General features: G+C 36.8%; 54 protein-coding genes and 1 riboswitch (1 of these 55 running past the window's edge). Of the genes, 41 read left to right on the forward strand and 13 right to left on the reverse strand.

Features of this window, described 5'->3' with window-relative positions; translation table 11 throughout:
* The first annotated feature begins 150 nt into the window (after positions 1 to 150).
* The 5 genes from I5677_RS15525 (at position 151) to I5677_RS15545 (ending at position 4,625) form a co-directional block, all read left to right on the forward strand.
* Entirely contained in the window at positions 151 to 915 is a 765-nt protein-coding gene (locus I5677_RS15525) for a MerR family transcriptional regulator (protein ID WP_197662568.1), read from the forward strand.
* Between the two features lie 348 nt (positions 916 to 1,263).
* Positions 1,264 to 1,878, forward strand: coding sequence for a hypothetical protein (locus tag I5677_RS15530; protein WP_197662569.1), 615 nt, complete (start codon positions 1,264 to 1,266; stop codon positions 1,876 to 1,878).
* Positions 1,879 to 2,252: 374 nt separating this feature from the next.
* A complete protein-coding gene (locus tag I5677_RS15535) occupies positions 2,253 to 2,972 on the forward strand; it encodes an ABC transporter ATP-binding protein (RefSeq protein WP_197662570.1) in 720 nt (239 codons plus the stop codon).
* Positions 2,965 to 3,717, forward strand: a complete 753-nt coding sequence (locus I5677_RS15540; RefSeq protein WP_330617944.1) for an ABC transporter permease — start codon at positions 2,965 to 2,967, stop codon at positions 3,715 to 3,717. Before I5677_RS15535 ends, I5677_RS15540 begins: the two co-directional genes overlap by 8 nt.
* A 110-nt stretch (positions 3,718 to 3,827) precedes the next feature.
* Positions 3,828 to 4,625, forward strand: a complete 798-nt coding sequence (locus I5677_RS15545; RefSeq protein ID WP_197662571.1) for a MerR family transcriptional regulator — start codon at positions 3,828 to 3,830, stop codon at positions 4,623 to 4,625.
* A 271-nt stretch (positions 4,626 to 4,896) separates the two neighbouring features.
* Here I5677_RS15545 and I5677_RS15550 read toward each other — a convergent pair whose 3' ends face one another.
* A complete protein-coding gene (locus tag I5677_RS15550; protein WP_197662572.1) occupies positions 4,897 to 5,358 on the reverse strand; it encodes a hypothetical protein in 462 nt (153 codons plus the stop codon).
* Between the two features lie 216 nt (positions 5,359 to 5,574).
* Positions 5,575 to 5,647, forward strand: a riboswitch (Fluoride riboswitch).
* A 215-nt stretch (positions 5,648 to 5,862) separates the two neighbouring features.
* Between I5677_RS15550 and I5677_RS15555 the strand changes: the two genes are divergently transcribed.
* The 7 genes from I5677_RS15555 (at position 5,863) to I5677_RS15585 (ending at position 11,589) form a co-directional block, all read left to right on the forward strand.
* The gene (locus I5677_RS15555; protein ID WP_197662573.1) at positions 5,863 to 7,041 is read left to right on the forward strand and encodes a cation:proton antiporter domain-containing protein; all 1,179 of its coding nucleotides are present in this window, start codon (positions 5,863 to 5,865) and stop codon (positions 7,039 to 7,041) included.
* 172 nt (positions 7,042 to 7,213) lie between these two features.
* Positions 7,214 to 7,924, forward strand: coding sequence for a flavodoxin family protein (locus I5677_RS15560; RefSeq protein WP_197662574.1), 711 nt, complete (start codon positions 7,214 to 7,216; stop codon positions 7,922 to 7,924).
* A gap of 199 nt (positions 7,925 to 8,123) precedes the next feature.
* Positions 8,124 to 8,294 carry a hypothetical protein gene (locus tag I5677_RS15565; RefSeq protein WP_197662575.1) on the forward strand — a complete coding sequence of 57 codons (171 nt, stop codon included), beginning with the start codon at positions 8,124 to 8,126 and terminating at the stop codon, positions 8,292 to 8,294.
* Positions 8,295 to 8,338: 44 nt separating this feature from the next.
* On the forward strand, positions 8,339 to 8,929 hold the full coding sequence (locus I5677_RS15570) for a GrpB family protein (RefSeq protein ID WP_197662576.1): 591 nt from the start codon (positions 8,339 to 8,341) through the stop codon (positions 8,927 to 8,929).
* A 443-nt stretch (positions 8,930 to 9,372) separates the two neighbouring features.
* Positions 9,373 to 10,155 carry an ABC transporter substrate-binding protein gene (locus tag I5677_RS15575; protein ID WP_197662577.1) on the forward strand — a complete coding sequence of 261 codons (783 nt, stop codon included), beginning with the start codon at positions 9,373 to 9,375 and terminating at the stop codon, positions 10,153 to 10,155.
* Positions 10,156 to 10,229: 74 nt separating this feature from the next.
* Complete coding sequence (locus I5677_RS15580; RefSeq protein WP_243456627.1) at positions 10,230 to 10,856, forward strand: amino acid ABC transporter permease; 627 nt, start codon at positions 10,230 to 10,232, stop codon at positions 10,854 to 10,856.
* A gap of 4 nt (positions 10,857 to 10,860) precedes the next feature.
* A complete protein-coding gene (locus tag I5677_RS15585) occupies positions 10,861 to 11,589 on the forward strand; it encodes an amino acid ABC transporter ATP-binding protein (protein WP_197662579.1) in 729 nt (242 codons plus the stop codon).
* 360 nt (positions 11,590 to 11,949) lie between these two features.
* Here I5677_RS15585 and msrA read toward each other — a convergent pair whose 3' ends face one another.
* On the reverse strand, positions 11,950 to 12,471 hold the full coding sequence (msrA, locus tag I5677_RS15590) for a peptide-methionine (S)-S-oxide reductase MsrA (RefSeq protein WP_197662580.1): 522 nt from the start codon (positions 12,469 to 12,471) through the stop codon (positions 11,950 to 11,952).
* 318 nt (positions 12,472 to 12,789) lie between these two features.
* Between msrA and I5677_RS15595 the strand changes: the two genes are divergently transcribed.
* The 5 genes from I5677_RS15595 to I5677_RS15615 all read left to right on the forward strand — a co-directional run bounded on the left by I5677_RS15595 (position 12,790) and on the right by I5677_RS15615 (position 16,835).
* Complete coding sequence (locus tag I5677_RS15595) at positions 12,790 to 13,377, forward strand: TetR/AcrR family transcriptional regulator (protein WP_197662581.1); 588 nt, start codon at positions 12,790 to 12,792, stop codon at positions 13,375 to 13,377.
* Between the two features lie 146 nt (positions 13,378 to 13,523).
* Complete coding sequence (locus I5677_RS15600) at positions 13,524 to 14,369, forward strand: ABC transporter ATP-binding protein (RefSeq protein ID WP_197662582.1); 846 nt, start codon at positions 13,524 to 13,526, stop codon at positions 14,367 to 14,369.
* Positions 14,366 to 15,058, forward strand: coding sequence for a fluoroquinolone export ABC transporter permease subunit (locus tag I5677_RS15605; protein ID WP_197662583.1), 693 nt, complete (start codon positions 14,366 to 14,368; stop codon positions 15,056 to 15,058). The genes I5677_RS15600 and I5677_RS15605 overlap by 4 nt, the downstream gene beginning before the upstream one ends.
* A complete protein-coding gene (locus I5677_RS15610; protein ID WP_197662584.1) occupies positions 15,055 to 15,783 on the forward strand; it encodes an ABC transporter permease in 729 nt (242 codons plus the stop codon). Before I5677_RS15605 ends, I5677_RS15610 begins: the two co-directional genes overlap by 4 nt.
* 308 nt (positions 15,784 to 16,091) lie before the next feature.
* A complete protein-coding gene (locus I5677_RS15615; protein WP_197662585.1) occupies positions 16,092 to 16,835 on the forward strand; it encodes a hypothetical protein in 744 nt (247 codons plus the stop codon).
* A gap of 27 nt (positions 16,836 to 16,862) precedes the next feature.
* Here I5677_RS15615 and I5677_RS15620 read toward each other — a convergent pair whose 3' ends face one another.
* Together I5677_RS15620 and I5677_RS15625 are read right to left on the reverse strand one after the other, a co-directional pair.
* A complete protein-coding gene (locus I5677_RS15620; protein ID WP_197662586.1) occupies positions 16,863 to 17,045 on the reverse strand; it encodes a PF20097 family protein in 183 nt (60 codons plus the stop codon).
* A gap of 134 nt (positions 17,046 to 17,179) precedes the next feature.
* The gene (locus tag I5677_RS15625; protein WP_197662587.1) at positions 17,180 to 19,834 is read right to left on the reverse strand and encodes a cation-translocating P-type ATPase; all 2,655 of its coding nucleotides are present in this window, start codon (positions 19,832 to 19,834) and stop codon (positions 17,180 to 17,182) included.
* 635 nt (positions 19,835 to 20,469) lie between these two features.
* On the opposite strand from I5677_RS15625, the gene I5677_RS15630 reads away from it, so the two are divergent.
* The 5 genes from I5677_RS15630 (at position 20,470) to I5677_RS15650 (ending at position 26,500) form a co-directional block, all read left to right on the forward strand.
* Positions 20,470 to 21,411 carry an ABC transporter ATP-binding protein gene (locus tag I5677_RS15630; protein ID WP_197662588.1) on the forward strand — a complete coding sequence of 314 codons (942 nt, stop codon included), beginning with the start codon at positions 20,470 to 20,472 and terminating at the stop codon, positions 21,409 to 21,411.
* Positions 21,398 to 22,729, forward strand: coding sequence for an ABC transporter permease (locus I5677_RS15635; RefSeq protein WP_197662589.1), 1,332 nt, complete (start codon positions 21,398 to 21,400; stop codon positions 22,727 to 22,729). The genes I5677_RS15630 and I5677_RS15635 overlap by 14 nt, the downstream gene beginning before the upstream one ends.
* Before the next feature lie 32 nt (positions 22,730 to 22,761).
* Complete coding sequence (locus tag I5677_RS15640) at positions 22,762 to 24,096, forward strand: ABC transporter permease (protein WP_197662590.1); 1,335 nt, start codon at positions 22,762 to 22,764, stop codon at positions 24,094 to 24,096.
* 373 nt (positions 24,097 to 24,469) lie between these two features.
* Entirely contained in the window at positions 24,470 to 25,747 is a 1,278-nt protein-coding gene (locus I5677_RS15645) for a mechanosensitive ion channel family protein (protein WP_197662591.1), read from the forward strand.
* 219 nt (positions 25,748 to 25,966) lie between these two features.
* A complete protein-coding gene (locus tag I5677_RS15650) occupies positions 25,967 to 26,500 on the forward strand; it encodes a DUF2179 domain-containing protein (RefSeq protein ID WP_197662592.1) in 534 nt (177 codons plus the stop codon).
* Between the two features lie 492 nt (positions 26,501 to 26,992).
* On the opposite strand, the gene I5677_RS15655 is transcribed toward I5677_RS15650, so the two are convergent.
* The 9 genes from I5677_RS15655 to I5677_RS15695 form a co-directional block, all read right to left on the reverse strand.
* Positions 26,993 to 27,607, reverse strand: a complete 615-nt coding sequence (locus tag I5677_RS15655; protein ID WP_197662593.1) for a V-type ATP synthase subunit D — start codon at positions 27,605 to 27,607, stop codon at positions 26,993 to 26,995.
* 27 nt (positions 27,608 to 27,634) lie between these two features.
* The gene (locus I5677_RS15660) at positions 27,635 to 29,011 is read right to left on the reverse strand and encodes a V-type ATP synthase subunit B (protein WP_197662594.1); all 1,377 of its coding nucleotides are present in this window, start codon (positions 29,009 to 29,011) and stop codon (positions 27,635 to 27,637) included.
* Between the two features lie 18 nt (positions 29,012 to 29,029).
* On the reverse strand, positions 29,030 to 30,802 hold the full coding sequence (locus I5677_RS15665; RefSeq protein WP_197662595.1) for a V-type ATP synthase subunit A: 1,773 nt from the start codon (positions 30,800 to 30,802) through the stop codon (positions 29,030 to 29,032).
* Positions 30,803 to 31,022: 220 nt separating this feature from the next.
* Complete coding sequence (locus I5677_RS15670) at positions 31,023 to 31,592, reverse strand: V-type ATP synthase subunit E (protein WP_197662596.1); 570 nt, start codon at positions 31,590 to 31,592, stop codon at positions 31,023 to 31,025.
* 78 nt (positions 31,593 to 31,670) lie between these two features.
* Entirely contained in the window at positions 31,671 to 31,979 is a 309-nt protein-coding gene (locus I5677_RS15675) for a V-type ATP synthase subunit F (protein WP_197662597.1), read from the reverse strand.
* Positions 31,980 to 31,995: 16 nt separating this feature from the next.
* Positions 31,996 to 32,418, reverse strand: coding sequence for an ATP synthase subunit C (locus tag I5677_RS15680; RefSeq protein WP_197662598.1), 423 nt, complete (start codon positions 32,416 to 32,418; stop codon positions 31,996 to 31,998).
* A gap of 23 nt (positions 32,419 to 32,441) precedes the next feature.
* Positions 32,442 to 34,349: a V-type ATP synthase subunit I gene (locus I5677_RS15685; RefSeq protein WP_408632545.1), complete on the reverse strand. Its 1,908-nt coding sequence runs from the start codon at positions 34,347 to 34,349 to the stop codon at positions 32,442 to 32,444.
* Between the two features lie 11 nt (positions 34,350 to 34,360).
* Positions 34,361 to 35,395 (reverse strand): V-type ATPase subunit, encoded by a 1,035-nt coding sequence (locus I5677_RS15690; RefSeq protein ID WP_197662600.1) that lies wholly within the window; start codon positions 35,393 to 35,395, stop codon positions 34,361 to 34,363.
* Between the two features lie 87 nt (positions 35,396 to 35,482).
* Positions 35,483 to 35,794, reverse strand: a complete 312-nt coding sequence (locus I5677_RS15695; protein WP_197662601.1) for a hypothetical protein — start codon at positions 35,792 to 35,794, stop codon at positions 35,483 to 35,485.
* Between the two features lie 674 nt (positions 35,795 to 36,468).
* Here I5677_RS15695 and I5677_RS15700 point away from each other — a divergent pair.
* From I5677_RS15700 to I5677_RS15790, 19 genes are all read left to right on the forward strand, one after another.
* Complete coding sequence (locus I5677_RS15700) at positions 36,469 to 37,485, forward strand: LacI family DNA-binding transcriptional regulator (protein WP_197662602.1); 1,017 nt, start codon at positions 36,469 to 36,471, stop codon at positions 37,483 to 37,485.
* 1,029 nt (positions 37,486 to 38,514) lie between these two features.
* Complete coding sequence (locus I5677_RS15705) at positions 38,515 to 38,823, forward strand: hypothetical protein (protein ID WP_197662603.1); 309 nt, start codon at positions 38,515 to 38,517, stop codon at positions 38,821 to 38,823.
* A 47-nt stretch (positions 38,824 to 38,870) separates the two neighbouring features.
* The gene (locus tag I5677_RS15710) at positions 38,871 to 40,889 is read left to right on the forward strand and encodes a V-type ATP synthase subunit I (RefSeq protein WP_197662604.1); all 2,019 of its coding nucleotides are present in this window, start codon (positions 38,871 to 38,873) and stop codon (positions 40,887 to 40,889) included.
* 1 nt (position 40,890) lies between these two features.
* On the forward strand, positions 40,891 to 41,376 hold the full coding sequence (locus I5677_RS15715) for a V-type ATP synthase subunit K (RefSeq protein ID WP_197662624.1): 486 nt from the start codon (positions 40,891 to 40,893) through the stop codon (positions 41,374 to 41,376).
* 19 nt (positions 41,377 to 41,395) lie between these two features.
* Positions 41,396 to 41,995: a V-type ATP synthase subunit E gene (locus I5677_RS15720; protein ID WP_197662605.1), complete on the forward strand. Its 600-nt coding sequence runs from the start codon at positions 41,396 to 41,398 to the stop codon at positions 41,993 to 41,995.
* A gap of 23 nt (positions 41,996 to 42,018) precedes the next feature.
* Positions 42,019 to 42,987 carry a V-type ATPase subunit gene (locus I5677_RS15725; protein WP_197662606.1) on the forward strand — a complete coding sequence of 323 codons (969 nt, stop codon included), beginning with the start codon at positions 42,019 to 42,021 and terminating at the stop codon, positions 42,985 to 42,987.
* Complete coding sequence (locus tag I5677_RS15730; RefSeq protein ID WP_197662607.1) at positions 42,980 to 43,303, forward strand: V-type ATP synthase subunit F; 324 nt, start codon at positions 42,980 to 42,982, stop codon at positions 43,301 to 43,303. Before I5677_RS15725 ends, I5677_RS15730 begins: the two co-directional genes overlap by 8 nt.
* A 19-nt stretch (positions 43,304 to 43,322) precedes the next feature.
* Positions 43,323 to 45,086: a V-type ATP synthase subunit A gene (locus I5677_RS15735; protein WP_197662608.1), complete on the forward strand. Its 1,764-nt coding sequence runs from the start codon at positions 43,323 to 43,325 to the stop codon at positions 45,084 to 45,086.
* Positions 45,086 to 46,459 (forward strand): V-type ATP synthase subunit B, encoded by a 1,374-nt coding sequence (locus I5677_RS15740; RefSeq protein WP_197662609.1) that lies wholly within the window; start codon positions 45,086 to 45,088, stop codon positions 46,457 to 46,459. The genes I5677_RS15735 and I5677_RS15740 overlap by 1 nt, the downstream gene beginning before the upstream one ends.
* Positions 46,460 to 46,474: 15 nt before the next feature.
* Positions 46,475 to 47,143 carry a V-type ATP synthase subunit D gene (locus I5677_RS15745; RefSeq protein WP_197662610.1) on the forward strand — a complete coding sequence of 223 codons (669 nt, stop codon included), beginning with the start codon at positions 46,475 to 46,477 and terminating at the stop codon, positions 47,141 to 47,143.
* Positions 47,144 to 47,911: 768 nt separating this feature from the next.
* Complete coding sequence (locus I5677_RS17470; RefSeq protein ID WP_197662611.1) at positions 47,912 to 48,631, forward strand: Crp/Fnr family transcriptional regulator; 720 nt, start codon at positions 47,912 to 47,914, stop codon at positions 48,629 to 48,631.
* A 134-nt stretch (positions 48,632 to 48,765) separates the two neighbouring features.
* Positions 48,766 to 49,455 (forward strand): iron-sulfur cluster repair di-iron protein, encoded by a 690-nt coding sequence (gene ric, locus I5677_RS15755; protein ID WP_197662612.1) that lies wholly within the window; start codon positions 48,766 to 48,768, stop codon positions 49,453 to 49,455.
* A gap of 229 nt (positions 49,456 to 49,684) precedes the next feature.
* Positions 49,685 to 50,284: a rubrerythrin gene (gene rbr, locus I5677_RS15760; RefSeq protein WP_197662613.1), complete on the forward strand. Its 600-nt coding sequence runs from the start codon at positions 49,685 to 49,687 to the stop codon at positions 50,282 to 50,284.
* A gap of 366 nt (positions 50,285 to 50,650) precedes the next feature.
* On the forward strand, positions 50,651 to 51,703 hold the full coding sequence (locus I5677_RS15765; RefSeq protein WP_197662625.1) for an NAD(P)H-dependent flavin oxidoreductase: 1,053 nt from the start codon (positions 50,651 to 50,653) through the stop codon (positions 51,701 to 51,703).
* Positions 51,704 to 52,148: 445 nt separating this feature from the next.
* On the forward strand, positions 52,149 to 52,394 hold the full coding sequence (locus I5677_RS15770) for a DUF1858 domain-containing protein (RefSeq protein WP_197662614.1): 246 nt from the start codon (positions 52,149 to 52,151) through the stop codon (positions 52,392 to 52,394).
* A gap of 300 nt (positions 52,395 to 52,694) precedes the next feature.
* Positions 52,695 to 54,092, forward strand: a complete 1,398-nt coding sequence (gene gndA / locus I5677_RS15775; protein WP_197662615.1) for an NADP-dependent phosphogluconate dehydrogenase — start codon at positions 52,695 to 52,697, stop codon at positions 54,090 to 54,092.
* Positions 54,093 to 54,130: 38 nt separating this feature from the next.
* Positions 54,131 to 55,639, forward strand: coding sequence for a glucose-6-phosphate dehydrogenase (zwf, locus tag I5677_RS15780; RefSeq protein WP_197662616.1), 1,509 nt, complete (start codon positions 54,131 to 54,133; stop codon positions 55,637 to 55,639).
* Positions 55,640 to 55,659: 20 nt separating this feature from the next.
* Positions 55,660 to 56,298, forward strand: a complete 639-nt coding sequence (locus I5677_RS15785; protein WP_197662617.1) for a cyclase family protein — start codon at positions 55,660 to 55,662, stop codon at positions 56,296 to 56,298.
* Positions 56,299 to 56,586: 288 nt separating this feature from the next.
* A protein-coding gene (locus tag I5677_RS15790; RefSeq protein ID WP_197662618.1) for an APC family permease crosses the window boundary here: on the forward strand, positions 56,587 to 57,671 show its 5' portion. 262 nt of this gene lie beyond the right edge of the window; 1,085 of the gene's 1,347 nt are visible here — the first part of the coding sequence; the start codon lies at positions 56,587 to 56,589; its stop codon lies beyond the right edge, outside the window.

Below are 57,671 nucleotides of genomic sequence, written 5' to 3' on the forward strand. Positions count from 1 at the left end.
GTTGTGTGGTAACTCCAATTATAACTGAAAATAGGGGGTCATTGTTTTTTTTATTTTAAAAAGCTCTGTAACCCTTGAAAAATAAAGGGATCAAATAAAAATCAGTGTAAAATACTTTACACTAACTCGAATTGTAAGGAGGAATGATAAATGGAATATACAGTTCAAAAGCTTGGAAATCTTGCGGGGATCAGTACAAGAACGCTTCGGTATTATGATGAAATAGGTATCCTAAAGCCGGCTAGGATAAATTCATCAGGATATCGAATTTATGGTCAGAAGGAAGTAGACCTGTTACAGCAGATTATGTTTTTTCGGGAACTTGGAATAAGCCTTGATGAAATTAAGGGAATTATATTTTCTGCTTCCTATGATAAATCCCAAGCACTCAAAGAACATCATGAAAAACTCCTTGCAAAAAGACAGCAATTAGATCTTTTAATTGCTAATGTTGAAAAGACGATCTTATATCAAGAAGGGAGATTCAAGATGAGTGATAAAGAAAAATTCGAAGGCTTTAAGAAGAGTTTGATTGATGAAAATGAAAAGAAATACGGCAAGGAAATTAGAGAAAAGTATGGAGAGGATAAGGTAAAAGCATCGAATCAGAGGATGATGAACATGACGAAGGAGCAGTACGAAGAATTTGAGATACTGGGAAAAAAGGTCATGGAATCACTGGAGGCTGCATTTGCTACCGGAGATCCCGGCGGTGAGTTGGGTCAAGAAACAGCCGAGCTACATCGTGAATGGTTATCATTTACCTGGGAAAACTATAGCAAAGAAGCACATTTCGGTTTAGCAACAATGTATGTAGAGGATGAGCGATTTAGAGCATTTTATGATAAAGATCAACCCGGAAGGGCAGAATTTTTAAGGGATGCAATTTCAATATATACAGGTATAAAGGCATAAATATATAGTAGAGCTTTTATTTATATCAGAAGAATGCAATCTATTCTATTCGTTTTCTTTCATGATTTCATAACATAATCATTGTATTGATATTAGCTAAAAAATGTAATATAATATAAGCTGTAGTTTTAATAAAACTACAGCTTTTTATAGTTAGTATGAATGTAATGGCGAGAAATGTGAGTAGACGCACATATAGTAAATAAGTTTGATCTAATATCAAGCTTACATGAATGGATACGAACACGCCCAGGAATCATGTTCACACTGTGGATGGTTGATAGGAAAAATTAGCTTATCAATTTTTTTATGAAGATAAATATAAGTTCTAAAGAGTAGGAATATGCTATGAAGAGTATGAAGAGAAGTTCGATTAGAAAAAGAAGAAATAGGATAAAAGAGAATAAAAGTAAAAATGTATATATTGTTTTAACACAAACGCAGACATATCCGGCGAGGGCAATACATCTATATACCAATGAACCCTATGCCCATGCATCCATAGCGTTTGACGAGGATCTTGAAGAGATGTACAGCTTTGCCCGCAGAGGCATATGGAATCCTTTTAATGCCGGATTTATTGAAGAAGATATTAACCATGGGATTTTCGGCAAATTCAGATCTACTACCTGCAGTATCTACCAATTAAAAATCACAGACAAACAATACATAAAATTACGCAATGAAATTGAAGTTTTTAAACAGAATAAAGATGATTACTCCTATAATTTTCTTGGTCTTTTAGCTGCAGCTGTTAATATCCCTGTAAGAATGAAACAGCGATACTTTTGTTCACAATTTGTGGCATATGTATTAGAACGTAGTGATATAAAAATATTTAATAAAAATTATGCTTTGGTAAAACCAAGAGATATACGATTGAATCCGAGACTAAAATCAATTTATCGAGGTAAATTGGCAGAATATCGGTTGACAAAAGAGAAGAGCTTAGTGATTCAATGATATAAATAAAATAAAATAAAAAGTGGCGCTTAATAAATCGATCGTTAATGAGAAGGTGGATTATGGAATTCTCTAAATACACTATTTGGTGAACACTTTCATAGATATGATGTCTGATGAAAACATTTATGTATGAATTAGGCAATCGTAACAGGAAAGTGTATCCAACGGGTGTGTTGGGAATCTCACAATTCACCTTTTTTTGTCAGAAGATAGTGTCATAGCTTTATATAAAACTTATAAAAATATTTAAAATAACCTCTTGACTCTCCTGTTACGGCAGGTTTTATACTGACAAAGTCCTAGGAAGATAATGCCTTGTAAAAGGTGTACCAAACTTAATCAGTAATCATATGGAAGTAGGAGGTAAAAGAATGAATCCGGTTGTAAAAGTTGAAGGATTAAGAAAGCGTTACGGTGATAAGACAGCTGTAGAAGACTTAAATATTGAAATTGCAAAAGGTGAAATATTCGGTTTATTAGGCCACAACGGTGCAGGAAAAACAACTACGATTGAATGCATCCTGGGTACTAAATCAATGAATGCAGGAACAGTAGAAATACTGGGATTGGATCCAAGAAAGCAGCGAAAACAATTATTTGAAAGAGTGGGTGTTCAATTTCAACAATCGAATTACCAGGATAAGATAAAGGTTAAGGAAGTTTGTGAGATTACCCATTCCTTATACAAAAAAGCTGTAGACTTTCGTGAACTATTAGTTACCTTTGGGATGGCTGAATTGGAAAACAGCATGGTTTCCGAATTATCCGGTGGAGAACGGCAAAAGCTTTCTGTTATACAGGCGCTAATTCCGGATCCTGAGCTGGTATTCCTAGATGAATTAACTACCGGACTTGATTCAAAAGCCCGTAGAGAGGTATGGAAGTATCTTTCAAAACTTAAGGAAAAGGGGCTGACTATTTTATTGACTTCCCATTACATGGATGAGGTAAAAGCTTTATGTGACAGAGTCTGTATTTTGAAAAACGGTAAAGTTATTGCAATGGATACGATAGAAGCTTTAACAAAGCAAAGTCCCTATGAGGATTTTGAAGAGGTGTATTTATGGTTAACAGGAGAGGAGGATGAGTAACATGAAAGTGTTTCGAACTTTAGTTAAGACAGAGAGTAAATTGGCTTTACGTAATATGGATAGTATTTTATTTGGGATTTTATTTCCGATGGCCCTTGCACTAATTTTAGGGGTGATTTATGGTGAAAAACCGGCTTTTGAAGGTGCCGGATATACCTTCCTACAACAATCTTTCGGTGCGGTTGCTGCAATTGGGATTTGTGCAACCGGGCTTATGGGAATACCCTTAAGCATAGCAGATTATCGCCATAGAAAAATACTGAAAAGGTTTAAGGTTACACCGGTTAGCCCCGGACTTCTGTTGTTTGTACAGGTAGCGGTGCAATTTGCGATCGCTTTAACATCCTATCTGGCCGTTTATCTGGTATTAAAACTGTTTTTTGGATACAAGATGATTGGTTCTACTTTTTACTTCCTGTTGTCGTACCTACTTGTAGCAATCGCAATTTATGGGATAGGAATGTTATTGGCCAGTATTTCGCCCAATCTGAAAACAGCAAATTTACTTTGTAGCCTGATATATTTTCCGATGTTATTTTTATCGGGAGCAACAGTTCCCTACGAAATTATGCCAAAAGCTCTACAAGGAGCTTCTGATATTATGCCACTAACACAGGGAATAAAGCTACTTAAAGGATTTTCTTTGGGGCTGGATCTTAACAATCTCATGTTTCCCATAATTTTATTATCTGTTTTGGCAATCATTAGTTTTCTGGTATCAATTAAATTCTTTCAGTGGGAATAATAGCACTTGACTCTCCTGTTACAGGAGATGGTACAATAGAACTAACTTAAATTCTATTATACGTTATCAAAATCAAGAACGGACGGAGGGATAATATCTATAAAATCGGAATGTTTTCGAAAATGAATAGGGTAACAGTAAAGGCATTGCGTTATTATGATGAAATCGGACTTTTAAAACCGGCACACATTGATGATTTTACGGGATATCGGTATTATACTTCTGAACAACTGCCAGAATTATATCAGATTCTGGCACTAAGACAGATGGGTTTTACCTTGGATGAGATTGCAAAAGTAAAGACCGGTAAATCAGTACATAATCTGTTACATTTGAAGAAAGAGCAGCTTCTTAAGGAAATAGCAGAGAGCACTATGAAGCTTGCTCAGGTAGAGCATTATCTTAATTTGAATGAAGGAGGTTTTACTATGGATTACAATGTTATTATAAAAGAGTTACCGGAAGTGGTGGTAGCCTCAATGCGTAGAGTTGTAAACAGTTATAACGATTTTTTTGCTGTTATTCCTCCGATGGGAGAAGAGATGGAACGTCTCGGATGTGAGTGTGCAGTTCCTGAGTATTGTTTTAATATCTACCATGATGGTGAATATAAAGAAGAAAATATTGATGTTGAAGTCTGTGAAGCGGTAGTCGAAGCCAAACAGGATAGTGAAATGGTTAAATTTAAAAAGATAGATCGTGTACCGGAAGCTGCTTGTACCCTGCATAAAGGGCCCTATGATACACTACGTAATGCCTATGGCGCTATCTTAAAGTGGATGGAGGACAATGGATATGAGCCTGCAGATAATCCTAGGGAATCCTATATTGACGGAATATGGAATAAAGACACAGAAGAGGATTGGTTAACTGAAATTCAGTTTCCCATTAAAAAGAAAGACATTTAATTTTTTGGATATTCTTATCTAAAAATCTTATTAAAATACAATCAAATATATTGAAATATTATCGATATATTAACAGTGAGTATGGGCTGTTTCATAACATAGTTATACATGATAAGACGGAACTCTGGGTTTATCTTAATAATTAAGTAAACAAAGCAAGGATTTGTACCCCAACGAGTTTGTAAAATGACCCAAATGCTCCGTCTTATTTTAAACCTTCAATTATCAACATTACCATCATTAATAAAATGTAAGATTAAGATAAAAATGTTTATGATTTCGATGGATATGATATGCAAATGGTATATGCAAGGCATTCCGTAGATGCTTTTTTTATTATTTTTAGAGGTTTTTTTGTTCCGGGACTTATTCTTACCAAGACCGGTTTCTCTTGATCCGTAGCCCAGACCAGCATTGGATACAAGTACTTATCATTAATTTTTAACCAGTCGGTATGATTTTTTAGATCACTAAGTGAAACAATATGATACATGTTATTTGAATATGTTTCGCAGCTTAGGCAAGGGTCCGGAGGATATTTCGTCAATTGGTTAAGAAACGTATAGGCTGTACCTTCATCACTGATATAGATATTACCGGACATAATGTTTCTAAGTTCACCGGCTATCGGAGGTTCATCATCAGATACCGGATGTGGGCACTTTTTACACCTTTTAAAACAACAGGAATGCATGATAACTTCCTTTTTGTGATGTATCTGAAATACTTTCATAATATCAGTCCTTTCTATGTTGTATAGTATAAAATATGAGTATTTGTAGAAATAAGTTCTTGTAATGGTTAGATAATATGTTATAATAGCATCAGATTAGCTGATTTATCATTTAACAAGTTATAATAATGTCGAATTATACGATAAAAGAGACTACATAAATTTCTATTACAAATGAATATTTCTAACATATCATATTAATAGTATATGAAATATGTATAAAATGGGAATGAGGATCTCCCTTGGTACGCCTAAACTGCTAAATTTAGCTGATGACTTCTGTGTATTACACAGAAATTATCAGCGTTTTTTATGATAAAGAAATTTTATCCGAATTTCCTTTATCATAAAAAACCTTCCAGGCAGGATAAACATTGACGCGTAAATTTTGTCGGCTGTACCGACCGCGCTCGGTACGAGAATTTGCCAAGGCAAACTCTTTGTTCTTGAATAGGAAATTGCGTTCTAAATAGTAAAAAATAAGAACATTACGGAGGTTAAATTATGCTGACCAGTTTAGCACTGATTTTATTAGTAGGATTATTATTGGGATCAATATTCAATAAATTGAAGCTTCCCGGTTTACTTGGAATGCTTATTACAGGGATTATGTTAAGTCCCCATGCATTCAATCTTTTGGATCAAAAGATTTTGACCGTGTCCTCTGATCTGCGGCAATTGGCTTTAGTCATTATTCTAACAAGAGCCGGTTTGTCCCTAGATATTAAAGATTTAATTAAGGTTGGTAGACCGGCAGTACTTATGAGTTTTCTCCCTGCCACTTTGGAGATATTAGCTGTGATAATAATTGCACCCAAATTATTGGAGGTTACCATGATAGAAGCGGCCATCATGGGGTCTGTTATAGCTGCTGTATCGCCGGCTGTAATCGTACCAAGGATGATTAAACTGATAGAAGAGGGGTATGGAAAACGAAAAAGTATACCCGGATTAATACTGGCCTCTGCATCGGTTGATGATGTTTATGTAATTGTCTTATTTAGTTCGTTTATTTCTCTAGCCACAGGTGATATTGTTACTTATGGTAAATTCATTCAGATACCGGTAGCGATTATACTTGGTGTAATCATAGGTATTATCACCGGTCTATTTTTATCAATGTTATTTAAGAAGCTTCATATGAGAGATTCAGCAAAGGTTGTTATGGTACTTGGGGTATCCTTCCTGTTAATAGAACTCGAAAACCAATTAAATGGTGTCCTTCCGATATCTGGATTACTGGCAATTATGAGTATGGGAATTACCTTATATAAAGCTTATCATATTCTGGCAAAGCGGTTAGCTTTAAAATATAATAAGTTATGGGTGGCGGCAGAGATTATTCTCTTTGTACTCGTTGGGGCAACACTGGATTTAAAGTATGCAATAGCAGCAGGAACTATGTCATTGTTGGTCATAGTAGTTGCACTATTGTTTCGAATGTTGGGGGTATATCTATGCCTTATAAATACGACCTTTACCTGGAAGGAGAGACTTTTTTGCATGCTATCTTATATACCGAAAGCAACCGTTCAGGCGGCAATCGGTGCAATTCCACTTTCCATGGGATTAGCCTGTGGACAAAAGGTAGTAACAGTTGCAGTGTTATCAATTGTACTAACTGCTCCCTTAGGAGCACTTGGTATCGATCATACGTATAAAAAACTACTGGATAAGGAATAAATAGCCAATAAGTACTGGTTACACTTTATTGAAATACAGTTATAATGTATTATAGTAAGAAATCGTTTTCATAAGACCGAAAGATATAATTAGTATGTTACCAAGGATGATATGTATGAAATTCTTTAAAAAAGATGATATGTAGAATACAAATTACAGGAGGGACGTACGAATGAAGATAACTGTAATCAATGGGAATACCAGACACGGTAATACCTGGAGTTGTATGAAACTGTTTCTTAAGGAATTATCTAATTACGATGAAACAGAGATAAAAGAATATTATTTACCTAAGGATATGCCCTATTTTTGCATAGGTTGTTACTCCTGTTTTTCACTGGGAGAAAACTCCTGTCCTCACCATGAAGTGGTTAGTCCGATCGTCAATTCAATCATAGAGGCAGATCTGATTATAATGACTTCACCTGTTTATAGTTTGGATGTCTCAGGACACCTAAAAGCTTTGCTGGATCATTTATGCTTTCTATGGATCAGCCATAGGCCAATTCCAGCCATGTTTCATAAAGCGTCACTGGCCATCGTAACAACAGCCGGAGTAGGTCTTGGTCATACGGTTAAAACGATGACAAATAGTCTTAGTTTTTGGGGAGTAAAGAGAATATTTACATACAAAGCGGTGATACCCGTAAGCAGTTGGGAACAAATGTCGGAACAAAAAAGATATAAGATGGGAAAGAAAATCAGAAAAAAAGCAGGAAAAATTGCCAGAAGCATAAAAAAAATGGATCATTTACATTATCCGATGATAAGAAAAATGTTATTTTATATGATGAGAAATATGATGAAATCTAATACATGGAATCCCTTTGAACGAAATTATTGGGAGAAACAAGGATGGCTGGGAAAAAAGCGTCCATTTTAATTAATAGAGGCAATTCTTACCTTGATGACTATATAATATAGATATAAGAGAAACCTGAAGGAAAACTAGTGGCTCGTACTATGTTTGTATCATGGTAGTAATTAAAGTAAAGTAGAAAATGATATTAAGATGCCAATAAAATGATGTTAAGTGATCGAAGTATTTATAATAAAAATTTAATTCCGGAGGTTATCGCTGTATGACGAATAAGAACTGGAAGAAGAGACTGAGAATAAATTTGATTGTCCTGGGTGTCATTATTCTCTTAATATTATTAGCTATATTATCTTCCGGAAAACAACTGGATGCTTGGAATAAAGATGGCACTGAGGAATATTTTTCTTTTACCTTGGATTATATGAATGAATAACGATAAGGTAAGTTTTATAGTCATGAAGTAACGGAGGAGAACATATGGGTAGCAAGCTAGAAGAAATGAGTCTTTCACAACTGGGAGAGCTTTTTCCGATTATCATTAGTGATCATGAGCCAATCTGGAAGAAGCGGTATCAGACTGAAGTTATAGCCCTGAATAATATAATCGGTCAGGAAAATATAATTAGGATTAATCATTATGGAAGTACTTCCATACCAGGCTTAAAAGCGAAACCAACGATTGATATTCTCCTTGAAATTGATAACAATACAGATTTAGAACAATTAATTGCTTCCATAAAATCAATTGGATACCATTATAGTCACCAGCCAAGTAATCCGCCTCCTCATATGATGTTTATGAAAGGTTATACGGAACATGGCTTTGAAGGGCAGGCCTATCATCTTCATGTTCGTTACTTTGGAGACTGGGATGAACTATACTTTCGTGAGTATCTTCTTCAGTATCCTGAAGTAGCAAAAGAATATGAAAATCTTAAATTAAAATTGATGGAACAACATAGGAATGACAGAGAGGCATATACCAGAGGAAAGACTGATTTTATAAAAGAAGCTACGAAAAAAGCCAGGGAGGAAATAGGAAACCGATACGCTATCCCTCTTTCCTAATCCATGGAAAAGGGTTGACAGATACCCAGATAACAGTTATTATAATAAAGGATTGGAAATTTTTTTCCAAATATCAGAAGTACGAAGGATATATCATGAAGTAGATAATATGAGTAGCGGATTAATAAGCTTTCTTACGTATTTGTAAATCAAAATGTGGAAGGAAGTAAATTAATCAAACAATGCGAAAATATGATTGAAAAATGAAATGTCATAGAACTGGGGTCGGTTTAGGATCAAATGGTCATGAACTATACTATGAAAGTGGTATAAAGTGAGCCTTGTAAGGTGAAGCTTAGGCACTCTAACTCTATATTTATAGAGTTAGGGTGCATTTTTTTATCTCGGTTCTGGAAACATATGGATAATGTAAAAAGGAGGAGATATTCGCTATAAAAGAAACATTATTTTGATAACTATTGTTGAAAATTAAGGAGGAATTTATGTTTAAGAAATTGATAGCAGTTACATTAATTATGACATTAATGATTGCGGCAACAGCCTGTGGTAAGAAGGATATGACAACCTTTGATAAAATTAAAGATAAGAAAGAAGTCACCTTTGCCATGTCAGGAGCTTATCCACCATTTAATTACATAGACGAAGACGGTGAAGTAACCGGATTTGATATAGAGATTGCCAATGCAATTGCGGATAAGATGGGAGTAAAAGCGGTTCCGATTACCACAGCTTGGGATGGTATCATCGGTGGACTTAAGGGTAACCGATTTGATATGATTATCGGTAGTATGGCTATTACAGAAGATAGATTAAAAGAGGTTAATTTCTCTGACCCTTATTATTATGACGGCGCTCAATTCTTCGCGAAAACCGATTCCGGACTGAATAGTATTGAAGATTTGGATAATGGTAAAGTCGGAGTTGTAACAGGAACTACATTCCATGAATATCTGGAAGGCCTGGATAATATTGATGAAATTCTTCAGTTTGAAAGTGATGTAGACAACATGAAGAGTGTAGAGCAAGGAAGAATTGATGGTTTAGTAACCGGTAAATTTGTAGGTCTTATGGGTCCAGAAAAATATGGCGTAGAGATAGAACCGGTTGGTAGTCTTTTATATGCTGAAGATATAGCAATCGCGATTCGTAAGGAAGATACAAAGCTTCTGGAAGAAGTTAATAAAGCATTGAAGGCAATTATAGAAGACGGAACCTATGAAGAAATCAGCAACAGATACTTTGGACAGAATATATTAGAGAAATAGGTAACGGAAGTGATGGTGAATAGATGACATTTTTTGAAGGAATACAGCAATTTTTTACGGCATTATTTAAGTTTATGCCAAAATTTCTACCGGGGGTAGGCAATACCTTATTATTATCTGTATTATCCATTTTGTTAGGTACTGTAATCGGACTTTTTGCAGTTATGTTGCGGTTATCTAAGAAGAAACCCTTGGTTATGATATCGAATTTTTATATAACTATCATCAGAGGAACGCCGCTTTTGTTACAGCTTTATTTTATATTTTTTGGATTGCCGGATATGGGAATTATGATTGATCGTTTTCCCTCTGCAGTTTTAGGTCTGGCGATACATAGTGGTGCTTATATTAGTGAAATATTTCGCGGTTCCATAGAATCAATCGATTACGGTCAAAGAGAAGCGGCAAAAGCTCTTGGTATGACTAATTTTCAAGCAATGAAAAGAATTATACTGCCACAGGCTTTTAAAAGATCGGTACCGGCCCTTGGTAATCAGTTTATCATATCAATCAAGGATTCTTCTCTTGCCAGTGTTATTACCATTACTGAGACGATACTATTGGCAAGACAGTTTGCAGCTGCAACCTTTAACGTATTCCCGATTTACACGTTGGCAGGTGCATATTATCTGTTGATTACTTTAGGACTTTCCAAGGTACTTAATAAAGTTGAACTGAGATTGAAGGTAAATGAGAGGTGAGTGTATGATACAAATTAGAAACCTGCATAAATATTTCGGTGAACTGGAGGTCTTAAAGGGAGTCGATGTTAATATCGAGGAAGGCGAAGTTGTTTGCATCATCGGAGCCAGCGGCTCCGGTAAAAGTACCCTGCTTCGATGTCTAAACTTTCTAGAAACGAAGGATAAAGGCGAAATCTATGTGGATGGTAAACTAATCGAAAAAAAATGTCGCCAAGACGTCATTGATTTAAGAAAAAAAGTTGGTATGGTATTTCAACGTTTTAATCTGTTTCCTCATATGACAGTCATACAAAATGTTATGGAGGGTCCAATTACAGTTAGAAAGATGCCGAAAGAGGAGGCACAGGAGTTAGCTATGGAATTGCTTGCAAAAGTTGGATTAGAGGATAAGAAAGACCAATATCCTGCTATGTTATCCGGCGGACAGCAACAGAGAGTTGCAATTGCCAGAACCCTGGCAATGCAGCCGAAGGTGGTTCTGTTTGACGAACCTACCTCAGCCCTAGATCCTGAGCTAGTGGGTGAAGTTTTAACCGTTATGAAAGAACTGGCAAAAGAGGGTATGACCATGGCAGTTGTAACCCATGAGATGGGATTTGCCAAGGAAGTATCCGACCGCGTGATTTTTCTACACGAAGGAGTCATAACGGAAGAAGGAACACCGGAGGATATCTTTGAGCATCCAAAGAACGAGAGACTTCAAGGCTTCTTAAGTAAAATTCTCGTGTAAATTATCATGATAATATCTTTTTAATATTTTTTTTTAATAGAGATTGTTCTGATGATATAATTAATCAATTAAAACAGGACTGAAATGGGTTCCCACACACACTCGTTGGAGTACACCTTCATGATTCGTATGCTTGATTCGTACATAAATGTTCGTATCAAGCATACGAATCAAAGAATGTGTTCTCCAAATAGTGTATTAAGGGAATCCCATGTCAGTCCTTTTCCTTTGGTATTAATGTATATATCATCAGAACAATCTCTTTTTACGCTATATAACTTAGATGCTACGTTTTATCATATTTAAGAAGCTTTACATCTTATATGAATGGTAGAATAAATTGTATGAGTTAATGGGTTTTTATTCTTTCGCAAGCTTTGCTTGTTCGAATTTCTCTTTTCCGATATGGCAATAGCCGTTTGGATTCTTATCCAGGTATTTTTGGTGGTATTCTTCAGCTAAGTAATAATTCTTTAGAGGTAACACCTCGATAGCAATCGGTTTTTCATATTTTTTTTGTAACTCCGATATTGAGTTACGGATGACATCTAAGTCTTTTGTATCCACATAATAGATTCCGGTCCGGTATTGTGTTCCGGTATCGCCACCTTGACGGTTCAAGGAGGTAGGATCTATTACATCATAATATAAAGTCAGTATAAATTCCAAACGAATCTGTGTTGGATCATAGAAAACCCGAACTGTCTCAGCATGTCCTGTATTATTATGACATACTTCTTGGTATGTGGGATTTTCAGTATTTCCATTCGCATAGCCCACGTCAGTTTTCACAATTCCATGTATTTCGGATAGATACTTCTCGGTTCCCCAAAAGCATCCACCGGCTAGATATATTTCTTTTAAGTTATTAGTTTGGCTCATATTATGCACCCTCTCTGTATTGATAGTTTCATATTATAATGTTTTCCATTAAAATTCAATTAGTTTATTATTTTATATATCCTATTAATTTATAACCACATACCATGTTTAGCTTATTAAAAAATTAAATTCAATATTTAATATATATGGGCTTTGTTAACGGCTAATAATAATCTAAATGCTTTTTCTCCTATGTTATAGCTGTTTTCCGAGTGTTTTATAACTGTTTTCGAAGTTATTATTGACATTAAACAACCATAATCATATAATGACTAAAAACACAAAAACAGTCAAATAGTTATTAAAGAGGTGATTAATTTGCCGAAGAAATTTACTGAAGCAGAGAAGGAATACATTGTAAAGCGCTTGAAAGAAGAAGCGATGAAATGCCTAGTCACATACGGGGTAAAGAAAACGACGGTAGATGAGCTGGTGAAGCGGGTCAATATTCCCAAAGGAACATTTTATCTGTTTTATCCTTCCAAAGAGCTACTATTGTATGACGCAATCAATGATTTGCACGAAGAAATGCATGAGCAGTTTTTAAATGAAATATCTAAATTTAAGAATGGTTTTCATGCAGAGGATTTGGCAGAGTTATTATTTCGACTGTATAAACAGTTTGATGAAACAGGGCTTATGCCGATTGTCATGAATGGAGATCTGGATTACTTAATAAGGAAACTGCCGGAGGATGTGGTGAAAGAACATTTATCCTACGATGATTTCAGTGTAAAACAACTTTTTTCCTTTCTTTCTTTGGAGGAAAAGGATATCACTTTAATCAGCGGTGGATTAAGGGCTGTGTTTCTAACATTATTATTTAAGAGAGAGATAGGAGAACAGATTTATGACGACGTAATCCGTATGATGATAAAGGGTATTGTTCTTCAATTTCTGGATTAAGCTGTATTAATCGACTCGCAGATGTCAATATATGATCCAAAATTAGAAGGATTAAGTGATTTTGATTTATCAAATTTGATTATACGATTTTTGATTAATTATACGAATAAATATTTCATTACTTTATAATTGTGGAGGAATTAGATATGATTAAAGTTGAAAATCTCGAATTCAGCTATACGAAAAAGCCATTTATCAAGGACATTAACTTCGAGGTGAAAAAGGGGGAAATCTTTGGTTTTTTAGGGCCATCCGGTGCGGGTAAAAGTACACTGCAAAAGATTTTAACAGGTCTGATTACGAATTATTCGGGAAGTGCTATTGTAAATCATACAGAAAGTAAAAATCATGACGACAGATTCTATGAAAATATCGGATTGGATTTTGAATTTCCCAGCTTGTATGAAAAACTTACGGCCAGACAAAATCTTAAATTCTTTGGTTCACTCTATAATAAAAAACTTAGAGATACGGAGGAATTGTTTCATAAGGTAGGCCTTGGGTATGATATGGATAAGAAGGTATTCGAATATTCCAAGGGAATGAAGTCCAGGTTGAATTTTATCAAGGCATTGTTACATGATCCTGATATTTTGTTTTTAGATGAACCTACCTCCGGATTGGATCCTTCTAACAGCAGAGATATGAAAAATATTATTCTTGAGGAGAAGCATAAGGGAAAGACAATTATTTTAACAACCCATAATATGAACGATGCAGCTGAACTTTGTGACCGGGTAGCCTTTATAGTTGACGGTAGGGTGAAAGCCCTGGATACTCCGCATAATCTGATTATGAGTAAGGGCGCTACCAAGCTAAAGTATTCTTATTATGATAAGAAGGAAATAATTCGCCAATGTCCCTTGAATAAGACAGTGGAGGATAGTAAGCTTTTAGATTTAATACAACAGAATAAGCTTTTATCCATCCATAGCAGTGAACCAACCTTAAATGATATCTTTATCGAAGTGACGGGGAGAGGATTGCAATGAGAACAAGATTAAGAAGTTTAATAATTGGCGATATCCAATTTCAATTTAAATATGGATTTTATTTTGTATATACTGTTTTTACGTTTTTTTATATCTGCTTACTCTTTGCCTTCCCTGCTACAATTCGGGAGAAAGCAGCTATTCTTATGATATACAGTGATCCGGCTGCCATGGGACTCTTTTTTATGGGTTCCATTGTATTGTTTGAGAAGAGTCAGAGAGTACTCAATTCCATTGCAGTATCTCCGGTTAAGGTATCCGAATATATTCTATCCAAGGTGGTATCTCTCGGTTTGATCGGAACAGTAGTGGGAGTATTGATCGCTTTCGCAGCCGGTAACAGAAATATTATCCTTGTAATAATTGCAACCTTTATGGGATCTGTGATATTTTCCTTATTTGGCTTGATGATTGCTTCTAAGATTCAGACTTTAAATCAGTTTATGGTTGCTACCATACCATTTGAGATACTTTGTTTGGTTCCTTCGATCTTTTATCTGTTCGGATACCAAAAGCCGTTTATGCTGTTGCATCCCGGCATCATCGTAATCCGTATGATGGAAGGAAAGAACATAGAAAATATCGCATTCGAGTTATTGATGTTAGGTATATGGATTTTAATGATCTATATGGTTACTTATAGGATTGTAAAGAAGATGTTTCAGAGTGTGGGAGGTGTGAAGCTATGATGGTATCAAAAAAAGCATTGCTGAATTCTTTTAAACAATTTATGGTACAGATTTATAAGGATGCCATGCTGATTTTATTATGCATTGCACCATTACTTGCCGGATCTGTCTTTAAGTTTGGTATTCCTTTTGCTCAGGAGTTAATTTATGAATACTTTGGATTAACGAAACTTTTTGTTCCATATTATTTACTGTTTGATTTATTACTTGGTAGCCTGACACCTTTGTTATATTGCTTTGCAGCCGCTTATGTGGTACTTGGTGAAATTGATGATGGTATATCCGGATATCTATCGGTTACCCCTCTTGGAAAAAGAGGATATTTAATATCCAGACTGGGTTTTCCTGCAGTGATATCATTCGTAGTATCTATAGTTTTGATGATGGTATTTTCCTTAAGCGATTTCGCGTTGCCATATATTGTAGGTATTGCACTTTCTTCTAACCTACTTGGTATCATCGAAGCCTTACTGGTAGTATCCCTATCAAGCAATCGGGTGGAGGGCATGGCGGTATCCAAGCTTACGGGCCTTTTCTTTCTGGGATTGCCGGTGCCGTTCTTTGTTGAGGGAAGTATTCAATACCTGGTGTTTTTCCTACCCTCCTTCTGGCTGGCTAAATTTGCGATTGAAAAAGAACTGCTTTTCTTACTGACAGGAGTATTGGTATCCTTAGTTTGGATCTTTATGCTGAATAAAAAATTCAATCGAAAAATTAATAAATAATGGAATAGACAGACAAGATTTTGTGTTTTGACTTTTATGATCATATGTATCAAAAAGCCAGATGAAACTATATGTAAATTATGTAAAATATAAGTAATCGATACAGAGGGCATTATAGAGATAAAAATGATTAAAAGTCAGAAGCAGTCAGATGCGTACGGGGAGGATTTAAGATGTTCTTTCAAAGGGTTATATCTTGGATAAGAAAAATACCAAAGATAAAGTTTTTCTTTTGGTTGATTTACTTATCTTCAATTTTTGTTATAACATGTATCATCATAATATCTAAAACATTTCATAACCCAAAAATGGATACTACTTTTGAGGATAGTAGCGTTAATCTAATACAAAATCAGGATGATGGGTTACGAGATATTCCTGAAAAGGACGATCAAAAAAATATTGGCCTAATTACAGACAGTACGATAGCAATTAGTGAGCTCTTAAACCTTTTTGAACAAATACCTTGGAGGAATGATAGTAGCTTGAATTCAGGGGATCCATCGGCTGAGAAAATAATTGTTAGCTCACCGGATGCAAAATATGATGCAGAGACTTATGGGGTTAATACTAATATTACAGCCGGAGGCATGTTCCCGGTTGAGAAGATACGTATCCGAGAAATAAGTACGAATAAAGTACTATGGGAGATGCCGGGTTATTATAGTAATCGTTTTTTATGGTCCTCAGACAGCCGCTACGTAGCAGTATCCGGTACTACAAGAATAAGTGGCGAGATAATTATCGTTGATACTGTAGATTTCTTATCAATTCCGGTTCCGGTTCCGGAGGAGTTGAGTAATAATATGCGTGAGTTTCGTCCTGACCCGTATTTTAGTGCACACAAATGGATTGATAATGATAGCTTGCTCATTACATTCGAATACACGGGAACGGATGAACTTATTTATAACGGAAGTTACATTTATCATTTACCTTCTAGAGAGGTATCAAATCTGGATTTCTCGGAATTACATGAAGTGATATATCTGAGTTTAAGATTCCTAAATGGTTCAATAAATAAATTATTAGGATTAAACATTTTTGTTTAAATCAATAATAATCTTACTACATGCTGGTCAATAAAAAGCTTCTTTACTTGCTGATTGGATAAGAAAATATTTAGCTATTAATAAACCATTTTTCGCGATAGAATGTTTTGTATGACCTTTTCGAGTTTCTCCATCTGGAGACCAACTTAAAGTGTCATATACATCAATTGCTCCTAGTTTCATTTGTGATTTATAATAGGGACATTCCATTTCTTTCACCTCCCGATATAATAAAGTAATAGCTAGGCTATGTTTTAGTTACAACGCCACACAACCGGATGATTAGTTGTGTGGCGTTTTTCTTTAGAGTTTGCATAAGTTATATGTTATATTGTACGTACTTATTATTTCTTTTTCATTCTCAGAACCATCTTAATGATTTCATTCACCACTAAAGGTATCAGAGCAAATCCAAAGACGATTCCCCAATCCTGTAAGCTTAGATTGTGTACCTGGAAGGCTCCGGCTAGGAAAGGAACCGAGATAACGACCAGCTGAAGGAATAATCCCAAAGCGATTGCGAGAATTAATAACTTATTCTTTAATAATCCAACACTAAGGATGGACTTGATACTATGACGCATGGACAGGGAATAGAAAAGCTGGGAGGCCGCAATTACAACGAAGGACATCGTTCTTGCATAGGTCATTACCTCCTTTGGTATATCAGGATCGCTGATACGATAGCCATGTTCCCATATTCCGTAGTAAAAAGCTAACAAGGTGATGATACCAATCAGTACGCCGCCAAGGATTGCTCTAATACCGGCTCCTCCGGCAAAGAAGCTTTCTTTTGGACTTCTGGGTTTTTGTTTCATAACATCCTTATCACCGGGGTCAACACCCAAAGAGATCGCCGGTAGTGAGTCGGTTACCAGATTAATCCACAGGATCTGTGTCGGCAACAGCGGAATCGGCCAGGAAAATAGGATGGAAACTAATATAGTTACTACCTCACCTAAATTACAGGAGAGTAAGAAGATTACCGCTTTTTTAATATTGTTATAGATATTTCTGCCTTCCTCGATTGCCTTTACTATGGTAGTGAAATTATCGTCGGTCAATATCATATCACTGGCACCCTTGGAAACATCGGTACCGGTAATACCCATAGCAACACCAATATCTGCATATTTTAATGAAGGAGCATCGTTAACGCCGTCTCCGGTCATGGAAACGATATTACCCTGAGCCTTAAAAGCCCTTACGATTTTTACCTTATGTTCCGGTGAGACTCTGGCAAATACCCGGTAATTATTAATGTTATCACTAAAAGCCTTTTCGTCCATGGCATCGATTTCAGCTCCGGTAAGACTCTGTTCTATAGAATCCGCAATACCCAGTTCCTTAGCGATAGCAACAGCCGTATTTTTATGGTCACCGGTAATCATAATCGGAGTAATACCGGCGCTTTTGGCTTCTGCAATTGAGGCTTTAACCTCGAGTCTTGGAGGATCAATCATACCCACCAATCCAATCAAAGTGAGGTCTTTTTCCATCTCTTCGGGCTCTAACATTTGCTCTGTATCTTTAAAGGCAGCACCCAATACCCTCAAAGCAGAATCGGACATTTCCTCGGTTGTTTTAAGGAAATCCTCTTTTAACTGTTCAGTTAAAGGAACAATTCTCCCATCTACCAAGGCAGTGCTGGCTATTTTTAATATACTATCAATAGCCCCCTTCGTATGAACGCGATAGCCATTGCCTTCCTTATTAAGTGTGGACATAAGTTTACGATCGGAATCAAAAGGGAATTCGGACACTCTTTCATGCTTTTCATTCAAAGCTTCCTTCGTTAAGTTGTATTTATCTCCAAGAGCAATTAGAGCGATCTCGGTAGGATCTCCGGTTCCCTGACCTTCTTCATAAGTGGCATCATTACAAAGAACAAGGGACTTTATTAACTCTGCTTCATCTTCATTCGCAGTAAGATTACTTGCTGTCTGAGCTACATCGGATAAGACACCTTGAGTATAATGTTTTACTACGGTCATCTTATTCTGGGTCAAAGTTCCGGTTTTATCGGAACAGATGATATTTACCGAACCTAAGGTTTCTACCGATGGTAGTTTTTTCACGATAGCATTAATTTTAGACATTCTGGTTACGCCTAGGGCCAGTACGATAGCAACAATAGCAGCCAGACCCTCCGGTATAGCAGCTACCGCTAAGCTGATGGCGGTTAAAAACATATCCATCAAATCTCTTTTTTGAATAAAGGCGATAGCAAAAATCAATATACAGACACCGATTGCTAGAAAGCCTAGTATTTTACCTAATTCTTCAAGTCTTTTTTGGAGAGGTGTCATCTCTGTATGGTCCTCATCAAGTATTTTAGCTATCTTACCTATCTCCGTATCCATTGCCGTTGCCACTACGACGCCTTCTCCTCTACCATAAGTAGTAAGAGTGGACATAAAAGCCATATTTACTTTATCGCCAATCGGTGTTTTTGGATCTGTAAGTAAGGATGTTGCATTTTTCTCACTGGGTACAGATTCACCGGTCAGGGCGGATTCTTCAATCTGAAGGTTGGCACTTTCTATTAATCTTAAATCGGCAGGAACATACCTTCCGGCATCCAGTATCACTATGTCACCGGGAACAACTTCTTCTGAATTGATTTCAACAGTTTCACCATCCCGTCTTACTAAGGATTTCGGGGTGGTCATTTTCTGTAATGCTTCAACTGCCTTCTCGGCCTTATATTCCTGGGCTACACCGATGATTGCATTCAGAAAAACTACCATAAGGATAATAACCGCATCGGTATATTCCTCAATCACGATAGTAATCACTGCAGCACCCAGTAATACATAAATCAACATATCCTTTAGCTGTGAAAGGAATAAGGAGATTAAACTCTTTTTCGGCTTTCCCTTTAACTTATTCCTTCCGTATTGCTCAAGTCGCTTTTTAGCTTCTTCTTCACTCAGCCCTGTGGCCGGACTGACCTGTAATTCTTTGAATACATCTTCTTGTGACTTTGAAAACCACATAGTAACACCTCTTTCATAGTTTCTGCCGGCATATACTGCCTTTAATATGAATTATTCCTTATAAAGTGAATGCATTATATTTGATTTATAAGGCAACGGATTGATTATACCATAATATGGGTAATTTGGCATTAAAATTATATTAAATCTGCTAAATGAACCGTGAGATAGAAATTACCATACACTCGGTAATATAGATAGGTATATGATAAAAATTTCAGTGAAAAGAGTATTTTTTATATTCAAAATAGTATTTCTATTGAATAATAAGGCTATTTCTAAATAGTGATTGGAGGTATTTTTAATTATAGTATTTTATTTGATGCAAATTAATGGTATAATTGTTATGTTTATGTCAATGTTCCTGTATTTGGATTAGTAAATCTAAATTGTACATATACATAAGCTAATCCGCAGCTGATTATATCAGTAGAACGGATAAGAGCTGATAAATTGACAAGTCGATAACACATCGATAAATCGCTTAACATATCGATAAGTAGAAAACATCAGTTATCGGATAATACATTATTAAACTTATATCACATTAAAAGGAAAACATATCAGATTACAGAGATATAGCAGCTATGTTGATATCACACAGACTTTTGATATGGAGTAGAAAGAGGGGTAATATGTCTTTAAGTGTACAGAATTTAACGAAAAAGTATGGAGATAAGGTTGTTGTTGATAACTTAAGCTTTGAGATCAACCAACCTGGTGTTTATGCACTTTTAGGAACCAACGGCGCCGGTAAGACGACATCAATACGTATCATATTAGGTATGCTGGCTAATAATGGCGGTAAGGTTTTATGGAAAGGAAAGCCGCTTGATCCTGTTAAGTCGAACGTTGGTTATCTGGCAGAGGAAAGGGGTCTATATCCGAAATATTCATTACTTGATCAGTTGATGTATTTCGCAAAGCTTCGTAATGTTCCTAAAAAAACAGCTATGGACCGTATTAAATATTGGGCTGAGCGTTTGGCGGTGGAGGAGTATATATTTCCTCCTAAAGTAAAAGGAAAGAGAACATCAAAAGCGAATCGTGCAGATCAATTATCCAAGGGTAACCAACAAAAGATACAGCTGATGGCAGCCTTAATATCGGATCCTGAATTGCTTATTCTGGATGAGCCACTCAGTGGTCTTGACCCGATTAATACCGATTTGTTTAAATCCATTATCCGGGAAGAGATTGCAAGAAATAAATATCTGATTATGTCCAGCCATCAGATGCCGACAATAGAGGAATTCTGTTCAGATATTACAATCTTAAACCGTGGTAAAGCTGTCTTACAGGGTAATCTGAATGAAGTGAAAAAGAGTTACGGTCGTATCAATTTATTCGTAAAGAGTGATGTAGATATAGCATCCTATATCTCATCCTTTGATTTGACTATTGTCAATAAAACTCCCAGTGAATATCATCTGAGAGTTAAGGATGAAAAACAGGCTATGGAGTTTTTAGCAAAACTGATAAACGATCAAATTCCGGTGGTTAAGTTTGAACTTCGTGAACCGTCACTTCATGAAATCTTTGTAGAAAAGGTGGGGGTTGTACATGAAGAAAAGTAGTATTAGCGGTTGGAAGAATGTCTATATCTTTACTCTAATACAGACGTTAAAGAATAAGGCTTTCATCATCACCTACCTTTTACTCATAATATTGATGATGGTTTCTATGCCGATTATTAGTATGATTACTTCTTCCGAACGTCAAGAATTTGATGAGCCAATTCCGGTAAAAAAGGTTTATGTTAACAATGAAACCAGCTTTCCGGATATGGATTTTACAGGGGTACACTCAGATGATAGATTAAGTCACATTTCCTTTGAAACGATGAAGGAAGCATATGATACGGTAGCAGACAGAATTGAAAAGAAGGAACAAGAATCTGTTATCTTAACACTTACTGAAAAGGAAGGCATGTATGCATTGAACTTACTTAATGCAAATGAGAGTCCGATTAAGGACATCCATATGCAGCTTCTGGGAGAGACAATTGCCAAAGAGTTTGATATTTATAAAATTAATGTTCTTGGAATTAAGCAAGAACAACTTGCTATGCTACATGCAGAGGTTGAAACGAAGGTTACGCTAACTGATGTTAACGGTGCTCCTATCCTTGAAGAAGATACATCCATAACGAATAGTGAGTACTGGTTTATCTATGGTATTCTTATAGTTATATTATTTGTTAATAGTTTTGCCAGCGGTCAGATAGCTACTTCCATTGTAACTGAGAAATCAACAAGAGTTGTTGAATATCTATTAACTTCAGTAAAGCCGCTAGCAATAATAATCGGTAAGATTTTAGCAATGTTATCCGCAGTTTTATTACAAATGATATCAATGGTAGTCATACTGTATGCTTCCAATAAGATATCTACCGTTTTATCCGGAGATACCAAAGAGAGTGTACTTTCTCGTTATCTTCCGGAAAATATCTTTCAGAATTTAAATCTGATGAATATTATAGTTTGCTTTGTATTAATTCTGCTTGGATTGATTTTCTATGGTACCTTAGCCGCCCTTACAGGGGCTACTATCAGTAAACTGGAGGAGATTAGTGAAGGACTGACATTATTTACAGTAACCAATATCGTTGGTGCTTATCTTGGACTTGGTGCTGCAAATGTATTGATGGCAAGCGGAGTGAATGGTTTTGTTACCTTTACGTTTTTATTTCCGCTTTCAGCGCCTTTTTTATTGCCGGGTGCAATTCTAACCGGAAAGGTTAGTCTGGGTCTGGCAGTCGGTGCAATTGCATTGCAGATAATATTTATTATATTGCTCTTTTGGTTTGTTGCAAAGGTTTATGAAACTCTCATTCTTCATACGGGGAATAAGATTAAGGTAAAGGAATTGATAAAACTTTCAAAGACAGTATAAGATTATTAAAAATGAAAGGCACGGGATAAATTATGAAAGATAATTTTAGAGGTTGGAAATCAGTTTTTGGATTTACCTTCCGGCAGGCGACCAAGGGAGTAGGCTTTAAATTGGTAACTTTATTGGTAGCTTTCCTAATCTTAGGTGTATTTGTTCTGGTCAATATAATAGTGGCTAAACCGGATAAAGTAGATCAGGTAGAGACATCTCCTATTAACAGGGTTATTATATTAGATAACAGTGGATTACAACCTACGAACTTTAAAGAGATTAATCCGCAGTTGAATACACAGCAGTTTGGACATATTGATTTTGCTTGGGAAGAGAACACATCGAAAGATGCAGTAATAAAATCTGCAATAGCTGATTCTGATAAAACGCTTGCTGTCATAATATCGGCAAAGGAAAGTGGATATGAATTAGAGGGCGTGATACCTGCGGGTTCTATCATTACAAAAAGGCATGCAATCGAACTCTTGGAACAGATATCCTCAGCTTTTAGCACCGGTAAATTAATACAATCTGGCTTAACTACCAGCCAGCTAACATCTGTTTTGAAACCGGTTGTAACATCCTACGCTAAGATTGGAGAAAGTATAAGTGAGATAGCAATCGTTATTAAGATAGTCGCACCTATGCTATTTGGGTTTATGTTATATATGATGCTGCTATTATATGGGCAGACAATCAGCAAGTCAGTTTCTACAGAGAAAACTTCGAAGCTGATGGAAACTCTTTTGACCTCAGTCCATCCGTATGCATTAATTACCGGTAAGGTTTTGGCAATTACATCCATGGCATTACTACAATTCGTGACATGGATTGCAGCGGTATTTGCAGGGTTATTTGGAGGTAATGCAGTAGCCCGTGCATTCTATCCAGAATATGAGAATACTGCAATCACTGCGATAAATTTTTTGAAAGATAATATTGGAGAAACAGCAATGACGATTCCGGCTGTAGTGTTGGCAATCATCTTCTTCTGCATTGGTTTCTTATTCTATAGTGTGCTAGCAGGTCTTGCGGGCTGTTTGGTATCAAAACCGGAGGATGTAGCGTCAACACAGACCATCTTTATGTTCCCGGTAATCATCAGCTTTCTTATAGTTTATCTTGCACCGCTCATGAAAAATGAGGCATTGATAACTATATCAAGATATATACCGTTTACGGCACCCTTTAGCGTACCGGTAGAGGTTATTACCGGTACAATCGGTCTTTTCGAAGGAATGATAGCATTGACACTACTCTTGGTATTTACCGTGTTTATCATCTTGCTTTCTGCCAGAATCTATAAGGGTCTGATATTATATACCGGTCAGAAGCTTAGCCTTAAGACAATCGGTAATGTAATTAAAGCAAAATAAGTGAGTTTATTAATAATAGGGTGTAATTATCATCCATCAGAGACACGTTTCCACTCGAATGCCGCTCATAGTGGTACATAAGATTGTGACAGGTAGGAATGCCACAACCTATGTACTGATGGCGGCAAACGGTCTCCTTATGGATGATAGTTACACCCTATTCGATACGTTATTGATCTGTTAAATATATTACGAGATCGCCATCCTGTATATACCAAAATATAATTCCAGACTTCGAAAAAGATGTCCTGTATTTGACATAGAAGGGATTGAATAGTAGAATAATTAGTAAGAAGATAGGAACTGGAATAGGTAAGGCATGTTACAAAATCCTTTACTAGTAATTACAGAAAGAGAAGGGTTGGATCACAGAATGAACTTTTTTAAACAATTATTGGTGGATAACGGTGTATCGGAAAAACCGGCCGGTTATTTATCTTATGGAATTATTATTATAATTATTATCCTTATATGTTTTATTGCGAATCTATTAATGAAAAAAATTGTATTAAAATTACTGACAAGGTTTATTCGTAATAACAAATATGAATGGGATAATGTATTGCTGGAGCGCGGTGTATTTAATCGGGTTGTACATCTCACTCCTGCAATTATTATATATATGTCAGCACCCTTATTTAAAAACATACAGCTTATGATCTTTGATGATCTTCAAGAGGTGATTTTAAGGCTGGCATCCACCTATATACTAATCGCTTCAGTATTTGTCTTTAGTGCGCTCATCGATTCCATTAATGACATATATCGAACCCGTCCGATATCCAAAGTAAGACCAATCAAAGGGCTCTTACAGGTTGTGAAATTAGTTGTTTATATTATCCTTAGTATTGTAATCATCGCAAATCTCATGGGACAAAGCCCCTTGATTTTACTTAGTGGTATTGGAGCCTTGGCTGCAGTATTTTCCTTTGTGTTCAAGGATTCCATTCTTGGCTTTATTGCGGGAATACAATTAACCTCCAATGATATGCTTCGAATCGGGGATTGGATTGAGATGCCGAAATACGGAGCCGACGGAGATGTCATTGATATTACCTTAAATACAGTAAAAGTTCAGAATTTTGATAAAACGATTGTAACCATACCGGCTTATTCATTGATTTCGGATTCCTTTAAAAACTGGAGAGGCATGGCACAATTTGGTGGAAGACGTATCAAACGGCCCATATATATCGATATGAACAGTATCGGCTTTTGTAGTGATGAAATGATAGAAAAGTTCAAAAAAATTCATTATCTTAATGATTATATCACGGAAAAAGAAGCTGAACTTAAGAAATATAATCAAGATAATAATATTAATACTAATTTATTAATTAATGGTCGCCATATGACCAATATCGGAACCTTTCGAGCTTATGTATCCAATTACCTTAAAAATCATCCCAAACTGAATAAAGATATGATCCAAATGGTTCGTCAGCTCCCTCCGACAGAACATGGACTTCCCATTGAAATATATTGTTTTTCCTCTGATACGAAATGGGAAAACTACGAAGGAATTCAGGCCGATATTTTTGATCATATTCTTTCTGTAGTAGAAGAGTTTGGATTAAGAATTTTCCAAGAGCCCACCGGTTATGATTTAAAACAGATTAATTCCGGTGTCTCAAAAGCTTCTATAGAGTGAACTTAAGTATACCGGTACTTGATCGCAGAATAAAAGATGATTAAATTTACAATCACCGTGATCAGCATACATCCATAATTGATCGGTATTTGATATGCATAATTTAAACAGTAGATGGAAAGCATGGAATAAGCAACGACGCAAAGAAACTGTTTGGTATAAAGAGATTGAAATTGCTTTATGCCATTACATTTATAGATAGAAAGGATAGGAATAATTATGGATTTTTTATCAGAAAGTAATGTTTTAATTTATTTTTTTATATTTTTCGGTAAAATATTGGAGGTAACGATATCAACCCTCCGTTTGGTTTTGATTAACCGTGGTGAAAAAATCAAAGGGTCTATTATCGCAGTTTTTGATATTATCATATGGCTTTTTATAACAGGGACGGTATTGGAAGGTTTTCAGGATGACATATTAAGGGTAATCGTATTTGCCCTTGCTTTTGCAGTAGGTAATTATATGGGATCTTGGTTGGAGGAAAAACTGGCCTTTGGCATGTGTTCCATACAGGTAATTGTCTCTGACGGAGAGAAGAGTGCAGGTTTAGCCGGTATATTAAGAGAAAACAACTTTGCAGTTACCATACTTGAAGGGAAGGGAAAGGATGGTCCCAGACAGATTATGTATCTGCATTTGACTAGAAAAAGAATACCCCAGGCAATTGAAATTATAAAATCCCGAATTGAAAATGCAGTCATTGTCGTGAACGATGTTAAGGCTGTCAGAGGTGGGTTTATAAAGAAGTAAAATTTATTTATATTTATCTCTTTTATCTTTAATTAATTATGACGTAAAATAGCTTTGTGTTTTATTAATACTCAATTGACGTAAAAAGCTATTAGCTTTATCTTATCTTTTAATAATGATAAAGGCAGGAATTATTCATCCCTGCCTTTACCATCTGGTGTCTCATTCATTCAGTTGTTAGTAGCTGGAATTTAAGCCTTGAACACTGAGATTTCTACAAGAACTTTTACCAATTCAGGTTAGTATTCTTGTCAATCTGATTGAAAACATAATTCCTCGATTGAAAGAATTAAACTGTCCAACACAATCACCTCATATCTTAGTTAAACCCATGCCTGTTTGCAATTCTGAGACGAAATTACAAACTTTAAACTCTATCTATTGAGATACGACTTGGAACAAATTCAAGTTACTCATGATGTCAAGTTCCTGCGTCGTATCTGATATTTATTATATCTAATTTAAAAAATAATATACTCCATCAATAAAAATTTATTTTTTTCTACGCTTTATCACCTTTAGTCGGGTGAATTCTTCTCGTTCTTTTTCCTCCAATGAATTTTGTATCGAAACAGCCAAAGATGAATAGTAGGGTATCGTAATGTTTTGTAATGCATTGGCCCGTTTTTGAGTCTTTTTAATATTAGTAGCCAACCGATAAGCAGAGTTTTCTATCATGGAGAGGCGTATCGTAAGCTCCTTAACTTTATTAAAATGTTTTGTTGCTTTATCTAAGGAAAGCATTGTCTGAAAAAAAGCATAGGTAGGTTTATTTACCGTATTATCAAATTCCACTAAGGGAATTTCTGTTCCCATAATACTTCTTTGCTTAATTCGAATCGAATTTTCTTCCGGTATCGTACTGCTAAGATCGGATACATTACGAATTCCCATCTCAATATTAGCCTGTTGCAGGGCGAGATAAGCAGCAGAAAACGTACTATCAATTTCGGATTGAATATCCTTAGCCATGTCGATTAGTTCCATTAATTCTCGGATTAAGATATTACGCTTCTTATCCATCAGTTCATAGCCTTGCTTTGCAAGGCTTAATGATTTTTTTGCCAATATTAAATTACCCTTGGTAGGAAAGGTATTAGGATTCATAGGTTCACCTCCGGTTTGTATTGGCTGCTACGATGTTTTATAATAAGTATTTAATATCTTAGTATCAACTCGGTCTAATTCATCCTTAGGAAGTATGGATAGAAGAGACCAGCCCTTATCCAGAGTTTGGAGAATAGAACGGTTTTCTGCCTTGCCCTGGGCAATGAACTCGTTTTCCAATGCAGTACCGAATAATAGATATTTTTTATCAGTCGGAGATAGCTCATCCTCACCGATAACACTGGCTAAAGCTCTGGCCTCACCGACCCTTGCATAGGAAGAGAAGAGTTGGTTCGCAAGATCCTGATGGTCCTCCCTTGTATAGCCTTTTCCGATGCCATCCTTCATTAATCGGGATAAGGAGGGTAGTATGTTAATTGGAGGATAAATTGCCTTTTGGTGAAGGGTACGATCAAGAACGATTTGTCCTTCCGTAATATATCCTGTTAAATCGGGAATTGGATGGGTAATATCATCATTAGGCATAGTAAGGATTGGTATCTGTGTAACAGAACCGCTACAACCCTTTACAATACCGGCTCTTTCATATAAGGTTGCTAATTCACTGTATAGATAACCTGGGTATCCCTTTCTGCTTGGTATTTCACCTTTGGAGGAGGATACCTCACGCATGGCTTCTGCATAAGAGGTCATATCGGTCAACACTACCAGAATATGCATGCCCTTATCAAAGGCTAGATATTCTGCTGCGGTTAGTGCTACTTTAGGGGTTATTAATCTTTCAACAACGGGGTCATTCGCTAAGTTCAGGTACATGACAACGTGGGAGCTGGCACCACTTTCTGCAAAGGTACGACGGAAGAATTCTGCTACATCATGTTTGACGCCCATTGCTGCAAATACGATCGCAAATTCTTCATCCGAGTCCTCAGCCAAGGAAGCCTGTTTTACAATTTGAGCTGCTAGCTGATCGTGAGGAAGACCATTACCGGAGAAGATTGGCAGTTTTTGCCCACGTATTAAGGTAGTCAGGCAATCAATCGATGAGATACCGGTTTTTATATAATTTCTTGGGTATTCTCTGGAGCATGGATTTAAAGGCTGGCCGTTGATATCTCGATTTAATTCGGACACGATATTATGAAGTCCGTCAATCGGTTGACCAATCCCGTTGAATACCCGTCCCAGTATATCCTCGGACAAGGACAGTTCCATCGGATGCCCGGTTAATTTGGTATGGGTATTGTAAAGGGACATTTCCTCTGTCCCCTGGAATACCTGGATTACCGCTTTATCTTCATAGAGTTCAATAATTTTGCCAAGTTTCTTTCGCTTGCCTTCTATAGTGAATTCAACAATTTCATCAAAGGAAGCATCACGAATACCCTCAAGGGCAATTAAAGGTCCATTAATTTCGCTCAAGCCTAAATATTCAATCGACATATATATAAGTACTCCTTCCTAAGCGTTCTTTGCCATGATACGGTTATAGAAGGTATCAATCAATTCTTTGTAATCTTCGAATTTATCTAACTCATCATTGGCCACGTCATATTTTATGGAGATGATTTTTTCAAAAATATCTTCTTCCCGAAGCAAAGACATAGGCATATTCATATCAACCAGTTGCTTTGCTCTGGAATAGAGATAGAGGATGACTTGCATCATTTTTAATTGTTTTTCCATTGGTACATAGGTATCGGAAGGATGATAGGCATTTTGTTGAACAAAGCCCAGCCTTATTACTCTAGCAATTTCAAGTATTAATTTCTGGTCATCCGGAAGAACATCACTACCGATTAATTTGACAATTTCATTTAAATGGCTTTCCTCAGTAAGTAAGCTAAGAATTTGATTTCTGCATTCAACGAAATCTTCTCCGACATTGGTAATATACCAGGGCGCCAGGTCGGATAGATATTCACTATAGCTGGTAAGCCATTGTATCGCGGGAAAATGTCTTGCATATGCAAGGGATTTATCCAGCGCCCAAAAGCAACGGACAAAACGCTTCGTATTCTGCGTTACCGGTTCTGAAAAATCGCCGCCCTGAGGGGATACTGCACCAATAATGGTTACACTGCCTTCCGTATGGTTCAGATTTTGCATAAAGCCGGCTCTTTCATAAAAAGCAGACAGTTTTGATGCTAGATAGGCAGGAAAGCCTTCCTCTGCCGGCATTTCCTCCAGACGTCCGGATAATTCTCTTAAGGCTTCAGCCCAACGGGAGGTAGAATCAGCCATAATAGCTACATGATAACCCATATCTCTATAATACTCCGCTAAGGTAATTCCGGTATAGATACTAGCTTCACGAGCTGCTACCGGCATATTCGAGGTATTTGCAATCAGGGTTGTTCGATCAAGTAAAGGATTACCGGTTTTGGGATCTACCAGCTTGGAGAAATCTTCTAGTACCTCCGTCATTTCATTCCCCCGTTCACCGCAACCGATATAAACGATAATATCAGCATCACTCCATTTGGCAAACTGATGCTGCGTCATGGTCTTACCGGTTCCAAAACCTCCGGGGATAGCAGCGGTACCTCCCTTCGCAATGGGAAACAAAGTATCAATGATCCTTTGTCCTGTAATGAGCGGTCTGTCAGAGGAAAACCTTTTATCTACAGGTCTTGGCACGCGGATGGGCCAGCGTTGGGTTAGGGTTAGTTCTTTAATGTTACCGTCTTTATCTTTAATGGTTACAATCGTGTCATTAATGGTGTATTTACCATCTTCAGCCACATCAGTAACAACACCGCATACATTTGGGGGGACCATGGATTTATGCATAATAGAAGTGGTTTCAGGTACTTCTGCGATGATAGACCCACCATATAGCATATCACCCGGCTTCACTGTGATATGTACATCCCACAGCTTCTGGGTATCCAGTGAGTCAACACTGATACCTCTTGAAATAAATGCACCAAAATGCTTCGCAACCTCTTTTAAAGGTCGTTCAATGCCATCGAATATATTACCGATGATTCCCGGTGCTAGAGTGACTGAAACGGCAGAACCGGTTCCGATTACTTCATCACCAGGTCGTAAACCCGTAGTCTCTTCGTATACCTGAATCGTAGTTTTGTCTTTAGTTAAACCGATTACTTCTCCAACCAGTTTCATATTGCCAACCAAAACCATTTCACCCATTTTGAAGCCATGGTTTCCTGCTAAATAAATAATCGGTCCGTTAATACCATATATTTTACCTGTAAAACAACTTAACATAGAGATGACTCCCTTTCTGTAAGTAATACATAATTTGCTACCTTAAAAAGTATTAATTAACGAATATTTGATAAAATACAAAACATTGAAATTATGAAAATCAAAAAAACATAAAATCAACAAATAGAAATAATATATAACGAAATAATGAAATAATGAAATCACAGCTAGGGTGTTTTATTTCACTTTAAAGTAAAACACCGTATAAACTAAAAGATGATTAATGCAGCCGAAAGGTTTCTTTTTGTTCAGAAAGTTTTGTAGTAAAGCTATGGTCTATCAATATCGTTCGAGAAGGGATTACAGCCCGTATGCCTCCCATAAAATCTCTGTTGCTTATAGTTAAATTAACACCGGTTATCTTTTCTAACACGGATTTTAAGGCTTCATCACTGGGGTTGATATAAATTATGATTTCTTCTCCCCGTGCAAATTCATAAGCTTCGGCTATTTTATTACTTAGATACTTAACATAAGCAGGGGATTTCATATAGGCATCCAATTTTTTTCTCACATCTTTAAAAATTTTATCCGTAAGTAACGAGGTTTTTTCTAATACTTTACGCTTTGATTCAAGAATATCACCGGACAATCTACGGTTTTTCTCACGAATAATATTATCTGTTTCAATCTGATATGTGTTCTGTGCTTTTTTCTGTGCCGCCTGCTTTCTCTCATTATAAATTTTTTGAAGAGTTTTTTTATAATCTTCTATAATTTCTATACTTTGTGCAGTAGCACTGTCGATAACTGCGGTATAAAAATTATCTAACTTTTCGTTTGGATCCATAACTTATCTCCTTACTATGAAATACGCCTTAGTTTCTTATTTGACCAATTTCATATCATGTTCTAAAAAATTAAATTACTATAATTTAAGGCCGATTGCCTCATTTACATAAGAAGTAATAAAATCCGGCTTACGACCGGTTCCATGCCTATCAGGAATTTCTACAATTAAGGGAAGCTTTCTATTTAATTTTATATCATCGATAATATCGGGAAATTCTCGGCTGAATTTTTCTGTAATCAGCAGTATTCCAATGGTTTTATCAGCAATTGCTTTATCCAGTTGTTCCTTTAAGTGCTTTCTGGAATGGATTACAACTCCGTCTACGCCGGCCAGTCGCATTCCAGTATAAGTATCAACATTGTCGCTGATCAAAAACATGCGCATATGGAAACTCCTTTCATTATCCAAGTATCGTAAAGGATACAATTAAACCATAAAGAGCAATACCTTCAGCCAAGGCAACGAAGATTAAAGCTTTACCCATAATAGAGGAATCCTCGCTAATTGCTCCTAAAGCAGCAGAAGCAGCATTCGCTACTGCAATACCGCCACCAATGCAGGATAATCCGGTAGCAAGTGCAGCCGCCATATATCTCCAGCCTTCTACAGAAGCTTCGGCTACCGCCTCTGCTTCAGCGGCTGAAACTTTTCCGGTAAAAAGTAAAATATCTGCAATGATTAAGGTACTAAAGAATAGAAAACTATTAAAGGCCAAGGTTGCTTTAAAGCCACCTTTTGTTTTTTTACGACGAAATAAAAATGAGCCAAACGGAATTACAATACTTAAGATTAAAGCAGCGATGATAGTAACTTTCAATAACATGATTTTATCCTCCTGATAGATGATTATTTATTTTTGTAAGGTTTAAATTCTTTACCGGTTCCTTTGTAGAAACGGCTAAACATCTCATAAAACTCTAAACGCAGAACCTGTATACCAACAATCAGACCCTCCATAGCAGCAACAAAGAGATTACCTAATATAATTACGATAATATTCGGATCACCTGTTTCTACTCCTGCCAACAGCATAACAACTCCCATAATAGCTGCATGGCTTAATGCAAAAGCACCGATACGAAGGAATGAAATCGTGTTGGTTACATAACTAAGTAATACTTCAAAAAGTTCAAAGAATGATTCAACAAAAAACATGCCTTTATGCTCAGGAAAGAAATGAGCTTTTTTTTCGATAAAACGTTCTAACGGTTCCCTAAAAAAGATTAATAGTAAGGGAATACCGAAGAAGATGATTAATAGTATAGTGGCTGGTAAGGTCCGTCCGGTCATAAGAAGAGCAACACAGGTGATGGCAGCGATGTAAAAAACGAGACCGGAAACACCGTTTGTATCAAATAAAACCTTACTAATTCTTCGCTCTTTTATACCATTAATAATATTTAAAATCATAGCAATCATGATTAATGCAACTCCAAAGCCTACGGAAGTTAATAATACAGTCATGACATTATGCATTGGAGAAAGCCAGATCGGTTCGATCAAGTCTTCAAAACCGAATATACTTCCATACAAAAAACCGAATACAATGGAGAAAACTCCGGCCATGGATATGATTGCGGCGATTGCCATTTTTTTGTACTTATAGAGAAGAGCACCGCCCAGTGCCAATAGCAAACCTTGACCGGCATCTCCGAACATGATACCGAAGATCAGGGAATACGTAATTGCTACGAAGGAGGTAGGATCAATTTCGTTGTATGCAGGTAAACCGTACATTTTTACGAACATCTCAAAAGGTTTAAACACCTTCTTGTTTTTTAGTTTGGTAGGAGGCTTAGTCGTTTCGCTTTCCTGTCCCTCCTCAATAATGATATTAATATTCGGATCTGTTTCTGTGTCTTTTATGATCAAATCAGCATCCTTTTGTGTAATCCATCCGCAAAGAATATAAAAGACTTGTTTTTTTCCTTCCTTCGTACAGGCAGCAAGTTTACGTAAATCAAAATTATTGTTGTAAGTGATTAAGGTACTATGTGCCGTTAACAGTTCATCCGCCCTTTGATTTAATATATCCTGTATGTTTTTCGATACAGCAGAGAGTTTGTGACTTATCTCATTTCTTTTCGCAAGTACCTTACGATAGGCTTGTTCAGGTGTTCCCTCATATTCGTCTGAAAGTATAATTCTTTCAAAATGAAGGGAAGCATAGATTGCATCAATTTTCACGGAATGAGCGGCAGGAACAAAATATATTCCCCATACATAATCCCTGTCACTGTCACACTCAAAAAAGAGGGAATTTAGGTTATCATATACATAGCGGGAAAACTTATTAAAAAATTCATGCGAAATCTTTCCGAAGCGGAACTTTATGAATTTTAAATTGAGGATTTTATTGATATCATAATCAAAATGCCTGAAAGGCTCAATCTGATTAACCAAATCGGTATAATGGGATTGTTGTTCTTTTAAATCTTTCATTTGCTGATCTAAATCCTTTAGCATCTCAAGAGTATGATTAATAATCTCGGATGCTTGGGAAGGGGTCATAGAGAATTCTTTGGATGGCTTGTGGACTTTAATCTGCTTCACCAGATCCTCGGATTTTAACAATAAATCCTTGTAAGGGTTTATTTCAACAAAAGGCTTTAAGTCGTGCACAGCACTTAGTTCTGATAAAGCATTTTCTAAATGAATATCATATTTATTCAAGTAAATATTTACTACGCGATCAAAATCACTTTTGGGTCCGGTAATACTAAGGAACTTCATTTTTTCTATCAATTGTTTCACCTCCGATTATATTATTGTAATATATATTTAAGTTTGACCTGTGGATCTAAGCCATATCGGATACATTCTAAAGCTGTGGTCAATCGGTTAATCTCTGCTTCCTTTTCATGAATATAATTGTTCACGGTAGCCATAGAAGAAGGATAATTAATCTTATTATTTCTATATATCTTAGTGATTATATTTCTATAAACGTGTTCCATGGTGCCATCATGAAGGGATCCTGCAAATGAGTTATAATGTGTGGTTTTTAAAATATTCATGAATTCATCCAGGGTAGCCGATTCGACTAATCGATGCAGTTGCTCCTTTGTCAGCCTGTAATTTACAGGTATAATAAATGAATATATATCAGATGAGGGCATATGATACATTGATTTGGAACGAAAAACCCACATAATGTTAAGCAGGTCTATCTCGGTTCCTAATCTGTGAGTAAAAGCTTTATGGCTTTGATCCTCTAATTCCCTGTCTTTTAATTTCCATGTCTTTTTAAAAAAGTAGATATCCAGATGCATTTCATAATCAAAGGTTGTAACATTACCGGAGTTTTGCAGCTTCACAAGCAATGGATAGTACTGTGTTCCTCTTAGATGGTTAATATATTCATCCATCGATTGGGAAGCGGCAAGAGCCGTAACATTTAAATCAGAATGTTTGTTAAAAAACGCTTCAAACAACGATAAATCAAAGGAACGATTGGAACTGTATATATTATGAATGCAATTTTTCAGTATCGTCACTTCATAGCGGAAAAAGAATAATTCCAGATCCTTACGTTGCATATCATTGGCAAAACGATATAGTTTAGCATAATCCAGATATAAACCAACAGAGATAATTCGCTCAGCATCTGCCCTGTGAAGCTCATGCTCATCATAGCGTTCAAAAATTTCCCGGTATCCGGGATGATTTTTAAGGAAAGCTATTAGATCCGAAACAGCTTCGAGATTAGCTATTGTTTTAAATTCCTCCGGACTGATTAATTTTGCACCCATAGCTTTTACTTTGGTATTAATACCACTAAAGGATAAAAAGTGTTTCATAACAACCTCCACGCTGCACATTCAACAGCTTAATAACAACAAGTGAATCACTTTGATTACGATGAAAACTCGAAATAAACGGGTTGATCATGACATGATTATATTCTCAAAAACCTTATCTACGAAATCTTTGTGATGTTCTTTGTATATGTCATCCAGTTCGATTAGGTGTTTTTCGCTCTTTTCTGTTATTGATTTCTTTTCTTTGGTCAGTTCTTTGTCCGTCTGTAGTTGAAAATTGCGTATCTTATTATAATTGTCAGCAGCAACTTTTTCTTCCATGCGTTTGATATCCTGTTCAAAGGCATCGTGTAACCTGATTTTTTCTTCGTTAGCCCTCTTGATGATTAGATTGGCTTTTTCTTCTATTTCAAACAACTTAACAATTGTATTTTCCATAAAACATTCTCCTTTCTCTCAATATATTAGGTTTATCGTTTTGAAAATCTATAGGATTTTTGTTGATTATCCTAGGATTACTTAAGTTTCGGCATAATACCGTAACATCGTAATACTGATTGATTGTTACGGTACTTTTACATTTGCGAAAAGTCAGCACAGAGGCTGACCTTATCGTCACGATATTAGTTATTTATAAATATTACAAGAGAAGATGGCTAGCTTTACATAACACGAGTTTTATTGACATATATAATCTTACCCCTTTTATGAAAAAAAGCTATAGTTATTTTGTACAAAATTTTCATGCAATATAAAAAAAATACAGTGAAAATTATTCTATAGGGTTATTATATGAATGGATCAATAATTATTTAATATGAATTTAAAACTAAAACGATTAAGTTAAAAATATAAATTAAATTAAAAAATACTTGCAATAATTACCGAAAAGGTTTAAGATTGAATTGTGACATATCACAGATAATTGAGCTTTAAGTAAAGAGGTAGTAACTTCTCCATAGAGATTTCTATAGGAAAGTTTATAAGATTTAGTTATAAGTAGTAATAATGGCAGAAAAATCATTAACAAATTGTATAATATGCTGTGCCGTATACGAAAGAAAACGATTAAGTAAATATTATTTGAAATAACATAGATTAAGGAGTTAAGTGTGGTTTCTATTAAAGATATTTCAATCAGATGTGGCGTTTCGGTTGCAACCGTAAGTAAGGCTTTAAATGATCATAGTGATATTGGGCAGATAACAAAAGAAAATATTAGAAAAGTTGCAAAGGAGATGGGGTATTTACCGAATTCTTTTGCAAGAGCATTAAAAACAAACCGGACGTATAACCTGGGAGTTTTATTTATGGATGAGGCTCAAAGCGGTTTAACCCATGAATATTTTAATAATGTTCTTAACAGTTTTAAAGTTGAAGCAGAAAAAAAAGGTTATGATATAACATTTATTAATAAATATATGGGACAGAAGACTATGTCTTATTATGAGCATAGTAAATATCGTGGTGTGGATGGCGTAGTAATTGCTTGTATCGATTTCTCTGACCCCGATGTAATAGAATTAATTCGGGGAGATCTTCCTGTCGTAACCATTGATCATGTCTTTGATAACAGAACAGCAATTACCTCAGACAATGTTAAGGGTATGCGAGATCTGATTACTTATATCTACGAGATGGGTCATACAAAAATTGCTTACATTCATGGAGCAGATTCTTCCGTTACACAGAATCGTGTTGGTAGTTATTATAAAACCTTAGGGGAGTTAGGAATTGAAGTACCTGATGAATATGTGGTCAGCGGAATCTATCATGACCCGGATACTACTGTTAAGTTGACTAAGAAGTTACTGGCCTTAAAGGATAGACCGACTTGTATTATTTTCCCTGATGATTTTTCCTGTATAGGAGGAATTAATGCAATAAAAGAGAATGGTCTTCGGATCCCGGAGGATATATCTGTAGCAGGATACGACGGAATTTTGTTGTCTCAGGTACTCGATCCCAAAATTACAACCTTGCAACAGAATACGAAAGCTTTGGGACGAAGTGCAGCCGAAAAATTGATTGCTTTAATTGAAAATCCGAAAGCAACAATTATAGAAAGGGTGGTTGTGGAAGGTAAAGTTCTTGCTGGGAATTCAGTTAAGAATTTAAATCATAAGTAAATACAAATATTATTTGATATAGAAAAGAGAGAGGTAATACGTGGTTATAATGGTCAGACATGTTATGTGATTATTCAGTCACAGCGGCTCAGGTGAGCTGATATACGCAATATATGCAAACTAGATATATTTAATACCCGCTAGCCAGAAATTTCAGCGATTTTTCGAGGCAACTGAATATCTGCAATAATGATAGAATAAACCTCTCATTGGACTAGGATATAGATACATAATTTAGAAGGTATAAGGTAACCGAAAGGTTCCATATTAATATCATATATAAATAAATTTAGGGTTCTGACATATGCACCCGTAGCAATATTACTGGGGAGCTAATATTGTTTGATAAAACGGGAACATAATACTCCAAGCTTATAATCTACGTGTTTTTAAACCTATTATTTCATAATTTTCATTAGATGACGGGGAGTTATTCTATAAAAACGAAATAATACGGTTTGACGAGATAAAAGAGCAGGGAAGAAAACGTTAAGCGTAAAGTAAATAAAGCAATATTCGATTTACGATATCCATGTGTCAACAGATTATTATATGATATTAATGTTATACTGAAATCAACTGACCATGTTATAACCATAGAAAAAAGTTGTTTATTCCTTAATGCCTATTTTCTTTGCGGCGTGAACTCCTCAAAGAGATTACAATGATATAATTATATGAATGATTTGGCAGTGGAATAAAATAATGTAAAAGACCGATCTATCTTCCGTTAAGGAATTGAGGTCGGTTTTTTTCATTTTATATTGAGAGCTGATTCGAGTATTTCAATAGAATTAGATTAATCATTGAGTTTTAGATAAAAATCACAAGGTTTATTTATTGATTGTATGAAATGTTTGTACAAAAGTATAACAAACTCCCAAATAAAAGAAATGTATAGAATATTATTATCAAACATTCCAAAGAATCGTAAATGAAATTAGATAAGTTGTTGAATAATATAATATAATGAGATATAATATGTTAGGCGTGCAATTTGGCAATATCATGAATCCCGGAGGTGAGTAAATGGCAAAAGAAACAGTACAAGCTGTCCGCCAGGCTGAACTTAATGCAGCTCAAATTGAAAAGGATGCTAACCTTAAGAAAGATGCCATTCTTATGGAAGCACAGCAAAAAGCGACAAATTTAATTTCTTCCATGACTAAGGAAGCCCAGGATAAAGCGGCAAAAGCTCTAAAAGACGCAGAACTTAGGGGAGCAGAGATGGTAGAAGCGGCGAAATTAAAAGCCGAGAAAGAAATAATGTTAATGAATGAAATGTTAAAAGACAAAGAAAAGGCTGCAATTAAGCTGGTTATTTCCGAGGTCATTTAACCGACTTAGATTTTTGACTAAATTACGGCAAAGGAGGTGTACTTGTTATGGCAGTGCTGCAAATGCAGCGTATCTTTTTATGTGCGCTCAAGAAGGAGCGAAAACAGATCCTTGAATTATTACAGCGACGCGGCGTAATTGAAATAGAGGATATGGACAATACGGACAATGTATTTCAAAAAATGGATGTATCGGTAGCAAAGAATGGTTTTGAAAAAACAATTTCTGTAGCCAGAGATGCAGTCTCTATTTTAGATACTTATGTTCCTGAAAAGAAATCCATGCTTGCTTCCTTAAACGGACGACATGAGGTTTCAACAGATGTGTATGATGATTTTTTTGATAAACATGATGACACATTAAGAATTGCCCATCGCATTATTGCTTTGTCAAAGGAAATTGCTGAACAAAAAGGCGAAATCCTGAAACTAGATACTCAAGTTGAGATGTTAACTCCTTGGATTACCTTTGATATACCAATGAATTTTAGTGGTACAAGGTATACAAAAGCATTCATCGGTACTTTACCGGATCTTTGGACGATGGATGCTATCTATGAGAGGTTGGCTGATTTTACACCACTTAATGTAGATATTGTAAGTGCAACAAAAGATCAGACCTGTATTTTTGTGCTTAGTCCTAAGGATAAAGCCGATGCAGTGTATGATGTATTAAGAGGGATGGAATTTACCCATCCAAGTTCCACTTTTAATAAAGCTCCGGCGGAACAGCTAGAGATATTAAAAGACAGGATAAAAAAAGCCAATGAAGCCATTAACAAGGCGAAGGATGAAATAATATCCTATGCAGATAAGAAGGAAGATTTACTCTTCTTACAAGACTATGATACGATGAGAGCTGAAAAATATGAGGTTATCGGTCATGTACTGCAATCGAAAAATGTATTTGTTCTACAAGGCTATATTCCGAAGCGAGATGCTCTTAAGGTTTCAGAGGAATTAAGTGCAAAATTCTTGGTTTCGGTAGAGCTTGAAGATCCCTCTGAGGATGACGAGGTTCCGGTGCTTCTTGATAATATCGGATTCTCCAAACCTCTGGAAGGAGTCGTAGCGGCTTATAGTCCCCCGGGTAAGGGAGAAGTTGACCCAACCATGGTAATGTCCTTATTCTATTATTTATTGTTTGGATTGATGCTCTCTGATGTGGGATATGGCGGTATCATTACATTGGCTTGTGCCATCTTACTAATAAAGTTTAAAGACACGATGGAAACCTCCAACAAGGGTTCTCTTAAGATGTTTTTATACTGCGGTATTTCAACAATGTTCTGGGGTGCTATGTTTGGCAGTTATTTCAGTGATATTGTTACCGTAATAGCGGAGACCTATTTTGGCAGAACCGTGGTGATTGAACCCCTCTGGTTTACACCTATGAGTCAGCCGATGCGAATGTTGGCATTTTCTTTGGTTTTTGGTATCATTCATTTATTTGCCGGTATCGGAATGAAATTTTATCAATTAATTCTTATTAAAGATTATAAATCAATATTATATGATGTAGTAACTTGGTTCGTACTATTAATCAGTGCCATCATAGTTTTACTATCAATGGATATGATTAAGAACATCTTTAGCTTAAATATTAATATGCCTACCGGACTGGTTAATGGTGCAAGTATTACGGCTCTATTAGCTTCTTTAGGAATTATATTGACCGGTGGTCGTGCCTCAAAGAATCCGGTCAAAAGGATACTAAAAGGTATCTTTGAGTTATATGGTATCTCGGGTTATTTGAGTGATGTATTATCTTATTCCCGTCTTTTAGCACTTGGTCTAGCTACCGGAGTTATTGGTATGGTTATCAATCAGATGGCCGGTATGGCCGGTGGAGGACCTTTAGGACCGGTGATATTCTTAATTATATTTGTCGTAGGACATACGGTGAATTTAGGAATTAATGCTCTGGGAGCCTATGTGCATACGAATCGTTTACAATATGTTGAATTTTTTGGTAAGTTTTATGAAGGCGGAGGAAGAGAGTTTAAGCCTTTTAGTGTAAAAACAAAATATTACAAATTCAAGGAGAAGATGAAAAATGAAGTTTGATATTAATACGTTAGGAATAGTATTAGCTTTGCTAGGTGCAGTTTTAGCTGCTTTAATGGCAGGTATTGGTTCCGCTATTGCGGTTGGTATGGGTGGTCAGGCGGCTGCCGGTGTTGTAACAGAGGATCCGGGTAAATTCGGTAAGGTTTTAATTTTACAGCTTCTTCCCGGTACTCAGGGTATCTATGGTCTGTTAATTGCGTTCATTACCTTAACTCAAATTGGTGTTATTGGTGGTGGCGGCGCTGAAGTAACATTTGCTAAGGGTCTTTTATACTTTGCTGCTTGTCTGCCAATGGCTATTGTTGGTTATTATTCCGCAGTAAGCCAGGCAAAGGCATCTGTAGGAAGTATCGGTGTTGTTGCGAAAAGACCGGAGCAGTTCGGTAAGGCAATGCTTTTCCCTATCATGGTTGAGACCTATGCGATTTTTGCGTTACTGATTTCAATTTTAGCAATTACAGGAGTAGGTAATTTAAACATTTAACAGTTGGGAGAGTTTAACAATGACTGGATTAGAAAAGATTTTAAAGGCTATTGAGGAGGATGCGAAGGCTGCTGCAGCAAAAGTAATTTCCGAAGCTGAAAAGGAAGCGACAGAAATTATGAATGAGGCAAAAGCACAAGCGGATAAAAACAGCGCCGAAATAGCGAGAAAATCCGATGCTGATGTTAAAGAACTCCTGAAACGGGCAGATTCTGCGGCTAAACTGCAGGAGAAGAAGCTAATTCTGGATGCGAAACAGCAGAACATCGGTAAAGTGATAGAAAGTGCCAGGACCTCATTATTAAACCTGCCGGATAAAGAGTATTTTGATGTGATTATTCGTATGGTACAAAAATTTGCTTTGGGCGGTCAATCCGGTGAGATATTATTCTCATCTAAGGATTATAAGCGTATTCCTAAGAATTTTGATACCATGATTAAAGAAGCATTGACTGATAAAAAGGGAGCATCCCTGACCGTATCAAAAGAAGTAAGAAGCTTGGACGGTGGTTTTGTATTGGTTTATGGTGATATAGAAGAGAACTGTTCCTTTGATGCTTTATTTAGTGCAGCGAAGGAAGATCTGCAGGATAAAGTAAATGCATTTTTATATGAATAATAGACCAGAGAAAGGGTGAAGACATGACTGAACAGCAATACACATATGCCGTTGCGAGAATCCGTTCCAAAGAGCTTTCGCTGCTTAGTAAATCGGATATTGAACAGCTTATGAACTGTAAAAGCGAAAAAGAATGTTTGCGTCTGTTAACCGATAAAGGCTGGGGTAAATCTGAGGATGAAAATGCAGAGCAACTTTTGAATGCAGAACATGAGAAAACCTGGGAACTGATGCATGAACTGGTTGAGGATATGTCCGTATTCCATACTTTCCTTATCGGCAATGATTTTCATAATCTGAAGGCAGCCATTAAGCAGGTTTACATGGATTCGGAAATTACAGATATCTACATCTCCCATGGTACCATAAAACCGGAGCTTATCTATCGGGCAGTGAAGGAACATGAATTTTCACAGCTGCCACCCCATTTGAGCGCCTGTGCTGAGGAAGCATATCAGATACAGCTGCATACGGGTGACAGCCAATTATGTGATATTATTTTAGATAAAGTTGCCCTGGAAACGATCTATCAAGAGGGAAAAGCTTCGGGCAATGAGCTCCTTTCCCTATATGCGGAGCTAAAGGTTGCTTCTTCTGATATTAAGATAGCACTACGCAGTGTAAAAACAGGTAAAGACAAAAACTTTATTGAGCGAGCCCTTGCTGAATGCGAAAGCCTGGATATCAGGAAACTAACTGTGGCAGCTCTGGGTGGAGAAGAGGAAATCTGTAATTATCTCAGTACAACGGATTATGCAGATGCAGTTTCAGCCTTAAAGGAATCTCCCTCCGCCTTTGAACGTTGGTGTGACAACCTGATTATAAAACATATCCGTCCTCAAAAATCAAATCCGTTTACTATATCCCCTCTGGCAGCCTATATTCTGGCTCGCGAGAATGAGATAAAAACGGTTCGAATCCTACTTTCCGGTAAGCGTAACGATATTTCGGATGATTCGATCCGGGAAAGATTGAGGGAAATGTATGTATAAGATAGCGGTATTAGGAGACAGAGACAGTATTTACGGTTTTGCAGCCTTAGGTTTGGATACCTTCCCGGTTAAAAATGCCGAAGAAGCAGCAAAGACTTTGAAAACATTGGATGACGGACAATACGGCGTTATCTATATCACAGAGGCATTGCAGCTAGCGTTGGAAGAAGAAATTGATCGCTATACAAGCGAATATCTTCCGGCAATCATTCCAATACCGGGAGTTTCGGGTAATACGGGTCTTGGAATGCGTAACGTAAAGAAGTCAGTGGAACGAGCAGTAGGCTCTGATATTATATTTAATAACGATAATTAAAAAAAGCAGGTGAATGAAAATGAGCAAAGGCACCATAAAGAAAGTTGCCGGTCCGTTGGTAGTTGCAGAGGGTATGCGCGATGCCAATATGTTCGATGTGGTTCGTGTAAGTTCCCATCGTCTGATCGGTGAAATCATTGAAATGCATGGCGACCAGGCTTCCATCCAGGTTTATGAAGAAACCTCCGGACTCGGACCGGGAGAACCGGTAGAATCTACCGGTGCACCCTTAAGCGTTGAATTAGGACCCGGATTAATCGGAAGCATCTTTGACGGTATTCAACGTCCTCTGGTCGATATCATGGAAGCTACTGGAACGAATCTTAAGAGGGGTGTAGAGATACCCTCCTTAAGCAGAGATAAAAAATGGAAGTTTGTACCGACTGCAAAAAAAGGCGATGCAGTAGAAGCCGGTGATATTATCGGTACGGTTGCAGAAACCGATATTGTAACCCAGAAAATTATGATTCCTAACGGTATCCAAGGTACCTTAAAATCCATCGAATCCGGTGAGTTTACCGTAACCGATACCGTCGCAGTCGTTGAAAAAGAAGATGGTACGACAGAGAATATTACTTTAATGCAGAAGTGGCCTGTTCGTGTCGGTAGACCTTATAAGCAGAAATTATCTCCGGATAAACCTCTGGTAACCGGTCAAAGGGTTATTGATACCTTATTCCCGATTGCAAAAGGTGGTGTTGCAGCGGTTCCTGGTCCTTTCGGAAGCGGTAAGACCGTAGTTCAGCATCAGCTGGCTAAATGGGCAGAGGCTGATATCGTGGTATATATCGGCTGCGGTGAACGAGGTAACGAGATGACTGACGTTTTAAACGAGTTCCCGGAACTTAAGGATCCTAAGACAGGAAAATCTTTGATGGAACGAACAGTACTAATTGCAAACACCTCTGATATGCCCGTTGCGGCCCGTGAGGCTTCCATCTATGTAGGTATTACGATTGCAGAATACTTCCGTGATATGGGCTTTTCTGTAGCCTTAATGGCAGACTCCACCTCCCGTTGGGCAGAGGCTCTTCGTGAGATGTCAGGACGTCTTGAGGAAATGCCTGGTGAAGAAGGTTATCCTGCATATCTTGCCAGCCGTCTGGCACAGTTTTATGAAAGAGCAGGAAGGGTTATCTCCCTTGGTAAGGACGGAAGAGAAGGTGCGTTATCAGCCATTGGTGCGGTTTCTCCTCCCGGTGGTGATATCTCTGAGCCGGTATCTCAGGCAACTCTTCGTATCGTTAAGGTGTTCTGGAGTCTTGATGCAAACTTAGCTTACAGAAGACATTTCCCGGCGATTAACTGGTTGACCAGTTACTCTTTATATAATATGGGCAAATGGTTTAATGCAAATGTCAGTGAGAAATGGATGGATTTAAGAACAAGACTGATGCGTATGCTAAATGATGAGGCAGAACTGGATGAAATCGTTAAACTGGTCGGTATGGATGCTTTATCCGCTCCGGACCGTTTAAAGTTGGAAGCGGCAAGATCCATCCGTGAGGACTTTTTACATCAGGATGCCTTCCATGAGATCGATACCTATACAGATCTTAAAAAGCAGTATCTGATGATGGAGCTGGTTCTCGCATATTATGACATCTCGCTTAGTTACCTTAACAAGGGTGTTAATATCGAGGATCTGGTAAATCTTCCAATTAGAGAGAGAATCGGACGGTTTAAATATATTAGTATAGATAAGATTGAACAAGAATATGATGATATTATTCTTAATTTAAATAAAGAGATTGATGCTCTGTTAGTAAAGGAGGAAGCCTAATGCCTAAGGAGTATAGAACCATACAAGAGGTAGCAGGTCCTCTTATGTTAGTACAAGGTGTTGAAAATGTAGCCTTTGACGAGCTGGCTGAAATTGAGCTGGCGAACGGCGAAAAACGCCGCTGTAGAGTTCTTGAAATTGACGGTAGCAATGCTCTGGTTCAGTTATTCGAAAGCTCAGCCGGTATTAATATGTCCAACAGTAAAGTTCGTTTTCTCGGAAGAAGCATGGAGCTGGGTGTATCGGAAGATATGCTAAGCCGTGTATTCGACGGTCTTGGACGTCCAATGGATAATGGTCCCGAGATTTTACCGGAGAAGCGTCTTGATATTGCCGGTCTTCCTATGAACCCAGCGGCAAGAAACTATCCCCAGGAGTTTATCCAGACCGGTGTATCTGCCATTGACGGTCTGAATACCCTGGTTCGTGGACAGAAGCTTCCGATCTTCTCAGCCAGCGGTCTACCTCATGCGGAACTGGCAGCTCAGATTGCCCGTCAGGCTAAGGTTAGAGGAACGACAGAACCCTTCGCGGTTGTTTTTGCCGCTATGGGTATTACCTTCGAGGAAGCGAACTTCTTCACGGAATCCTTTAGAGAAACCGGTGCGATTGACCGTACCGTTATGTTCATTAACTTAGCAAATGACCCGGCGGTAGAGCGTATCTCTACACCTCGTATGGCTCTTACCGCAGCAGAATATTTAGCCTTTGAAAAGGATATGCATGTTCTGGTAATTTTAACGGATATTACAAACTATGCAGACTCCTTACGGGAGGTATCCGCAGCCCGTAAAGAGGTTCCCGGACGTCGTGGTTATCCGGGATATATGTATACCGACTTGGCATCTCTATATGAAAGAGCGGGACGTAAGAAGGGCAGAGCAGGAAGTATCACCTTAATTCCTATCTTAACTATGCCCGAGGATGATAAGACCCATCCGATCCCTGACTTAACCGGTTATATTACCGAAGGGCAGATTATCTTAAGCCGTGAACTTTACCGTCAGGGAGCGCAGCCACCGATTGATGTATTACCTTCCCTGTCCCGTCTAAAGGATAAGGGTATCGGTAAAGGCAAGACCAGAGAGGATCATGCTAATACCATGAACCAGATCTTTGCAGCCTATGCCCGTGGTAAGGAAGCGAAGGAGCTTATGGTAGTACTTGGTGAAGCAGCCTTAACGGATATTGATAAATTATATGCGAAATTTGCGGATGCCTTTGAACATGAATATGTATCCCAGGGCTATAATACAAATCGTGATATAGAGGATACCCTAAACCTTGGCTGGAAGCTGTTATCCATTCTGCCGAGAACTGAGCTTAAGAGAATAAAGGACGAGTTTCTTGATCAGTATTACGGCAAGTTTTAAAGGAGGTGCTACACTTTGGCTAAGGCACATATAAATCCGACCCGAATGGAATTGACCAGATTAAAGAAGAAGCTGGCAACAGCTACCCGTGGACACAAGCTTTTAAAGGATAAACGGGATGAACTGATGCGGCAATTCCTTGATATGGTTAGAGAGAACAAAACTCTCAGGGAAAAGGTCGAGAAAGGGATTAACGCTGCGAACAAAAATTTTGTTCTGGCCAGATCCGCGATGCCGGAGGAGATACTAAACGTAGCTTTGATGGCACCGAGACAGGAGGTTTTCTTAGAAAGCCAGAGACGTAATGTAATGAGTGTTGAGATACCGGAATTTGAGTATAAGACAAAGACACCGGATGCCAATGATATCTATCCTTACGGTTTTGCCTTTACCTCCAGTGACCTTGATGATGCGGTAAAATCCCTGCAGGATATCCTCCCGGATATGCTTCGTCTGGCTGAGATTGAAAAATCCTGTCAACTGATGGCCGCTGAAATCGAGAAGACGAGAAGGCGTGTAAATGCCTTAGAGCATGTTATGATTCCGGAAATGAAGGAGAAAATTAAGTTTATTAAAATGAAGCTGGATGAGAATGAGCGTAGTACTCAGATCCGTCTGATGAAGGTGAAGGATATGATGCTGGAACAGGCTCATCATTATAGTGAGAAATATCATCAGGCTTAAAGTTAATAAGATAAATGTATGTTTCATTCATTAATTACAGTTATTTCTTATGAAAGTTATGAATAGGGACTGGAATAAAAATACTGCATTTTATGAAAGGTACAAAATAATACAATGACAATAAAAAACCATATTACTCTTAGATTAAAGAACTAACCCCTATAAGATTATAGGCCTGATATGTCTCCTGTCAAGTTAAGAGGGATCATATCAGCCTAACTCATGAGGGCCAGTTCATATAGGAAAGAGAATGTGGTTTTTTATTGTATTGAGCCTATATTAGTCTATTTTTTAATATATAGAAAAGGTAAAGATGGGCTGCAAAAAATGGATAAGCAGGGGTTATGATTTTACCGTAATATGCTGTTTGAAGGACATGTTATTGATTTTGGTATGTCTAAATCGAACAAACATGTTCGATTGGGGACATAAAAAATCAATAACATGTCCTTCAACCTGTGTGTGAGGTAAGCCATAATCTCTGCTAGATACATTTTTTACAGCCCCATAAAAAATTTGCTTCACTTAAGTATAATTTAAAAAGCAGGTACTTGACGATAAATATTTTTTTTGACATACTAGACTATGTGTGGATACATTATAATTGTTGTTTTTCTTATAATGTTATTAAATATTGATTGTGGCTTGACACAAATCACTGATACCATACAATAAATTAATAATGAACATACATAAAATTTTGAAAGAACGAGTTGTTAATCCTATTTACTTAGAATATACTTATACTCTTAAAGAGGAGGTACTTTAGTGACAGAGACATGCAACTGCAATAACTGTAGAAACGAATTATGTATTCGTAAGGTTCCGATATTTTCAACATTAAATCAAGAGGATGTTGGAAAAATTGCGAGTTTAATCAATCATCGGGATTATAAAAAAGGTGAAACGATACTCTTTGATGGAGATTATACTGATTCAGTTGTTATTATCAATGAAGGTAGTGCCAAGGCTTATAAAAACACACCGGATGGAAGAGAACAAATATTATATGTCTTTTCGGAAGGTGACTTTTTTGGAGAACAGAATTTACTTGGTAATAAGACAGCTACTTTTTCAGTGGAAGCATTACAACCGGTTAATACCTGTATCCTATCCAGGGGACAATTTCAGAAACTATTATACAGTTATCCTGAAATAGCCGTTAAGATTATTGAGGAGCTTTCTGGAAGGATGGCAAGACTGGAGACAGCCTTACAAAGTATGGGTGTAAGGAATGTAGATACCAGGGTGGGAGGAATCCTTTTGGAATTTGCAACGAAATATTCCACAAAGACAAATGAGGGTACATTAATCCATCTGCCACTTAGCAGAGAAGGGATAGCAAATTACCTTGGAGTAGCCAGAGAAACCTTAAGTAGAAAACTAGGACAGTTAGAAAACGAAGGACTGATACGTTCGGTTAATAATAAGGAGATTCTTATTCCGAATATGCAAGCCATTGAACTACTTGCCGGAGCAGGCTATTAAAGAATTTGCCGTAAAAGATGAATTGGGGAACCAATTTGTCTTTTTTTTGATTGCAATCACAGAAACTTGCTTTTGATGCATTTATACTAACATCATAACAAGAAAACGTATTACAGATTTAAGGAGGAAGATTTATGATGAATTTACTTGATCGAAATGCAACAATCGGAAGTGTGGTAGCTGAACTTCCACAGGCAACTGATATTTTTAAAGACTTTAACATTGATTTTTGCTGTGGAGGCCATAGAAAACTGGCAGATGTTATTGCAGAGCAAGGAATTAATGAAACAGAGATTTATGAGAGAATAAGACTAGCACAGGAGGTTCGTAAGAGTGAATATGAAAGCAACAAAAACTTTAATGAGATGAATTCCCTGGCTTTATCCTCCTATATTGAAGATACCCATCACAGCTATCTACGTAGAGCGCTACCGGATATTGCAGAAATTCTTAATACCATTCTAAGAGTTCATGGAAAAAATCATATGGAGCTTTTTGAGGTATATCGTCTGTTTGGAGGTCTAAAAACAGATTTAGAGCAGCATCTATTAAAAGAAGAGACCATGTTGTTCCCTGCACTCTATCAGGATTATAAAAACCAGCATGAAATACTCCATTTGTCGTCAGATATTATTGGCGAGCATGAAGCGGCTGGAAAAATCCTGGAAAAACTCCGTACAGCAACCAATGATTACAAGGTCCCTGATGATGCATGTGGAACCTATGAAAGAGCCTATGCAATGCTGGAGGAATTGGAGAAGGATCTACACCAGCATATTCATCTGGAGAATAATATATTGCTGAAAGACTATGATCCCAGATAACAAGTAACGAGCACGAAGAATTTTTGGGCATCAGATAATGTCGTATATCTTATTTTCATTATCTGAAGAAATTAATGGTGTTTTTCTATAAATATGTATATTTAACCTCCTCTAAAAACAAAATAATATTTGATTAATATTGGATTCATATAAATATAATGAATTTAATGTGAGTTTGTACCATATTTGGGTATACTTAAAATACATTATTATTTGGAGGTTATGAATTATGGCAACGGATTTTAAGAAAAGTCAAACAAAGGATAATCTTATGAGGGCTTTTGCCGGAGAAAGTCAAGCCAGAAACCGTTATACCTTTGCAGCATCTCAGGCTAAGAAAGAAAAGCTATATGTGATTTCCGAAATATTTCGGTTTACAGCCAATCAAGAGAAGGAACATGCAGAGATATTTTATGATCATCTAAAGGAATTAGCCGGTGAAAACATTCTTGTAGACGGAGCATATCCCGTAGATATTGCAGATGATGTGGCAAAACTTTTACGAATGGCACAGCACAATGAATATGAGGAATATGATCCGGTTTACAAAAGTTTTGGAGATATAGCAAAAGAAGAGGGCTTTAACAAGGTAGCCGCATCCTTTCATCAAATTGCTGCAATAGAAAAAACTCATGGTGACCGTTTTGCCAGATTTGCGGAAATGTTAGAGGAAAACAAGCTTTTTATTTCCGATGTTGAAGTTGGTTGGATGTGTTTAAACTGTGGTCATGTTCATTGGGGGAAAGAAGTGCCTAAAGAGTGCCCGGTCTGTCATCATGACCGAGGATATTTTATCCGATTGGATTTGGCACCTTTCCAAAATTCCTAAGCAATAGATAAGATACAAGCTTGCAATCCTCACTCTACTTTTATCAATTAAATGTCTTAGATATAAGTTGTAAAACTTAATCTGAGACATTACATACTAATTATCAATAAATATAAAGTATTGTCTTTATTCAATCAGTTCATTAATTCCCAACTTTGTAAAGATTTGTATTGATATAGTAATTGAAACTACATTACATAGAAAAATATACTATAATATATTGACAACATCACCCTATAAGCTTATAATTAATATCATACCGGTGGAGACACCGGATATTATAGAAAGAATAGTTTGATAATCAAAGTAATTAGATTGAAACAGTACGCAATGTTGAAACATAGACATAAGGAGTGAGGAAATATGATGATGAAGCCATTAGTTATAGGGGATTTGATAGCCAAAGTTCCAATTATTCAAGGAGGTATGGGAGTAGGTGTTAGCAGATCAGGATTAGCAGGAGCGGTTGCCGCCGAAGGTGGAATTGGAATAATATCAACAGCCCAAATAGGATATGATGAACCAGATTTTAACAAGCGTCAAATACCAACCAATCTGGTTGCTATTAAAAAACATATTGATCTAGCAAGAGAAAAAGCGAATGGTGGTCTCATAGGAGTTAATATTATGGTTGCCACCAAGCAATATGAGAAGTATATTAAGGCAGCCTGTGAGGCAGGAGCAGATCTTATTATATCTGGTGCAGGACTTCCGATAACATTACCGGAACTTGTGAGGGGATTTAAAACTAAAATAGCGCCTATTGTCTCCAGCCTAAGGGCAGCTTCTGTCATACTTAAGATGTGGGATAAGAAATATCAATCCACTGCAGATCTAATTGTCATAGAGGGTCCCCGTGCCGGAGGACACTTAGGTTTTTCGAAAGATCAATTAGATCATATTGATGAACTTGATTATGATTCTGAAATTAGAAGTATTATAGAATATAAGAAAGAATTTGAAGATAAATATCAGAAGAAGATACCGGTAGTTGTTGCCGGAGGTATCTTTGATAAAGAAGACATAAAGCATGCCTTATCTTTAGGGGCAGATGGCGTTCAGATATCATCCAGATTCGTTGTAACAAAAGAGTGTGATGCCAGTGATGAATTTAAGCAAGCTTACATTAATGCAAAGAAAGAAGATATTAAAATAGTAATCAGTCCGGTAGGGATGCCGGGTAGAGCTATTATGACATCGTTTATGGAAGATGTAGGATGTGCAAAAATACCGGTTGATAAGTGCTTTCATTGTCTGGAACATTGTAATCCGAGAGAAACACCCTATTGTATAACCAAAGCCCTGATTGAGGCCGTAAAAGGGAATATTAAAGGTGGTTTAGTGTTTTGCGGAGATAATGTCCATCGTTTAAAAGAAATGACAACAGTGAAGGAAATCTTTGATGAACTAGTATTCTAGGTTAAGACAACAAGGAAATACTAACATTTAGTTAAATCAGTACTTACGAAACGGTAATGCAAGTTATCGTTGAAAATAGCAATCATAATAAATTATATTGGCTGGATTATTAATTGTTCCTTACATTTAAAGTATAATTAATAATCCGGTTTTTTATGATATAAAAATAAACTATGTTTGCATCACTCTGAATAAAGAAAATGTATGTGCAAATCTATGAATCCAAGTTTAGAGAAAGACTTTTCATACCCAAATCGATAGAAAAGCTACGAGTTCCATAAAAACCAGGCAGGATTCACACTCGCTGGATCTATAGTATGGAAATAAATTCTGGAAATGTGATTTAAGTCACAGAAAAATCACCATAATAAGATAATAATATGATAAAACGATAACTATATTATCTTTTCGGTTATTAGAACGAAAGAATGAAAAGGATGATATTATGAAAAGTAATGATAATACACAAAAGGCAGTAATCGATTTAAAAAAATCAATTTATGAATTATGCAATGAGTATCCGGGGCTTCCGGATGTTTTAACAAAATTGGGTTTTACGGATATAACGAAACCGGGGATGTTACAAACAGTAGGAAGATTTATGACCCTTCCTAAGGGCTCTGTTTTAAAAAAGATACCTATGGATAAGATAAAAGAAACCTTATGTAATGAGGGATATGACATTATTTGAGTGTATATAATATAAGATAATTGAGTTGTATTTGGGAGAGTTATATAACAAATTCGGTTAAAATGGAAAATTAAGAAATATATGTTATAATAATTATATAAATTATAAATTAATTCAAATTATGATTCGAAATTTTACAAATCTCTGTTTGTTAATTACAATCGAAACAAGGCATAAGACAAATGTTTGACTTATATCCCCCTCTTAACGTATATATTACGACAATCCACAGGGGACCCTACAAATGAATAATAACATCTGGAAGAAAAAACGTATCTGGAAAGAATGGAGGAAAGCAATATGATAAAACAACAGGTTGGTGTGATTGGTTTAGCGGTCATGGGAAAAAATTTGGCGCTTAATATAGCAGATCATGGTTATTCAGTATCGGTATATAACCGTTCTGCTCAAAAAACGGATGAATTATTAAAGGAAGCACAAGGCAAAAATCTGATAGGAACTTATTCGTTGGAGGAATTTGTTGAGTCCCTTGAAACACCAAGGAAAATCATAATGATGGTGAAAGCAGGGGATGCTGTTGATGCTACAATAAAGAATTTGTTGCCATTAATTTCAAAAGGTGACATTTTGATGGATGGCGGCAATTCCTACTATAAAGATACCATAAGAAGAAGTAGAGAGCTGGAAGAGAAGGGATATCATTTTTTAGGAACAGGAATATCCGGCGGAGAAGAAGGTGCCAGAAGAGGTCCGGCGATTATGCCTGGCGGTGAAGAAGAGGCATATCGGATGCTGGAGCCTGTATTAACAGACATTTCTGCAAAAGTGGATAACGAACCCTGCTGTACGTATATCGGTAAAAACGGAGCAGGACATTTCGTAAAAATGGTTCACAACGGAATTGAATATGCCGATATGCAGCTGATCTGTGAAGCATACCTGATCATGAAGAAGGTAATTGGTTTGACACCCCCTGAATTTCATGAAGTATTTAAAGAGTGGAATAAGGGAGAGTTAAACAGCTATCTGATTGATATTACCGCTGATATATTTACAAAACAAGACCCCAACACAGGGCAATATCTGGTGGATTTAATTCTTGATGTGGCTGGTCAGAAAGGAACCGGTAAATGGACCGGTCAAATATCGCTTGATTTAGGCGTGCCTACTCCTACTATCACCACAGCTGTGTATGAACGTTATCTTTCTTCCATGAAAGAGGAAAGGGTGAACGCAAGTAAAGTATTGAAAGGACCTGAAAACCTTGATAAAAAATCAAAGGATTTTACAGAGGCAGTACGTCGGGCATTATATGCTAGCAAAATATGCTCCTATGCCCAGGGCTTTGGATTGATGAGGGAGGCCTCTGAACAATTTGGATGGGATTTAAAACTTGGAGATATCGCCAAGATATTCCGGGGAGGATGTATTATTCGAGCACAATTTTTAAATCATATTATGAGTGCTTATGATAAAAATCACAAACTAGTTAATCTATTGTTGGAGGACTATTTTAAAGATATTGTTGGCCAGTATCAGATGGAATGGAGAGAAGTTGTTAAACAAGCAATCTCCGCAGGAATACCGACGCCCGCTTTTTCCAGTGCTTTAGCTTATTATGACAGTTACCGGTCAAAGGAGCTTCCGATGAATTTATTGCAGGCACAGAGAGATTATTTTGGTGCACATACTTATCAGAGGATAGATATGGACGGAATTTATCATACCAAGTGGTAGATAGGAATTTAAGCAATGGATAAGGAGGAAATTCGCTTATGATAGACAATGATAATTTAAAAAATGGAGATGGTAATTTGTCTGCTATACTGGTAATATTTGGTGGTACTGGGGATCTAACCCATAGAAAGCTGATGCCTGCCTTATATAATCTGGTTTTAGACGGTCTCTTACCTGAACAGTTTTCTATTGTATCGGTAGGAAGAAGAGATAAAACAGAGGAAGAGTATCGCAGTGAAATACATGAAGCAATTCAGAAGCATTCCAGAAATAAAGTTGATGATAAACTATGGGAAAAACTCAATAAAATGATTCATTATTATAGATTTGATTTTACGAATTTAGAAGGATTTACTGCTCTAAATGAGTATTTAGACAGACTAGATGAAACTGCACATACCGGCGGAAACAGAGTTTTTTATCTGGCAGTTGCACCAGAGTATTTTGAAACCATCGTACAGGGATTGCAACAAAGTAATATGGGCAAGAAAAAGGATGCCTGGAGCAGACTTATCATCGAAAAACCCTTCGGAAAAGATTTAAAGACTGCCAGGCAGCTTAATAATAAGTTGTTGGAGGTTTTTGATGAAAGCAGTATCTATCGTATCGATCATTATTTAGGCAAGGAAATGATTCAGAATATTATGGTTCTTCGTTTTTGTAATTCAATATTTGAATCAATCTGGAATAATAAATTTATCGATAATATTCAGATATCCCTCACAGAAAAACTGGGGGTAGGCACCAGAGGAGGGTATTATGAGCATTCGGGAGCCATGAGGGATATGCTGCAAAATCATATCATGCAAATTTTATCCATGGTTGCAATGGAACCACCGGTGAATCTAAAAACCGATTCCATTCGTACGGAGAAACAAAAAGTAATTGAAGCGATTGAGGAAATCACACCGGAATTTTTACGAGATAACGTAGTGTTTGGTCAATATGGTAAGGGTGTTATTGACGGTACACCGGTGGTTGGTTACCGGGAAGAAGAAAATGTACCGGCGAATTCTAATACCGAAACCTTTGTTGCGCTCAAACTTCATATTAATAACTTTCGTTGGGCAGGAACTCCGTTCTATATCCGCACCGGTAAACGTATGGGAACCAAATCTGCAGAGATCGTAGTTCAATTTAAAGACTTACCAAATATTCTGTATTTTAAGGATCGCAATATTCAGGAACCTAATCTGCTGGTCCTTAGAATTCAACCGAGTGTAGGTGTTTTCTTTCAATTTAATACCAAGAATTTTAGTACCCACAATGATATCGTAGCAACTAAGATGGACACAAGTTATGAAAGCCCAACACAGGGTAATACACCGGAGGCTTATGAAAGACTAATATATGATATCCTTAGAGGAGATGCAACTTTATTCTCCCGGTGGGATGAGGTGGAAGCGGCCTGGTCAGTGGCAGATCAGATAATAAAATATCGCGAGCAAAAGAAAGTTAATTTTCCAAATTATGATTCCGGGTCCATGGGACCGGTACGAGCTTTTGAATTACTGGCAAAGGACGGAAGAAAATGGTGGAATGTATAAAAAATGATAAGGGGATGAATATGGACTTCAAGAATAGTTTTAAAAAAATATATGATATCTCTATGCCGATTACTCATGAAATGCCGGTTTATAAAGGAAAGGAAGCAAAGAGACCAATTATAAAAACAGAAAGTGATTTTACTAACGGATCGGCATTTGAAAGTAAGATTGAAATGAATCTTCATACCGGAACTCATCTTGATCGCAATCTGCATATGATTCCCGATGGAAATACGATTGAAAGTCTTAATCTTAATCAGGTAATAACTGGATGTAAAGTTCTCGATTTAACGAATGCAGATGAAAAGATAACGAAGGAACACCTGATAACCAAGGAGATAGAAGCAGATGATTTCATAATTCTAAAAACCAAAAACTCTTTTGAAGATATTCTAGAGAAGGATTTTATCTATTTAGATAAGACTGGGGCAAATTACTTGGTTGAAAAAAGGATAACAGGTGTGGGAATAGATTCCCTTGGTATCGAACGTAACCAATCGGAGCATGAAACACATATCAATCTTATGGAAGCCGGAATTGTTATCCTAGAGGGGCTATGTTTGAAGGATATCCCGGAGGGAGATTACTTTTTATTTGCTGCACCCATATTAATTCCCGGTGTGGAAGCAGCACCTGTCAGGGCAATATTATTAGCATAGGCGAACAATCCGTCTGTAGGGAAGCTTGATGGGATGGCTTCTCTGCAGTGCTAAAAAAGTTACATAACAACATAATATTCTGACTCGCGAAATAATAGTAAAGTCAAATACATAAACGTCGTATTTCAGTACAGGCAAATAGCAATAAAATGCTTTATATTTAAATTGACGTTATGGCTATAAACGGTGTAATATAGCAGAGTTGGATAAAAATCCGACGTATTTTATCAGGAATTATATTTTCTGACCAGACTAATATTATGACGTGTGAAAGGATAATCTTACAGAATGAACAAGAGAATTTATGGACTATTTACAGCAGTAACCATGATAACCGGTATTGTCATCGGTTCCGGTATCTTCTTTAAATCAGATGACATATTAAGCTATACCGGAGGCAACATATTATTGGGTATCATCGTATTTTTTGTAGCTGCTGTGGCGATTGTGTTCGGCTGCTTAGCCATCTCACAGCTGGCTACGAGAACGGATAAGCCCGGAGGGTTGATTGCTTATGCACAGGAGTTCGTAAGTATGGGAATATCCAGTGCTTTCGGATGGTTTCAAACATTTTTATATCTGCCAACCTTAGCGGCAGTTGTATCCTGGGTAATTGGAATTTTTACATGCCAGTTATTTGGCATAAATGCTTCCCTGGAAATTCAGATTTTTATCGGTATTGTTAGCTTAACCCTTTTATTTGTAATTAATATACTATCCGCCAGATTGGGTGGTCATGTTCAAAATGCTTCTATGATCATTAAGTTAATACCGCTAATCATAATAGCAGTAGCAGGACTAATCTTTGGAAATCCACAGGAGTTTATAGCACAGGATATTAATAATTTCGGTGAGGCAACCACCTCCTTTGGCTGGCTCGCTGCTTTTGCACCGATTGCATTTTCTTTTGACGGATGGATTGTATCAACGTCGATCTGTCATGAAATCAAGAACAGTAAACGTAATCTTCCGCTTGCTCTGACCGTATCACCTTTTATTATTCTGCTGGCTTACGCGGCATATTTTGTCGGTATTGTATCTATGGTTGGTCCGGAAACCATATTGGAACAAAAGGATTCCTCTGTGTTTTTAGTTTCTGAGATGATATTTGGTCGGATCGGAGCAAAAATCCTCTTGATTTTTGTAATTATATCCGTCATCGGTACGGTTAATGGTATTGTATTAGGCTTTATCCGAATGCCATATTCTTTGGCTCTCAGAAATATGATTCCGGGCAGTAAGATTTTAGCGAAAGAACATAAAAACTTAGGTGGTATGCCTCTGAATTCAGCTTTGTTCGCATATGTTCTGTCTATCGGATGGATGTTAGTCCACTACTTATCACAAAAATTAGGTATGCGGGGTGACGTATC

The organism is Mobilitalea sibirica (genome assembly GCF_015999265.1).
Classification (GTDB): domain Bacteria; phylum Bacillota; class Clostridia; order Lachnospirales; family Lachnospiraceae; genus Mobilitalea; species Mobilitalea sibirica.

Coding starts and splice junctions, on each gene's coding strand:
- zwf (WP_197662616.1), top strand. CDS start 54,131: ATGATAGACAATGATAATTTAAAAAATGGAGATGGTAATTTGTCTGCT.
- I5677_RS15740 (WP_197662609.1), top strand. CDS start 45,086: ATGCCTAAGGAGTATAGAACCATACAAGAGGTAGCAGGTCCTCTTATG.
- I5677_RS15635 (WP_197662589.1), top strand. CDS start 21,398: ATGAAGAAAAGTAGTATTAGCGGTTGGAAGAATGTCTATATCTTTACT.
- I5677_RS15615 (WP_197662585.1), top strand. CDS start 16,092: ATGGATACTACTTTTGAGGATAGTAGCGTTAATCTAATACAAAATCAG.
- I5677_RS15720 (WP_197662605.1), top strand. CDS start 41,396: ATGACTGGATTAGAAAAGATTTTAAAGGCTATTGAGGAGGATGCGAAG.
- I5677_RS15730 (WP_197662607.1), top strand. CDS start 42,980: ATGTATAAGATAGCGGTATTAGGAGACAGAGACAGTATTTACGGTTTT.
- I5677_RS15725 (WP_197662606.1), top strand. CDS start 42,019: ATGACTGAACAGCAATACACATATGCCGTTGCGAGAATCCGTTCCAAA.
- I5677_RS15525 (WP_197662568.1), top strand. CDS start 151: ATGGAATATACAGTTCAAAAGCTTGGAAATCTTGCGGGGATCAGTACA.
- I5677_RS15580 (WP_243456627.1), top strand. CDS start 10,230: ATGCCAAAATTTCTACCGGGGGTAGGCAATACCTTATTATTATCTGTA.
- I5677_RS15605 (WP_197662583.1), top strand. CDS start 14,366: ATGAGAACAAGATTAAGAAGTTTAATAATTGGCGATATCCAATTTCAA.
- ric (WP_197662612.1), top strand. CDS start 48,766: ATGATGAATTTACTTGATCGAAATGCAACAATCGGAAGTGTGGTAGCT.
- I5677_RS15655 (WP_197662593.1), bottom strand. CDS start 27,607: ATGAATCCTAATACCTTTCCTACCAAGGGTAATTTAATATTGGCAAAA.
- I5677_RS15735 (WP_197662608.1), top strand. CDS start 43,323: ATGAGCAAAGGCACCATAAAGAAAGTTGCCGGTCCGTTGGTAGTTGCA.
- I5677_RS15690 (WP_197662600.1), bottom strand. CDS start 35,395: ATGAAACACTTTTTATCCTTTAGTGGTATTAATACCAAAGTAAAAGCT.
- I5677_RS15710 (WP_197662604.1), top strand. CDS start 38,871: ATGGCAGTGCTGCAAATGCAGCGTATCTTTTTATGTGCGCTCAAGAAG.
- I5677_RS15765 (WP_197662625.1), top strand. CDS start 50,651: ATGATGAAGCCATTAGTTATAGGGGATTTGATAGCCAAAGTTCCAATT.
- I5677_RS15695 (WP_197662601.1), bottom strand. CDS start 35,794: ATGGAAAATACAATTGTTAAGTTGTTTGAAATAGAAGAAAAAGCCAAT.
- I5677_RS15670 (WP_197662596.1), bottom strand. CDS start 31,592: ATGGATCCAAACGAAAAGTTAGATAATTTTTATACCGCAGTTATCGAC.
- I5677_RS15570 (WP_197662576.1), top strand. CDS start 8,339: ATGGGTAGCAAGCTAGAAGAAATGAGTCTTTCACAACTGGGAGAGCTT.
- I5677_RS15535 (WP_197662570.1), top strand. CDS start 2,253: ATGAATCCGGTTGTAAAAGTTGAAGGATTAAGAAAGCGTTACGGTGAT.
- I5677_RS15530 (WP_197662569.1), top strand. CDS start 1,264: ATGAAGAGTATGAAGAGAAGTTCGATTAGAAAAAGAAGAAATAGGATA.
- I5677_RS15540 (WP_330617944.1), top strand. CDS start 2,965: ATGAGTAACATGAAAGTGTTTCGAACTTTAGTTAAGACAGAGAGTAAA.
- I5677_RS15680 (WP_197662598.1), bottom strand. CDS start 32,418: ATGTTATTGAAAGTTACTATCATCGCTGCTTTAATCTTAAGTATTGTA.
- I5677_RS15575 (WP_197662577.1), top strand. CDS start 9,373: ATGTTTAAGAAATTGATAGCAGTTACATTAATTATGACATTAATGATT.
- I5677_RS15560 (WP_197662574.1), top strand. CDS start 7,214: ATGAAGATAACTGTAATCAATGGGAATACCAGACACGGTAATACCTGG.
- I5677_RS15565 (WP_197662575.1), top strand. CDS start 8,124: ATGACGAATAAGAACTGGAAGAAGAGACTGAGAATAAATTTGATTGTC.
- I5677_RS15600 (WP_197662582.1), top strand. CDS start 13,524: ATGATTAAAGTTGAAAATCTCGAATTCAGCTATACGAAAAAGCCATTT.
- I5677_RS15785 (WP_197662617.1), top strand. CDS start 55,660: ATGGACTTCAAGAATAGTTTTAAAAAAATATATGATATCTCTATGCCG.
- I5677_RS15665 (WP_197662595.1), bottom strand. CDS start 30,802: ATGTTAAGTTGTTTTACAGGTAAAATATATGGTATTAACGGACCGATT.
- I5677_RS15550 (WP_197662572.1), bottom strand. CDS start 5,358: ATGAAAGTATTTCAGATACATCACAAAAAGGAAGTTATCATGCATTCC.
- I5677_RS15545 (WP_197662571.1), top strand. CDS start 3,828: ATGTTTTCGAAAATGAATAGGGTAACAGTAAAGGCATTGCGTTATTAT.
- I5677_RS15630 (WP_197662588.1), top strand. CDS start 20,470: ATGTCTTTAAGTGTACAGAATTTAACGAAAAAGTATGGAGATAAGGTT.
- gndA (WP_197662615.1), top strand. CDS start 52,695: ATGATAAAACAACAGGTTGGTGTGATTGGTTTAGCGGTCATGGGAAAA.
- I5677_RS15675 (WP_197662597.1), bottom strand. CDS start 31,979: ATGCGCATGTTTTTGATCAGCGACAATGTTGATACTTATACTGGAATG.
- msrA (WP_197662580.1), bottom strand. CDS start 12,471: ATGAGCCAAACTAATAACTTAAAAGAAATATATCTAGCCGGTGGATGC.
- I5677_RS15585 (WP_197662579.1), top strand. CDS start 10,861: ATGATACAAATTAGAAACCTGCATAAATATTTCGGTGAACTGGAGGTC.
- rbr (WP_197662613.1), top strand. CDS start 49,685: ATGGCAACGGATTTTAAGAAAAGTCAAACAAAGGATAATCTTATGAGG.
- I5677_RS15770 (WP_197662614.1), top strand. CDS start 52,149: ATGAAAAGTAATGATAATACACAAAAGGCAGTAATCGATTTAAAAAAA.
- I5677_RS15645 (WP_197662591.1), top strand. CDS start 24,470: ATGAACTTTTTTAAACAATTATTGGTGGATAACGGTGTATCGGAAAAA.
- I5677_RS15660 (WP_197662594.1), bottom strand. CDS start 29,011: ATGTCGATTGAATATTTAGGCTTGAGCGAAATTAATGGACCTTTAATT.
- I5677_RS15705 (WP_197662603.1), top strand. CDS start 38,515: ATGGCAAAAGAAACAGTACAAGCTGTCCGCCAGGCTGAACTTAATGCA.
- I5677_RS15650 (WP_197662592.1), top strand. CDS start 25,967: ATGGATTTTTTATCAGAAAGTAATGTTTTAATTTATTTTTTTATATTT.
- I5677_RS15555 (WP_197662573.1), top strand. CDS start 5,863: ATGCTGACCAGTTTAGCACTGATTTTATTAGTAGGATTATTATTGGGA.
- I5677_RS15610 (WP_197662584.1), top strand. CDS start 15,055: ATGATGGTATCAAAAAAAGCATTGCTGAATTCTTTTAAACAATTTATG.
- I5677_RS15620 (WP_197662586.1), bottom strand. CDS start 17,045: ATGGAATGTCCCTATTATAAATCACAAATGAAACTAGGAGCAATTGAT.
- I5677_RS15640 (WP_197662590.1), top strand. CDS start 22,762: ATGAAAGATAATTTTAGAGGTTGGAAATCAGTTTTTGGATTTACCTTC.
- I5677_RS15625 (WP_197662587.1), bottom strand. CDS start 19,834: ATGTGGTTTTCAAAGTCACAAGAAGATGTATTCAAAGAATTACAGGTC.